Raw genomic sequence first — 57,671 nt, forward strand, 5'->3', positions numbered from 1 at the left:
TGTATCTGGAGAACTGTCCGTATGCATAGTATTTCTGGCTCAGTACGATTTCCTCATTGTCATGATCTGCAGCTGCCAGTCCCCAGTAACCACTGGAAGTTGTGGATTTCCATGCAGTTTCCAGAGCATCCATACTCAGATAATCATTTGCACTTCCCTTGCTTACCCAATACTGACCTATTTCGCTGCTGTCCGCATGCATATCAATGGCATTCCAGAGAATCCATGCAGAAGATTCCAGACCGTTAACGTCTGTCATCATACGCTGTGCAAGACCAAGCGCAGCGGTCATTTCACCTGCATTTGTACCTGCAGTATAAGCACCGTCTACCTCAGACATCCACAGATTCTTTCCAGCATTTTGTGCAGTTGTTTTTAATCCGGAGCGGTTAGATCCACCATAAGTATGGGTATCAATTCTGGAAATAACGCCTTTTGCTTCATCTGTTAAATTATTATAAGAAGAAATCTGTGTATCAATGCTGGTCTCATCTGTACCACTGATGATCACACCTTTCAGGCTTTCTCTGCTCTGCAGCTCCTTGTTCAATGCTACCAGCACTCTTGACTGAGATTCTCCCTGATCAAAATGGCAGCCTTCCTGTTTATTACTGTTTGCGCCCCAGTAATTTGTGTAAGGCTCATTCATCGGATCTACACTCTGGAAGCTGATCACGCCTTCTTCCTGCCAGTGTTCCATAACATCTGCCATATATTTTGCAAATGCATTGACAGAATCTTCACGCAGATTATCTTTGGAAGAATCTGTATTTCCTGAGGAGCATCCGCTGACTGTCATAAAATATGGCGGTGAATTGGAAAATGCCTCTGCGATGAAGTCATTTCCGCTGGCTTTTGCAACTGCTTTTAAAACTGCAACCTGATTTTTGTCAGCTTCCCAGTCATAGTTCCATGCATAACCACAGTCTTCATCATACTGATCAAATTTTTCAGCATAATAATTAATGTCATGCTTTGTTGTATCAATTTTAGTAACTTCTGTCGCATAACCCGGAACGCCACCATCGGAACGAACGATATGTGACTGATGTAAAAACTCATCTTCTTCCGGAAGTTCCGCCAGATCAGAAGTCTTTACAACTGCCATCTTGACAAAATCCAGTGTCCAGTCAGACTTTCCTGCAATGTTAATGGTGTTTTCACCGGCATTTAACTGTACGCCAGAAATCGTTACGCAGAACAACATACAATGGCTGCTATTATTGGTACCCTCTGCAATGATACTGTTATTAATGTCACTTGAAGAAATAACTTTATCCTGAGTGCTGTCGTCATTAACACGAATTGCCACATCCCTGCTGTTTGTTCCTTCCAGTGTCAACAGAAGTTTTACGGTATATTCACCAGCTTCGTCTACGTTTACGTTATAGCGTAGATTGTCTCCTGAACCAACAGTATCACCCAGTTTATTGATCCAGCCAAGTTTATCGAAAGAACCAACTTTCTCCCCTTTGGTAATTCCAAACTCAGCATCAGAACGGGAATAAGTCATATCCGCCATTTTGGAATATGTCGTTACACTTCCGTTGGAACCGCCGTAAGTATACGTTCCTGCTGTCAGATCATAAAATTTAGCTTTCTCGTTTACCGGTACTTTTGTCGTAGTCACAGTGTCTGCTATATCATCACCGCCACCAACATTGTAACGGCCGATGTTCATGTTCAGTCCATCTTCACTGAAAAACAGGTTTGCTGCCTGCTCTGTTAATTTGTCACTGTAACCGATACGATTTGCCCACCAGCACAGGGATGTACCCCATCCCTGAAACTCGCCAAGTCCGTCGTTATTCGTATCATTGAATGTAGATGCTTCCGTCGGTTTCAATTTAACCGTAGTATCTACAGATGGCGTAGTCGCTGCCTGTGCCTGTACTGTCCAGCCGTTCATCGGAACACTGGTTACAACCATGGCTGCTGCCGCGATCAGACTTGCAAATTGTCTCATCCTTTTCATGTGATCTCTCCTCCTCCTCGCTTTGGCAGTTTTCATTTTCTTTGGGGATATAAGAAAAACTCCCTACCTTAATATCCAGTATAAAATAAAAAACAGCTAAGATATATCAATTATCTTAGCTGTTTTTTATATTTCTTATTTTATTTTTATACAATCTTCCACTTCGTACGATGTACATACTGCTTCCGATAGCGTCCCGGCGTCTCTCCGGTCATCTCCTGAAATACCTTACAGAAATGGCTCTGGGAGCTGAATCCCAGATAAAAACTGATTTCCTGAATGGAATAGTCCGAATACTGTAGCAGATTCCTGCTCCTTCGAATCTTCTCCTTTAAAATATACCGCTTAATGGTGATATTTTCCTGTTTTTTAAACAGATGAGACAGATAATCCGGATTCACATTCAGATGTTTTGCAATGTCTGTAATCTGGATCGTATCGTGAAAATGCCGAAAAATATAATCTTTGACCTCTCCAATCAACGGATTTTTATACCCGCCCGTCTCCGACTTTTGTTCTTCTGCAACCGCGGATGCATAAAGCCGCTGGGCTTCACGTTTGAACGCCTCCACTTCTACTACATTATCAATTTCTTCTATCTGTTGGATAAAATTATCTGCCATGGTGAAAGATTTTTCCACACTGACACCGGCCTCTACCGCCGTTCTGGATGCCAATGTGATATTTCCAATTGCCACATTTTTGTGATGGCGCAGCGGATCTTTTGCCAGTCGCCCGATCTGTCCTTCATAGGTCTCAGAGATGCTTCGATTCAACGCCGCGATGTCTCCATGCCGGATTGCTTCCTGTTCCCTCTGTTCCTGTTCATAAGGATTGTGTAATCCAACCCTTTCTTTTTCCTGGTACTGAAACAGATTCTTCGTCATCTCTTCCAGGGCACCCTGCACCTTTGGCATAGACTCTTCATTACGTTCCCAAAATTCTGCGACACTCAGCTCGTTTCCGGTCAGGAAATAGTAGCACAGCAGGATTCCCGTCACAAAGGTATCCAATTCACACATTTGCAGATTCAATCCGACCTTTTTCAGCATACGATACTTCCTGTTCGCATGACTGAACCGTTTTTCTGATGTCGGAGCCAGAAGAATCGGTCCAAACAGGCTCCGCACGTTTGGTGCATCCGTATGCGAAATCTCTGCCACCAGAATATCCGCTTCCAGCATGTGAATTTTCGGATATTCATTTTGCTGCAGGTGAAAGCAGTTTTCTAAAATTTTCTTCTGTTCCTCCGAAGTTGTATATACTTCCTGTTTTTCACCAAACGTCTGACAGTCTCCCGTACTAACATCATATCTGCAAATCGATGCCTTCATCAATTTTACAAGCTGTGTTCCAAAAAATAACTCCCCCACAAACGATCCTTTCCTTAGCTGTCTGCCTGAACTGTCTTATTTACAATGTTTCATTAATTCAAGTCGAACGCACGTGAGACTTGGTGCGTGATTCTGGTCAGCGCAAGCTGACATCTTCTTTTCAGAATCACTGCACTCTACACTCCGTTCCGGTCGGCGCAAAACCATTGTCTCCCAGACAATGTGCGCCCTCGCGGAGCATTTATCTCAGTCGGAGATTGAACTCCCACTGAGAAATACTTGTTACTACTCACCACTTGCAGAAGTGGGAGTCTCAACTCAGACTGAGATCAATTCTATTTCTGCTCCAGTGAATATTTTACCAATTTTTCCAGTAAATCAACGGTTCCTTCAATGCCATAGCATGCACTGTTGATGCAAATATCAAAATCTGCCGGGTTGCCCCATTTTTTACCAGTGTAATAATCATAGGAAGTTCTTCTGCGTTTGTCCGTCTTGCGAATAAATTCTTCTGCTTCTTTGCGCCCCTGATCATTGATCAGCATTTTTCTACGCACACGGTTTTCATATGGTGCCCCGATAAATACACTCAGACGCGGAATATTATTTGTCATCAGTACATGACCGCAGCTACGGCCTACAATGACACAATCACTGGCTTCTGCGATAGATTTGATCACACGGCTCTGCTTGATAAAATGTGCATCTTTGCCACCGATTCCCGGCATTTTTTCATCCAGTTCATCGATCATCAGATCCAGCACGGAATCATCGTAAAAAGAGAATCCCAGACGTTCTGCCAGTCTGGAGCCGATCTCATGACCGCCTGCTCCTGTCTCTCTGGCGATGCAGATTACAATATGGTTCTGCTCTGTCTTGTACATCAGTCCAAAATGATCTTTTGTAAAATCTCTGGTAATCTGATCACGGAATCCATCATCCTCTAAAACATCCATGATATCTTTGCACAGATGTTCATAACGAATGAAAAATTCTTCATAGCGTCCACCATTCTCCTGAATGATCTTGATCATATTTCCGATCAGGATCAGTTCGTCCTTGATTTTTTCCGTGTCATCATGTTCAAAATCTTTCAGAATCTGTTTTTCGGAAATGTGTTTTGGTCCCGGAAATACCTTCCCCAATTCACTTCCGGATGCTTTGTATACTTCTGTATCCAATGCATAAAAACGTTCTGCCAAGTCTCTGTAGCTTACGTTGCTTCCCTCTGGTTTCATAACTTAACTCTCCTTCCGTTCAAGGCTCATTACTATATTGCCATCCTCGTTACTCAGAACAATACTGTTCTGGTCATCGTCTGTCTCATAAGTATATACGGATGATCCGCTTGCACCAATCAGTTCAAACTGTTTTTTGTCTGCTGCGTAGTTCATGTGAACACCAAACATAAAGGTTCCGTCTTCATTGAGTTTTACAAAAGCGCCACCATCGGATGTATACTCTGCACCAAACTGCTCTCCATTCATGATCTGATCATCACCGCTGGCACAGCTCATCTGTGTTCCTGTTGAAAAATCTGGTGTCTCGCCTTCTGTGTATTTGCATCGGGTGTAAGTGCCATCTTCATTCTGCTGGATTGCATAAGAATCATATGCAAGCTGGCTGTCGCTGCTGTTTTCTGCATTTTCTTCTCCATAATAGATCAGGTTCAGGATCCTCATTCCATCCTCATTCGTAACCAGTTTATACATTCCGATATATCCATAATCACAGGTTCCTTCTTTCGTAAGATCCATCTGAATCTTTACAGTATCCCCGGCTGTGTATGTTCCATCAAACTTCACCTTTGACTTTACCGAAGCCTGCTCAGTCTCTGTAGAAGCACTTCCACCTGCTGTTCCTGCATCTTTTGTTCCACATCCTGCCAGAGCCAGCATGGCGATCAACAACACACTCAGCAGTCTTCCTACGATTTTCTTCATAATAAATGTTCCTCCAAAATTCTTCCTAAAGTCCACGATACATCCCATTAACTCCTCATGCGAATGTAGTCGTCAGCAAAATATATGTGATACGTGAACTGTGATATTATTTTACCACTTTTGTCTATTTCTCACAACCCGTCACCACTTTTTTGCCGTTTTTTCACACATTTTTCATTTTTTCTGCTACAATATAACTGTTTTCATAACATTTTTCAGGATATGCATTGCACGACGAACATCCCGCAGTAAGCATGTCTGGAACATTTTTGAATAATCAAATTTTGTCCACCTGTATTTATTTTCTGAAAGGATTTTATATATGAGCAAAAAACAACCGCGCAACACAAAAGGAAAAATTATTTCTGCCGCATGGAAACTGTTTTACGAACAGGGATACGATGACACAACCATTGATGAGATCATTGCCGAATCCGGCACATCCAAAGGTTCTTTTTATCATTATTTTGAGGGAAAAGATGCCCTGCTTGGCTCCCTTTCTTTCCTTTTTGATGAAAAATATACGGAACTGGAAGCTCAGCTGGATCAGTTTGCTACCCGCTATGAACAGCTGATCTATCTGAATCAGGAGCTTTTTTCCATGATTGAAAACAGTATTTCTCTGGATCTGCTGGCGCGACTGTTATCCACTCAATTAATTACAAAAGGGGAAAAACATCTGCTGGACCGCAACCGCTACTATTATAAACTGTTGCGCCGCATTATCCGGGAAGGCCAGGAAAGCGGGGAGTTCCGCACGGATCTGTCCGTCAATGAGATGGTAAAACTGTATGCGATTGCGGAGCGTGCGTTGCTTTATGACTGGTGCATCTGCAATGGGGAGTATTCACTGAAAACTTATGGTTCCACGGCGATGCCGATCTATCTGGCACAGATTCGCAATGATTCGTAATAAAGATATTTCTAAATTAATACATATATTAACTTTTCAAATTGGCTTACACTGTTAGTTTATTTCATTCATATTATGATTTGTAAAACTTACACTGTTAGCCTATTTTATTTATAACAGCACCTATCATTAACTTATACTGTTAGTCATTTATATCATCATTTATAATCAATAAGGATGGTTATTTTATCAACCATATTTTGGGGGATGATGTATTTATGAAATTCCTCTTTTTCTTGTTTTACTCTTGTTAAAATACCGTTTTCTTTTGTATTTATTTTTATTCTATATTTTCTTTCATATTTTAGTCTAGTTTCATTTTTCCTTTATTTTAGCATATTTAATACATATTTTTCACAATTTTTCTATACTATAGTCTATACTTTATTCTGTATTGCAGTCTATTTTTATTCATGGTATACTGGCAGAAATTTGTTGAAGTAACGTAATAAAGGAGATTGATTTTATGAACGCAAACACAATTGGAATGCTGATCATCATGATCATCTATCTGGGTGTTATGGTATTGATTGGCGTTCTCTTTTCCAGAAAAAACAACGACACCAGTGATTTTTATCTGGGTGGCAGAAAACTCGGTCCGGTTGTGACCGCCATGAGTGCTGAAGCCTCCGACATGAGCAGCTGGCTTCTGATGGGTCTGCCGGGTGTCGCATATCTGTCCGGCTGTGCTGAAGCAGGTTGGACCGCCATCGGACTTGCCATCGGAACTTATTTTAACTGGCTCATCGTTGCAAAACGTCTGCGCCGCTATTCCCACAAAGCAAACAATTCCATTACGATCCCGTCCTTTTTTGCAAACCGCTATCGGGACAAAAGTAATTCCCTGCTGGCGATTTCAGCGATTATGATCGTAATTTTCTTCGTACCGTACACCGCATCCGGATTCGCAGCCTGCGGCAAACTGTTTGCCACACTGTTCGGCGTACCGTATATGCCTGCCATGATCGTAAGTGCTGTTATTATCGTAGCTTACACCTCTCTGGGAGGATTCCTGGCAGCAAGTACCACCGACCTGATCCAGAGTATCATTATGACCGGTGCCCTGATCGTCGTACTGATCTACGGTGTACATATGGCCGGTGGAATGGATGCCGTTATCACAAATGCCCAGTCCCTGAAAGGTTATTTGAGCATGACAATGTCCCACGATGCCGCAACTGGTGGAACGACTCCGTACAACGGACTGACCATTGCTTCTACTCTGGCATGGGGCTTAGGTTACTTTGGAATGCCGCACATTCTGCTGCGTTTCATGGGTATTGAAGATGAAAACAAATTAAAAACATCCCGTCGTATCGCTTCTGTCTGGGTTGTTATTTCCATGTTTATCGCAATCTTTATCGGTATTATCGGAAACGCCATGACAAAAACAGGTGCTATGGACGTGCTGGAGAATTCCTCTCAGTCAGAGACACTGATCGTCAGAACTGCAGTCCTGCTGAGCAATCACGGATTTCTCGCCGTACTGATGGCTGGTCTGATCCTTGCAGGTATCCTTGCAAGTACCATGTCTACCTCTGATTCCCAGCTTCTGGCAGCATCTTCCAGTATTTCAGAAAACTTGCTGCAGGATTGCTTCGGAATCAAATGTACGAAAAAACAATCTATGACAATGGCGCGTGTTACTGTTCTGATCATCGCAGCTATCAGCGTATTTCTGGCTCGTAACCCGGACAGCTCCGTATTCCGTATCGTGTCCTTCGCATGGGCAGGATTTGGTGCTACCTTCGGTGCAGTTATGCTGTTTGCACTGTTCTGGAAACGTTCCAACCGAAACGGTGCCCTTGCCGGAATGATCGTCGGCGGTTCCATGGTATTTATCTGGAAATTCCTGATCGCACCGCATGGTGGACTGCTTGGTATCTACGAACTGCTGCCTGCATTCCTTTCTTCCGCAGCTGCGATCGTAATTGTCAGCCTTCTGACTGCACCGCCATCACAGGAGATTATCGACGAATTTGAAAGTGTTTAAACCATACATGCATATATTCAAGAATGCTCCGGCATTCTTGTTGCGAGGTGCGCGTCATGCAATTGCATGACATACTTCAACTGCGTACCTCTGGAATCCTGCCGGAGGCTATATCAGATGGGGGATTGGCTCCCACCACTGATACTAGCTTGTTTCTCACCACCTATAGAGGTGTGAGTCATCTCCCATCTGATATAAAAATGGGTCTGAGAGAAGTGATTTATCATTTTCTTTCAGGCTCATTTCCTGTATACTGGATTATAGTTCATATTATATTTTAAAAGAAAGGCAAATTTATGACTTCACACTTAGCAATACCCGCACTTGCGATTTTCGATATGGATGGTCTGATTTTTGACACAGAACGCCTTTTCATGACCACCAAAGACGGTGTCATGAAAGAATACGGTTACACCCAGCAAAAAGATGATTACATCCACACCCTCGGAACCTGCGGACAGCAATTACTTGACATTCTGCACAGACTTTACGGAGATGATTACCCGGCAGAAGAAATCAGCCAGAAATGCCGTACACTTGTCACCGAAAAAATCCGCCGCGACGGACCGCCGGTAAAACCGGGCATTCCGGAACTTCTCGCATGGTTTGCAAGCAACAATATTCCATGCTGTGTAGCATCTTCCACAAAACATGATATTGTTGTTGAATATCTGCGTCTGGCAAAACTCGATAAAAACTTTGCTTTTGTCATTGGCGGCGATCAGGTACAGCGTTCCAAACCAAATCCGGATATTTTTCTTGCTGCCTGTCAACGTACGGATATCAAACCGGAACATGCACTTGTACTAGAGGATTCCGAAAATGGTATTTTAGCGGCATCCAATGCGAATATCCCGGTGGTATGTATCCCGGATTTAAAAGTACCATCGGAAGAAATTGCAAAAAAAACTGCCGCCATCGTACCTGATGCCACAGCTGTAATTTCGTTATTTGGATGAATTGATGAAGAAAAATGGGAAATATGCACGACTTGTCAAACTGCAGACTGAAACTGCGGACTGGAAGTTGAAATAAACATTTTCCAGTAACAGAAATATAAGATTTCACTTCATTTTCTTAAAGATCGACAAAAATAATATCACGAAAGCTTTTCACTCATTGCGAAAAGTAAAGTAAGCGCCAGTCAGGCAATCTTACATCTGCATGCGTTTGTTAGCAGCAAAGGTAAGATTGATGACTGGCGCTTTCATAGCCTAAATTTTTAAGCCATCCATAAACAAGATTTTTATGCACGCAATTCCGCTGCGATCTCCGCAATCTCTTCCGGTGTGAATTCTGCATGATTCCAGGTCAGTTTATCCTGATTGCCATCATTCAGATAACGCGGGATCAAATGCATATGGAAATGAAATACGGTCTGTCCTGCTACTTCACCATTATTCTGCACAATATTAAATCCATCACAGTGTAAGATTTCTGTCATCTTTGTTGCCAGTTTTTTTGCCAGAACAAATACTGCTGACGCATCCTCATCCGGTAATTCATAAATATTTGCCGCATGGTTTTTCGGTAAGATCAGCGCATGTCCTTTCGTTGCCGGACTTGCATCCAGAATAACTGTAAATCTGTCATCTTCATAAATAATATTTGTCGGAATATCCTTGTTTGCCAGTTTACAAAAAATACAATTATCGTCCTTCATACTGAAACCTCCTGTTCTTTTCTCAGTAGACTATTTGGTTTCAGTATAAAAAAATTCCCATAAAAATTCAAGTCGAATGTGCCACTGGACAATCGATGTTATCAATGAATACAAAATTCCCCTCTACTCACTATATGCACTAAGACTAAGTTCATTTTTTACTTCTTTTTCAATATATATTCCTCTGTCGCGAAGATTACCCGATCTCCTTCCTGTATACGCACTGGTGTATTCATAGGAATCAGATGTCCGTTAAGGTACGTTCCGTTAGTAGAATTAAAATCTGAAATCCATAAATTAGAATCCTCATCCTGCGTAATCTGTGCATGCAGGCGACTGACCGTCTGCGCATACAGTTTCCCTTCTACATTACTTCCATGCTTGCCAATCCGATATGGAAACTGTTCCATCCGAAGATCATCCTCCAGTCCGTCTCCTTTATATTCCAACACCCATACCGTTTTTCGTTCTACCGCGGAAAAACATACGGTTTCTTCCCAATTTTCGGAAGGTTTTCGTTCTGCAACCATAAAAGGTTCCACTTCTTCCGGTTCTACATCATACGTGAAGGATGACCGATCCAGCATTTTGCGTTTTTCCCGGTGGAAAAGGCGTCGCTTCTTTTTCGGTTGTTCCTTCTCCTCTTTCATCAGTTCAAGCATATCCTCCGAATGTCTCTGCTCTGTTCGTTCCAGATTTTCAGCTGCCTTTGCATACATCATTTCATCCATCCGCCGTTCTTCTGCTTCATCCTCTTTTTGTTTTTTCCCATAAAGACAGTCATAATAATCCCGCAACGTCAGATCATCCGTTTCGCACCGTTCATATAGTCCGTAAGCCAGACGAACTGCGGCGGCATCCGAATGATCCAGGCGCTGCAAAAATTTTTCCAGAAGGCTTTTGACACCGCCTTTTTTCGCCGTTCCAAAACCTGGAATGTAGCAAAATTTCACCGATGTCTCTTTTCGATCCATAAAGATCATTTCCGGATCATACACAATATCCGTGTCCTGCAGCAGATATTCTTCCAGCTCCGTTTTCAGACCACAGATTTCTTCCGCCACTTTTCGAACAAGTGTCCCTCCGGCAGTCTGCATGGTCAGTTTTTGCGCCAGAGACTGCATGCCGGTCACATCATACCAGTATTCTGTCTTTCCGTCCGATATCATAATCTGCATGGACAGTAAATGCTCCATTTTATTTCGTAATACCATCTGCAATTCATAAGGTTCAAATAAATATTCGGCATCTTTGATGATCATATAACTGTTGCTTGCCGTTCTCAGATATTCTGTTTTCATTCTGCCTCCGTTCTTTCTTTGATACTGTCTGTTATTATTTCTTTTATATTATTCTGATGTATGTTTTTCCAGAATACCGCTGTCGTATCCAATTCCTGCTGTTGTTGAATCTGCTCTGCCTGTTTTTCCACCTGCATAAAACCAGAAATCGTTGTATGCAAGAAAAACATCAATAGCAGCACTAATACCGGAAAAATCAATGACGCTTCCACGGTCAGAGATCCTCGCCTAAACTGACATTTTCTCAGGAGCAGCAATACTTCTGCTCCCAGTACAAATGGAGCAAACGCAATCCGTTCCTTTCGTGATCTTCGTTTTAACAAAAGCATCCCCATGCTGTAAATTCCGCAAATAATCAAAGACCACAACAATAACCTCATATTTTCTTCCGCCCCAAGGAACATACCACTGATAAAAAATATCCATGCATCTCCTGCGCCAAACTGCTCTTTACTGACATGTGACACCCAAAGCAATACCAGTCCTAATCCCGCTCCTCCTGCCAGTTCCATCCACGAAAACGGTTTACATATCAAAAACCAGATCAACCCAATTCCACCAAACACCCAAAAGCGCCTGACGGAAAGCAATTTCAATCGATGATCTTCCCGTGCACAGCAATATAGAAAAAATAGCAATACTGGTGTTCCAATGATACTTCCTATTTTCTCTGTCATAGTTTTCTCCCTTCAATAATTACATTTTTCTTGATAGCCCCCCGTCACGATATGTTCAGATCAAGTTTACCTGAAGCATCATTCAGTTCAAGAATGCTCCGCCATTCTTGTTGCGAGGTGCGCGTCATGCAATTGCATGACATACTTCAACTGCGCACCTCTGTAATCCTGCCGGAGGCTATATCAGATGGGGGATTGGCTCCCATCTGATATACAGTGTCCCCATCTGATACGCTTCAAATCGAACACACGAAAAACTTGTGAACCATTTTTACTTCTGGCACCGCATACACGGGTGCCGATCCCCGACCTGTGATCTTAATACCCGGTAAACCGTACGTTTCAGTCCAGAGCAGGCAATATTCCCATGATATTCCGTGCCATAATCTGTAATATACACATTCTTAGAAGATGTTCCTGCACAGCGGCAGGGATAATAAATGCTTCCATCTTCACTTCTGAGCGCACTGATTCCCGTCCGTGGCACACTCCGAATCGATAACTTTAACGTTTTACATTCTGCCGAACTGTGATATGCATTTCCATATGGTGTGATATACACATATGCTCCATCCTCATCCCCAGCAGATGATAGTGACGCTCCCGTCCACTTTTTGCATACTATCTGCTGTTTCACTGGTAGTTTTCCCCATTTTGTCCAGAACACTGGAAGCTTCACTTCATATGTTGCATGCAGTTTGATAAAATCTCCGGAAAAATCACTTCCGATGAACGATATTTCTGACCGGTTTCTTCTATATAAATCTGATAAAAGTTCCTGCTGTTCCATATACTTCCAGAACAGGCGCCGCGCCGTCAGATATCCTTCTGCCGTCCCCGGTTCATCCGCATCTGTATAAGAAGCGGCCATACTTCGCGCTGTGTACTGCAACGCGGCAGACACCTGAATATGTGCTCCAAGCAATAAAAACAAATGTAAAAATACCAGAACAAAAAACAATAACAATGGTGTAACAAGTGCTGCTTCCAGTGTAAGGCTTCCCGGAAGACGGGCATATTGCAGTGCTTTTGTATTTTTTAAATTGCCTGTTTGATTAATTGGAGAAGTTTGCAATTGCCCGGAGAACATAGAGAGAGATTTTGTATTATTTGTTTTTCTTCGATACAAAAGCACTGTAATATACCCGCCTCCTTTACTTTTTTGACTCTGCATAACATACTTCACTATCTTCTGCAAAATGATAGCTGCCAATCTCGTTATTTCCAAGCTGCACCAGATTCCAGGACAATGGTTGTGCCTCATACTCCACAGAGCATTTTATTTTTCCTGCCATTTGATTCATACAGACACCGGTATTTTGCTCAATCAGATTCATGGATCGCTGCCTTATTTTTTCCTCCGACGTTGTCCAAAGCAGCAATTGCAGATAACCGTCATAGCTTAATCCTTCCTGCTCTGTGTTCTTTTCTGAAGTATTCAACGCATCTCCAAGATGTTTCAAATCTGTATGCCATTGCGTATCGTTCTTTACCAGCGACACTTTTCCTCCATTCAACAAGATCCGCACATCACTGATGGATTCTGCATACGCCCAAGCCGCTAAAATAGCATGTTTCACGGGTTCTGCAAGCTCTGGATTCGCAACAACCGAAGTAAGCGCAAGTGCAACACTCATTGCTTCCTGACTTTTTGTCGAATCTGTCTCCAGATAAAGCAGATTGGCGCCTTCTCTCATAAGCAGCAAACGATTGACTACCGCCTTTAGATTTTCCTGATCTGCATTTTTTCCACCAATCAGATATTCCATCTCATAATCCAATGCCCGGTCTCCACGCTCCTGCGTTGCATCAGAAAAATGTGCGCGGCAGTAAAGACCAAACAACAGCCGATCCGTTACTGACGCAGTTTTTTCCTGCTGCCAGCTTCCCTTTGCTGAATGCGTATGGTTTACTCCCTCTGTCTGACCCAGTTCCTTATTTGACACATTTTGTTCCGGCATCACCAAGGCAAGTACTCCATTCTTTTTGACAGCTTTCATCCATTCCAGCGGATTCTGCAGATCAGAACGGTTTGCAAGTTCCACACGACTATTTTCACCTGTTTTCCCTGCATCAACTTCTGCTTCCTTTATCTCCTGAGCTTCTGCCAAAACCCGTGTCTGCTCCTGATTTCCGGTTTCTTCTGGCAGCTCCCTGGTCTGTGCAGTTTTCCCGGATTGATCCATCTGCTCTAACGCCTGAAAAACTTCCTGTTCCTGCAATTCTCCACGCTGCTCCAGACCATCGGTCTTTGACTCTGTCACAGATTGCAATACCGTTTTCAACACATCCTCCGCGACATTCTGCCGCATCCAGTTTGCCGCCTGCTGATAATATCCGGCTCCGTTGTCATCCGTTGCCAGTTGATACTGTTCCACCTCTACTTTGCTGCAATGAGCCTGCAGGAAGAAAAAATTGTGTCCAAACTGCTGGCTTTCCCAGTTTTGCTCTACCGCATCTTTCTGTAAATTGCAGACTTCCGGAAATGTACCGGTGTTTCCTTCTCCTGACTCCTCCCAGAACAGCAAATGATACTGTTCCCACAACTCCGGTTGATAGGACGCATACACCGCATCTTCCGCCTGTCCGGTAAGCAGATGTACATTCGATTTTAAGGCACTTACGCGTGCTGCCTCCAGAAACGCAAACAGCACGGATATAAGTCCCACAAGTATCAGTACATAGAAAATACTGACACTTCCACTGCAAAATCTCTGTTTCATCAAAGAGTTCCTGCTTTGTTATTGATATTGGTAAATGTCTTATTTACCAAACTGGTCAGCTGCTTCTTAAAAATTAAAATCAAACCCACCAAAACGACCAAAATCAAGATAATTTCCACAACACCAATACCTGATTCTTCATATAAAAAACGTTTTCCTTCTCTGATATATTCCTGTCCCATGTTTCCCTCCATACATTTATCTTTTACCCAATATTTGTTTCCACTGACAACCGGCAAATTTTTGCCTGGTTTCTCGTGACATGCTGCCCAAATTAACAATGCATAGTCCAAAGTGCTTTTAGCTTTCTACAATCAGCAGCCAGCTATAAAGAAAAGCTCTGCACTGCCGGGAATAACAACATAACCAGAATCAGTACAAATACCAGCATCATCGGAAAAAGCAGCTTCATACCGGCTTCTTCTCCTGCCTTTCTCGCCTGATTCTTCCGAATCTCCCAGGCTTCCCGTGCTTCTTCCCCCAACATTTCACATACGTCACGGGTTCCTTTTTCCAGATTTCTGTTTAAAATAGATACCAGTCGTCGATACGACGGTAACCCGATCCGGCGTGCAAGCTGCTCATAGGCTTCTCTTTCCCCCATTCCTTTTCGTATATCCAGATACGTCCGATGCATTTCCTTCATATAAATACGCTGTACATAGCCTTTCTTCTTTTGCATTTTCCGATCCATTTCAAGAATACGCTCCCAAGTTCTTCGCAGCGTAAGTCCGACTCCCATCAATAATGACAATTGTTCTACCATTTGTGGATATTCCCGGTTCAGGCATGCTTCCCGATGCTTTGCCTGCCGCCTGATCCGATCCTTTTTCTGCCATTCCAGACAAACTACTGCCGCACCTCCAAGCAGCAAAAGCAGATACCAGTCCGATGTTTCTTTTGTTTTCCAGTATATTTTCTGTCCTTCCGCTGTCTGTGGCAGTTGAAACGTTTCCTTGGTTCGGCTTTTGGCTTCCTGTTTTCCAGATTGCTTCTGAACCTGCTGTCTCAGCCACTGACTGCTCCCCTGCACGGGCGGCATTACCTGCAATGCCCGAATCTCCGTGCGGCTTATATCTGCATAAGAAAACTCCGCCTGCAATGTTACGATCACACCATCTTCCCCAACCTGTTCATTTGCAACCGTTCCATCATCCTGTATCACGGTATAATCGCTGCTCTCATATACCGCCTGCACCAACCCGTCACAAAATGTATTTTCCAGAACCAGATTTCCGGTTATCTCATTTTCGGATTTGTTTTCTCCCAGAAATACCGCTTCCCATTCTTCCACCGCCTGTTCCAGCAGCTGCTGTACCTCTGCATTTTCCCGCTCCACCGGGTGTACCTCAAGATCGATCTGTTGTGATTCCCCATCTGCCGTCTCATATGTAAATGTCCGACTTTCTGTCGGTTCTCCCTCTCCTTGCCGCGAAACCGTCCCTTCCGGTTCGCCCCCATAATTTTGTGAAATAAAAAGCATCACTGACAGCAACGTAAATACTGCCACTGCTAAAATACTGCTCCTGTGTTCCTTCCAACTCTTCCACTTTCGCATCTTCACCCCTTCTACACCGGAATCTGAACAATTTTCTCCGACCAGAAAAACACAACCAGATATCCGCAAAGACAAGCGCTCATCACCAAAACTCCTGCCAGATTTTTATACAATGCCCCTGTATATTCCGGTGAACTCAGTGTAATAAAAAGCAAAATAACCGGCAGTAAAATCATCATCATGCGCTGTTCTGCCCGCTTTGCAGCCACCGCTGTTTCAATTTCCTGTAATACCTCTGTTTTTTCCTGCATTTTTACAGTAGTCGTGCGTATGATCTCAGTCAGATTTCCCCCGCTTCGTTTCACATGCAGCAGGATCTCCGCAAAATGGTAAATATCTTCGCTTCCGCTGTTGCATGCAAATTCGTAAAAAACCTGTTCCAGCGGTTCACTCATTTGTATTTTCCGGTTCATGTATGCAAACTCCCGCACAATATCCGCATCCTTCCCATACAACCGCTGCATATCACCCTGTGCATAACGCCAGGCATATTCCAGTGAATAACCGGCTCCAAGAGTTCCCGACACAGACTGCATTGCCGACTGAAACTGCCGCTGCAGCCGCTTTATCTGTTCCTGCTCCCGTCGTGTCCGTCCACGGCATACACAGGCGATGACTGCCGGCACAATGAGCACCAATGCCCATGCTGAACGATAGAACAAAAATGCTGCTGCCATCCCAACACCAATTCCTTTTAAAACATCAACTGCTTTATCCGGAATATGCCAGTCCTTTTTCTTCCAGCTTCTGGCGATTTTGCAAAGAACTTTCTTTTTTCCAGATGCCATGCACTTTTTCCCCCTTTACACCAGTCTCCTGAAACCGATACAGTGTATTCAGATAGATCTCACCATTTTTTATCCCACACAATTCACTGATCTGAAGCACTTTTCGTGTCCGGTCACGCATCCTTCCAAGATGGATCAGAATATCCAGTCCCGTTACGATCTGCCGCTGAATCACGGAAAAATCAACCTTTTCCCCCATTGCCATCATCGTTTCCAGACGTAGCAGCATGTCCCTGTCACTGTTGGCATGCCCTGTTGAAAGTGAACCATCATGTCCGGTATTCATTGCCTGGAACATGTCCCATGCTTCCGCACCACGGACTTCCCCCACAACGATCCGATCCGGACGCATTCGAAGCGCCGTGCGGATCAGATCACGGATACTGATTTCCTCTGCTCCCTGTCCATTGGCATTTCTTGTCTCCAGCCGCACCAGATTTGGCACATCCTGAAACTGAAGTTCTGCCGAATCTTCAATCGTGATCACCCGATCTGTCTTTGGAATATAGGCAGATAATGCATTCAGAAACGTTGTCTTTCCGCAGCCGGTTCCACCGGAAATAAAAATGTTATATCCCGCTTGCACCAGAAGTTTTAAAAACTCTGCGACTTCCTGTGATAAAGACTCCAGTTCCATCAACCGCTCCAGCGTCATCGGTTTTTTCGAAAATTTACGGATAGAGATACAGGAGCCTTCCACTGATACCGGTTCCAACACAATGTTTACTCTGGAACCATCTGACAACCGGGTATCCAGAATCGGATTTGCTTCATTCACTGCCCGGTTTGCACTTCCTGCAATCTGTTGGATCATATCACCCAGACGTTCTCTGGAAAGTTCTGCTTTTGTCCACGGATACAGCGCCCCCGCCTTTTCATAAAAAATATGCGCCTCTCCATTTACCATGATCTCAGTCACTTCCGGATCATCCAGCAGTTCCTGCAATACATCCAGCCTGCGAAAAGAATTAAAGATCTGTTCCTCATAACTTTCCCGCACTTTCAGCGACAGCAGTTTTTCTTTGCTGTAACTTCGTACTGCCAGCGCGATTCGCTCTCTTAATTCTTCATCCGTAAATTCTCTGGACATATCAAGTCCATCCATCACCTGTCTTTTGATCTCTTGCCATGGAGCCTCCATTCTATTCCCCCTTTTTACTAACCACCGCTTAGTGCTCTACCCACCAGAATCGGTGAATGCTTATTCTGCATTCAATATCTGTCTGAGCCGCTGTCCCATTTCAGATTCAGACCATTCATGTAAAAGATGTACCCCCGGCAGATCTCCGGAAAAACCCGAAACCACCAGCTTTGTTACTTTTTCTTCTGAACAACATTTTTTTAAGAAAGCAACTTCTTCCCCGGCAGCACAACGACTGCACAAATCTCCTCCCGAAATCTGCAAGATTCGCTCTGCCTGTGAAAAAATAAGCTGACATCCACAGATCATGCTTCCCACGGAAAATACGACCGCATCATACCGCCCCTCTGCGGAAAGCTGCCTCAAAAAAGCCTGCAGATCCTCTTCCCTGATTTCATACAAAATCATGGCATTTTCCGGTGGACGGATGTAATCCATCCCATCCAGCTGCCCGGTAAACAGCTCCAAAGACGTCCCCATATTCTTTCTCAGTTGTAAAAAAAGATCACTCATATCTGCGGTTCCATACTCCAGTTGAAATACCGATACCAGACCACTGTTTTCCGAAAATTCCACATACAACACCCGTTGTCTCCTGGCAAGAATCCAGGCACACAGCGCGGAAACTGCCATCAAACTTCCCCGGTTTCCACCGGTACAGACAATCCAGTGCTGCTTCTTTACCGCCGCCATCTGCATCCCTACACTGGCAATGGATTGATACCGCGCAATGATCTTCTGAAACAGTACCGATCTGGCTTGGTACTGACTGATATGCGTCTCATCTTCTTCCTCCGTATCAGTAAGGATCAGAATCTGTTCTGCCTGTCCCGCTTCCTGCAAAGCCACCACAAACGCTTCCGAACCTACTGCCAGTTCCCAGTGTTTTTCTCTTTGGTGCCTCACATTTTGAAGTCTCATATCTTCCCGCACAGAATCTATCTGCCTGCCCGAACTTTCCAGCAATTCCATCTGTTTGCCCGAACTTCCCAGCAAGTCCATCTGCCTGTCCGAACCTTCCAACAACTCCACATAACCATCTTTTCCGATCCGTGTATTCAGATACAGCGCCAGTTTTTGCATATAAGATTTTTCCAGTCCCCCAATCACCACAACAGGGTTTTGCATACACTCACCCCCAGAATTACAGCATACCCGAACAAAATAGCCGCCGAAAAATGAAACCGGGCGCCCTTTCTTGTCCGTTCAGGATAAGGAATGATCCTTCCCTTTTGTACTACTATTTGAAAATAGCTGACACAGCTTTGTATGCTTGTCCAAAGCTGTCTCTGATTCAGCAATCTGCCGAATGAGAATCCTGCTGCCAGCAGGAAAGAAATACAGATACAATAGATTACATTCCGACTGCCATTCAGACAGCCGATCACACAGAACAGTTTGATATCACCGGCTCCCAGTCCATGCATACGAAATGGGATCCAGCAAATCAGTATCGGTAATAAAAGCCCCCCGATCACTTCTCCTGCAATCTTTGGTTCAAATCCCGGAATCCAACACAAAATTCCGATCAGGATTCCCACCGCAATCAGTCTGTTTCGAATGATACCATCCGAAAAATCTGACCTCACAGCAAGAAGAAGTATTACTGCCGATGCACTGATTCGAATTAGTTCCACATGTGCTCCACCTCCTTTGTGAAACCGATTATAAGTCCTTTCCCTGCACCTGTCTATAGCCATTTTTCTGTCATTTTTTCGACTTGTGCATTATCACAACAACTGAAGGAACAAGATCCCATAAAGTGCCGCAAGTCCGCTGATTCCAAGGGTTCCGCATGTCAAAAGACTCAACGGATTGATACCGATCGCCACATCAAATCCCCTGGATGTAAAGAAGGAATTTAAGAAGTACATACAGATCAGACACACCACCGTCCGAGCCACAAAATTCAGCAAAATCTCTGCATTTTTCTTCAAAATTCCAATGAGCAGGATCAGTCCGCATACCCCCAGAATAATGCCGATTCCATATGTTCGTTCCAAACGAAACACCACCCGATTTCTCTTGTTGTAATATATTATTTTTGTGAAATTTTATACCAGATTTTCCATCAAAAAAAGAGCCGAAAACGTAATCCACAAACACCACAATCGGTATTTCTGTCGCTTTCGACTCTCTCATTTTATCTCAGTCGAGAAGACTCCCACTTCTGCAAGTGGTGAGTAATAACAAGTCTTTCTCAGTGGGAGTACAATCTCCGACTGAGATAAACGCTCCGCGGGGATGTGCAGCGATTCTGGGAAGAATATGTCAGCTTTCGCTGACCAGAATCACGCACCAAGTCTCACGTGCGTTCGACTTGAATTTTATTCAGAAATTTCCAACGGCTCCTGCGTCTGACTTTCTCCACGCCGCCATACATAAAGCAGATCTTTTCCGATGACAACACCTTTATTTTCATCTGCGCTCTGAATTGCTGCTGCCATATCCTTTGTCGCCAAAATAACCTGACCTTTCGCATAGACATAATAGTCACTGAACGCATTCAGGTTTTTCATTTCGATCGTCACGGATTCCTCATTCAGAATCTGTTTCGGGATCACCTGTTTTGGTGCTTTTCCAGAGGATTCCGTACTCAGCGTGATCACAACCTCCGTCTGTTTTACCGTAGAAGTCGTGGTTGACACGTTCACCAGATTTTCATCCTGCATATCACGATTCATGATCGTATCTTCCGATGCATCCGTATAGGTATCCCCGGATTTTGCCACTCTGGACAGGTAAATGCTGCCATCCTGCACCCGGATACCTGTCACATACATGCCCGGACTCTGGTAAGTTTTCAAAATCTGATGCTCACTGTCGCCAGAATCCATGATCAATACCTGACTCAGTGCCAGCGTATTGGTCTGCGTATCCGTGCTGAACACATCTGACGTATAACCCCATCCATAAATACAGTCGCTTCCGATAAATCCAAGCGGTTTCAAAGTCTGACCACTTTCCGCATTAACATCGTAAGTATCGCCTTTTTCCAGATCTGTCACATGCATGACGCTTCCATCTTCTGACCATGCAATATGCCGTCCGTCTTCAGAACTTACGATCATATCCGTCTGCAGATCGCTGATAAAAATCTCTGATTTTTTCGTATCCAGATTGATCTTGTATACCTGATCAGAAATAGTCAGATAAAAATATCCGTTATCCGATACATACATTAACGTGCCAAGCTGCTCTTTTACCACCTGATAGGATAATGTCGTCGGAATAAATAACATTTCCTCCACTGTATTGGTCACACAGTCATAATGGCATACGCTGACACCCACCTGACCTTCATGCTCTCCACGGTTCATATAGCCATATACGACAAAATCGATACTTCCGCCCTCATCGGCTTTCAGGATCCGGATCGCATGCTCATCATAATTTTCCCGAATGTCCATGTCATCGCCACTTCGGAAGCTGAATACCTGTGTCATTTTGTTCTCAGACTGATTGTAGCTCCACAGCTCTCCCTGCTGTACAAAACAGATAATATTTCCGGTTTCATTCGCCTTGTAATCCACCACATCGGAACGGATGCCAAGATTAATGGAATCCTTGGATACATGGGCACCGTCTCCCTGGAAAATTTCTTCCATGGTCCGTTCAAAATTTAACAGATAAATTTTCTCTGCACCGACACGCACCCGGTAATATTCCTGCACGTTATAATATTCTGTCTGACCGTTCTCATTGTCGGCAGATAAAATATATTCCAGCAAAATAACCTGATATTCATCACACATTTCCTTGATGGATGCCACCGGTTCTGTCACTTCTGTTCCCTGCAGATCCCCCCAGCAAGCCTGAGAAAGACTGTTGTTGATGGTAACGGTCTGCAAAGAAGTATTGTCTGCATCCGCAGACGGCTCCATATAAGAAGCAAGCTCTGACTGGCGGTCTTTGTCCATAGTGATCGCATGAAATTCTTCCACAAAATCCACACAGGTACTGATCTGACTGTCTCCGGCATCCTTGATCCGGGTATAATAACTTGCAGTTGTATCGCCCTCTTTTACCTTCAGGATCAGCTGATATTCTGTGGTTTTTTCCAACAGATTTTCAACGGTGATCTCACCTTTCATTGCGCTCTCATCGCCGGAAAGCGTAACTTTTCCATCCTGAACCAGTCTGCTTCCGTCCAGACTGCGCACTTCAAAGGTCACACTGTCAATATTTTTGCCATACGGATCAATGCGAAGCGACAGCTTATGGTTATCCGGAAGGGGCGTGATGGTATCACGCATGGAAACCGCTGACATTTCCGCCGTATAGCCATGCAGCTCATTGACTCTGTGCCCGTTATCCTCAAAATATACGATTGGGAGGGAAGCCGCCGACATATCCGTCGTCAGATCCTTCGTTTCATGGTTTGTGATCTTGGAAAAAGTAAATAATGCAACGATAAACACCGCCACAAGGATAAAAAACTTTCGTATTCCTTTACGCATCTGCTGTATTCCTTTCTGTTCTCAGCAACGCCGCCAGCGTCGGTGACACATGCAGTTCCTCCATCAATTCTGTCAGTTCCCCGGATGTTTTTTGCTTTCCGGATTTTACTGCCCGCAATAAAATATTTTTCGGCGTATGCTCCATATCAATAAATTCCAGTACCTGCACCTGATAGCCTGCTTCTTCCAGCAGATTTGCACGGATCGCATCGGTCAAAAGCGCCGACATTCGTTCCCTGATCAGTCCATACTTCAAAACCGGCTGCAACAGATCATTCTGAATCTGTTTATTCACTTCGTGCTGACAGCACGGCACAGACAAAATCACTTTTGCGCCCCATTTTACGGCTTTTTCCAGCGCATAATCAGTCGCTGTATCACAGGCATGCAGGGTTACGACCATATCTACATGATCCACACCCTCATACTGTGCAATATCACCCGTCAGGAAGGACAGTTTTTCATATCCGTATTCCTCTGCCAGATTCTGACAATGCGCGATAACATCTGCTTTCAAATCCAATCCGATGATCCGTACATCATAGTGTTTCAACTCATGCAGATAATAATACATGGCAAACGTCAGATAAGACTTGCCACAACCGAAATCTATGATAACAGATTCTCTGTCTTTTGGAAGCTCCGGAACGATATCTTCAATAAATTCTAAGAAACGGTTCATCTGACGGAACTTATCATATCTGGAATGAACGATTTTGCCCTCTTTGGTCTGAACCCCAAGGTCGATCAGAAACGGAACCGGAATCTCCGGATCTAAAATATACTGTTTCTTCCGGTTATGTGACAGGTTCGCTTTCGGAACCGGACAGCCGGATTTTGACCTGTGTACCGACCGTTTTCCTTTTTTGCTGATCAGCACCTGAATGTGCTCCTGCGGATGCAGCGCCTCTAACTGGCGGAACCCTTCTGTCCACTCCGCAATCTTCTCATAACATTCTGCTTCTGTCAGGTTGTAATGCTGCACCTGTTTTTCTGTGTAAGCACTTGCCTGAAACATGAGTTTTTCCTTTAATAATACCGGTCGTATCTCAATTTTTCGCACTCCATCTTTTTTGCGCGGACCGCTGATAATGATTTTTGCCAACTGCTCATTCATGCAGCCAGTCAGTATTTCTTTCCATGGATTTTCTATCATAACGTTTCTCTTTTCTACTGCAATATATTTGTGGTGAATCCCCCTTACAGTCAGTAAGGAATTATCTATCTTGTTACCTATTAATTTCAAGTCGAACGCACGTGAGACTTGGTGCGTGATTCTGGTCAGCGCAAGCTGACATCTTCTTTTCAGAATCACTGCACTCTACACTCCGTTCCGGTCGGCGCAAAACCATTGTCTCCCAGACAATGTGCGCCCTCGCGGAGCATTTATCTCAGTCGGAGATTGAACTCCCACTGAGAAATACTTGTTACTACTCACCACTTGCAGAAGTGGGAGTCTCAACTCAGACTGAGATAAAAATTTATTGGAAATCAATTTAAGTCGTTTCCATTATAGGGTATCTTTTTGCGACACACAAGACCTAATACCATCTCCGACACCGATAATGTCTGCATCTTCTGCGATACATTTCCTGCATAAGCATTACCTGTACCAGCATAAAATATTTTTCATCCACATGCAGACGCCCATCCTCTTCCACATCTTCCGGCCGCAATCCCCGGTAAATCCTTCGGCAGATCATCTCCATCATCAGCCGGTCTGGATACCGGTCAAACATCATGCTGCCTTCATATTCCATCCGATCGCATTCCTCATCCACCATACTCTGAATTTTTCTGGCATCCCGCGGATACATTTCCTGCAGACGTTTGCAGTCTTTTTCATACTCCGTCTCCTCAAATACGGTATTCTGCATCGGATATGTCATATAAAATGGCATTTTTTCGCGGGTATACGGATCCTGCTCCAGCCACTGAAATCTTTCCTGTCCAAAATTCATATTGCACTCCAAACGATACTTTCACCACAACATATGCAAAAATCTGCAAATCTGTGCTATAGTAATACCATTATGGAAAAAGATTTAACAAAAGGACCAATCTTTAAAACCCTGCTGCTTTTTGCCCTGCCGATGATGTTGGGAAATCTGTTACAGCAGGTCTACAATATTACCGATACGATCATCGTCGGACGTTTTCTTGGTTCCGGCGCACTGGCAGCCGTCGGCAGCACTTACACCCTGATGACCTTTCTGACTTCTGTCATGATCGGACTCTGTATGGGATGCGGCGCGCTGTTTTCCATGCATTACGGCGCCGGCCGGCAAAAGGAAATGAAAGAATGTATGTGGGTATCTTTCTGGCTTGTTCTGTTGGTGACGCTCCTCATGTACCTGATCGTGTTTATCGGAACGGACGGGATTCTGACAGTGCTTCAGACACCGGAAGACATTTATGAGCTGATGCGCATTTACGCCCGCATTATTTTTATCGGCATTGGATTTACATTTTTATACAATTATTTTGCCTTTGTCCTGCGGGCAGTCGGCAATTCCATCCTGCCCCTGATTTTTCTGGCAGTTTCCAGCATTTTAAATATCGTGCTGGATCTGTGGTTTGTAATCGGACTGCAGCTTGGTGTCGGCGGAGCTGCCGGTGCCACGGTGATTGCACAGGGCGTCTCCGGTATTGGCATTACAATTGCTGCTTTATGGAAAAATCCACAGCTTTTCCCGAAAAAGGAACAGCGCATTTTCCGGAAAACAACGTTTTCAGAAGTGGGATGCTACGCCTTTTTCACCTGTCTGCAGCAATCCGTTATGAACTTTGGTATCCTGATGATCCAGGGACTGGTAAACAGCTTCGGTACCGCAATCATGGCTGCCTTTGCCGCCGCGGTTAAAATCGATACGCTGGCATATATGCCAGTGCAGGAATTTGGCAATGCCTTCTCCCTGTTTATCTCACAAAATCACGGAGCCAAACGTCCAGACCGGGTAACCGCCGGAATCCGCACTGCGGTTCGCGTGTCGATTCTTTTCTGCGTGATCATTTCCGCTGTTGTCTGGATCTTTGCCCGTCCATTAATGCAGATTTTTGTGGATGCAGGTGAAACGACGATCATTGCGGAAGGTGTACGTTATCTGCATATTGAAGGTGCTTTTTACTGGGGCATTGGTTGTCTGTTTTTGCTCTACGGTCTTTACCGCGCCATCGAACGACCTGCCATGTCACTGGTGCTCACCATCGTGTCCCTGGGAACCCGTGTGGCTCTGGCTTATGCCTTTGCACCGCATACCCCGCTTGGTGTCAGCGCTATCTGGTGGGCGATTCCGATTGGATGGATTCTGGCAGATCTGACCGGATTTCTTTATTATTATAGAAAAATAAAAAAACTGTGAGAAACGGAAATTTTTCCCTCTCACAGTTTTTTATCTCAGTCTGAGTTGAGACTCCCACTTCTGCAAGTGGTGAGTAGTAACAAGTATTTCTCAGTGGGAGTTCAATCTCCGACTGAGATAAATGCTCCGCGAGGGCGCACATTGTCTGGGAGACAATGGTTTTGCGCCGACCGGAACGGAGTGTAGAGTGCAGTGATTCTGAAAAGAAGATGTCAGCTTACGCTGACCAGAATCACGCACCAAGTCTCACGTGCGTTCGACTTGAATTTTTAGTCATCCAGCAGCATATGATAAAAATCCAGATAATTCGTATCGTGATTCTTCGTTGCGGCAATAGCAGTTCTTGGATGCTGATCTGTCAGACCGGTCAGCAGATAAGGGATATTGTATCCCCATACCGTTCCGTCTTCGATGAGTTTTAACATATGTTTTTCAATAAAAGAAAGTACCGGTGCAATCTCATACTTCGGATTTTTCAAAAATCCAAGCAGTCCTTCCAGTGAACAGTTTCCTGCGCCACGTCCCATTCCCATGACAGTTCCATCCAGCATACTTGCACCAACTGCCAGTGACTGAACAGTATTTGCAAAGGCGCACTGCTGATTGTTATGTGCATGAATACCAACCATTTTTCCACTCTCTGCCAGTGCATCCAGATAAATGGATGTAATCTCACAAATCTGCATCGGATACAGAGAACCATAACTGTCTACCACATAAACACCATTTACCGAAGATTTTACAAGCATCTCCAGCGCCATCTGAATATCACGCTCCTGACATTTGGAAATTGCCATAATATTGCAGGTTGTCTCATAACCCTTTGCGGCAGCATCTTCAATCATAGCAATTGCTTCCGGCATCGTATTGATATAAGTAGCCACACGAACCAGATCCACCGGACTGTCTACGCGGTCCCTGATACTGTGTTTGTAATCACAGCGGCCCACATCTGCCATAATGGAGATTTTCATATCGGTGTCATTGTCTCCGACAATCTCACGAATTGCTTCATCTTCCGCGAATTTCCATTTTCCGAATTTGTTCACATCAAACTGCTTTTTATCTGCCCGGTAGCCGAACTCCATATAATCTACACCGGCTTCCAGATTCGTTTTATATAAATCGCGTACAAAGTCATCGGTAAAGTAAAAATCATTTACCAGACCACCGTCACGCAGCGTTGCATCCAAAACCACGACATCTTCCCTTACAGACATCATATTTCCTTTTCCATAGTAATTCATCACTGTTTTCTCCTTTGTCTCAACTCATTTCTGTCATTTTATCTTACTTTATTCCAAAAATCAACAAAAATATTTTATCACTTTAAAGCGTTGATTCAAACTTTTTACAAACAAATCACAGTTTTTTCAATTTTTTTGTGAAATATCTCTGGATTTTGCCGGGCAAGGTGCTATAATGGAAACAGGCTATGTGGACGCATGACGTTATCAACAGAGCACAATAATTATTATCATGTAATTAATAGGAGGGAAAGAAATGGCTAGAACAAAAGTTATTTCTGCTAAAGAAGCTGCCGCACTGATCAAAGATGGCGATACAGTATTAGTCGGCGGATTCATGACAAACGGAACAGCAAAATCTATCGTAAACGAAGTAACAGCAAAAGACCTTACAGTTGTATGTAACGACGCAGGTTTCGAAAATGAAGGAACAGGTCGTTTACTTCACAACGGATTAATTAAAAGATTAATCGCTACACACGTAGGTCTGAACAAAGAAGTTGCAGCAAAATTCAATGCTGGTGAGATCGAATTAAAACTTCAGCCACAGGGTACACTTGCTGAGCAGGTACGTGCAGGCGGAGCTGGCCTTGCAGGATTCCTTACACCAACAGGTATCGGTACTATCGTTGCTGACAGCACTTCACCGACAACTCTTGAAGGCAAACAGGTTATCGAATTAGATGGTAAAGAGTACCTTCTTGAGAAAGCAATCCGTGGTAACGTTGCAATCATCCAGGGATATATTGCTGATGAATCCGGAAATATCCGTTACAAAGGATCTACTCGTAACTTCAACCCGATGATGGCTTCCGCAGCTGATATCGTTATCGCTGAAGTTGAGAAAATCGTTCCGGCTGGTGAGATTGGTCCAAACTATGTGGAAACTCCACACATTTATGTTGATTATTTAGTAGTAAAGGAGGAAGCATAAGATGGAAAGAAGCGAAATCAAACCATATATCGCGAAACGTGTCGCTAAAGAATTACATGATGGTGATGTTGTAAACCTTGGTATCGGACTTCCTACTATGGTTCCGGATTACCTTGATCCATCTGTTAAACTTACATTACAGTCTGAGAACGGATTCATCGGTCTTGCAGCTGTTGATCCGGAAGATCCGGATGCTGCATACATCGTAAATGCAGGTGGACAGCCGGCTGGTATCGAGAAAGACGGTATGTTCTTTGACAGTGCTACATCTTTCTCCATCATCCGTGGTGGACATGTAGATGCTACGATCCTTGGTTCTCTTCAGGTAGATGAGAAAGGAAATATCGCAAACTGGATCATTCCTGGAAAAATGGTTCCTGGAATGGGTGGAGCTATGGACCTTGTAGTAGGTGCTAAACGAGTTATCGTTGCTATGGAGCACACACAGAAAGGTGCACCGAAGATCTTAAAACAGTGTACATTACCTCTAACAGCAGAAGCTCAGGTAAACCTGATTGTTACTGAGATGGGTGTTATGGAAGTAACTCCGGAAGGAATCGTATTAAAAGAGTACAATCCGGAATTCACTGTTGAAGAGATTCAGGCAGCTACAGAAGCAAAACTGATCATCGCTGACGATCTGAAACCAATTGAGGCTTAAGATTCGATTACAGTTTAACAAATGAATACATTGAAGCAGGTAAAGAGAATGTACCCATTCCCCTGACTTTGAGTAATAAAAAAGGTGTGCTTTCCTGGAAGGCACACCTTTTTATACGTTTTCAATTGACTGTCTCAGATCCAGCATTCGCTGATCCATATTTCTTACATCAATGGCACAGGAAAACAGCTCCTTTTTCAATTGTTTTCCTTTTTTATGATGCTTTTTATACTGCAGCTGATATTCCAGTACCGACCAGAAATCCATTCCAATGGTTCTCAACTGAATTTCAACCTTTTTTTCATTAGCAAATTGTACGATCATATGCAGGCTTTGATAGCCACTGTTTTTCGGTTTTTTCACAAAATCTTTCTCTTTCACAATTGTAATTCCGGGAAGTTCACGGACAAAATCTCTCACCCGGTAGATATCATCCAGAAACAGACAGATCACACGAATTCCTGCCAGATCATTTATGTAAGTAAACACATTCTCCTCTGTCAACTCCCGTTTCTTGCGCTCCATCTTTGCCAGAATACTCTCTCTTGTTTTTAAACGATATTTTGTATGACTGATAATGCTGCGTCCCAGTTCTTCTTCCTGCGCAAATCCAAAATCTGTAATCTGCGTCAGCAGATATCTCATACAATCCAGATATTCTTTTCGTAATTTCGGATCATCCAGAAATATCAGATTATCCCCTGTTTTCTCCGGAAACACATCGGCAGGTTCTTCTGTTTCATGCATTGTCACGTCCCCTGTTTTTATCTCTTTTTCTTTTTTGGTATCAATTCTCTTTTCTTTTTCTTCTTTCAAATATACATCTCTCCTTTCTTAGCCCACTCTATACTATATGCGTGGATTTCTGATTTATGACTTATTTTTTCTGATTAACTTTCCAGAAAAAATATTTCTCAGATTTGCAACATTTTCAGCTTATGACCACCGGGTAAAATCCAGAACCAGATTTCTGTAAATTGCAGGTAAAATTCCCAAATGCCATCATCATTTTTATCACAACATGCACATTGTGTAACACATGACATAATTCTTCTGCACATGTCTCCAATTCTGCCGGAAACCAAACCAACAAGGAGAACAAATCTACTTTGAATGAATTCTTATCATATGTTTGTGACTTTTTTATGTTAAACTGCATCTAATGGGTGTAATAGCTATTACAGAGTATAAAAATCTCATTTCACATTTATAAAAACATATTGAGATAAAAAGAGGGAAGTTATGACAAAACAGGATTTCGGAGATTTGATCATTTCTTTTACCGATGACTTCTACCGCATTGCAAAGGCGATTTTAAAAGAGGATGCCGACTGTGAGGATGCCATGTCGTCTGCCATCGTAAAAGGATTTTCAAAACTTCACACACTAAAAAAACAGGAATATGCCAAAACATGGTTTTCACGCATATTGATCAACGAATGTCAGATGATCCTGCGGAAACGCAAACGGGAAGTCACTTATGAGGAAGGTGTACTGACCGAAGAAGCCGCACAGCAGGATTACTCAGACCTGTATCAGCATCTGATGCAGCTAGATATTTCCTACCGTCTTCCACTGGTAATGTACTATTTTGACGGATTTAAAATACGGGAAATTGCAGACATTCTGGAAATGAGTGAAAGTGCCATAAAAATGCGGTTAAACCGCGGAAAACTTCAGTTACGAACAATGTTTGAAAAGGAGGCCGCCATATGAATCACGACTCTAAACACAATGATTTCGAATATGAAAAAGAAACTTTTCCAAAAACACCGGAGCATTTTAAACAGCTTGTTGTTAATCAGATAGCTCAGGAACAGCAGAAAAAAAATATTTCTCCTATAAAATCCAAAAAGAAATGGATGCCGGCAAAAGTTGCTGCCGTAATTATTGTATGCGCTACTATGGGAACCACCGGCGCTTATGCCGGAATTAAACAGTATCAGGCAAGATCACAGCAGTATTTGCAGGAAACAGGACGTATCACTACTCCGGAAAGTTCTTCCGAAGAAGAAACATCTGCTGCTTCTGACACGACAGATTCTGTGGCACCAGCAACGATTGTATCAGAAGAAAGCGGTCTTGTTACTACTTTTTCTGATACCTGGCCGGATGTTATGTTAGAACTGTATGATCAGGACGGTAAATATCAAAAACTGTCAACCCCGTATATGAATGTGATCGATGCTTATTATGATGGCGGTCTGCTTTCCATTTATGGCGAAGCAACCGAATATGGTCTAAATACACTTGGAGACTGGTTTCTTCCTGACCGTATTGTTATCAATGATACAGTTTATCTGGCTACCTGGGACATCAACGGTATCTATGGTGACGAAGGTGATCCACAATATAAACGCGGTGCATTTCATGCTACAGTGGAACTTTCCGATGCAGATCTTCCAGACAACTGTAAAGTACAGATTCCATTGACAACCGTCAGAGATCCCAAAACCGGATATTTCTACACGCAGACGATCAGCTTTTATATTTCCGGTAATACCAATGTCAAACCAGCAATCACTGCATCTGCCGCAAATGGTGCAACGGTAACTGTTGGAGAAAGCAAGACTTCTGCCTCCGGAACTTATCTTAGTCTGACATGGAATTTTGGCAAGGATAAAGCTTCCTATGATCAGTTCGATAAGATCATTTCCGGTGATACAATTCATAACTGGATTTACTGCCACATTATCGATTCCAATGGAAATATCTTTGATACAAAGACAGATTCAGAGACCTTCTCCTCCGTCTACTTTGACTCAAACGACTCCGGAGATGAACATTGGAATAATTCCGGAGAAAGCACATATGTTGATGATGACGGAAATTATTGCTTCCAGACTAATATTTTGCTTCCAGCATTAACACAGGACTTCACGTCTCTGGAAGTCACACCTTATGTTCATCTTAAAGACGGAACTGAAACTGATCTGGACTTTGCAGCCTTCCGGGTGGATTATGAATAGTATAGTTTTAGCATATTTTTCAGAAAGCCGGCAATTGCCGGCTTTCTGTTAGGAATTCATTTTCCATCTTATTGATTTGCTTTTTTCTTTTCCTCTTCAAGCTCATGAATACGCGCTAAAGCCGCCTGTAATTTCTGATTTTTTTCATCCAATTCCTGACTTTTTTCATTCAATTCCTGATTCTTCTCATTCAATTCCTGATTCTTCTCATCCAGTTCCTGATTCTTCTCACCTAATTTCTGATTTATAAGATCCAGTTCTTTTCCTTTTTGTTTCAAATCCTCCTGCATCTCATCAATCATCAACTGCACAGTATTCCGGTCAAGTTCCTGTAATTCTTTCGAAAACATATCCATCACTCCTTCGATATTTCGACAGATGTCATAGATTTGTTCATAGTATGCTCTAAACTCGGGATACTGCTCGATAATCGCAACAATCATTTCCGGATCATCTATACAAAAGAACGCAATCCATGCATCAAGTCGACTGTTTATCAGATACTTATTTTCTTTATTTTGCTGAATATTTTTAAAATTGTCAAGCGCTACGAATACATATTTTTGCAGCAGATTAAATTCCAATCCCGAATCTGATTTTTGCCCGAAAGAATGAATATATACATCTGGAAATTTTTTAAATTCTGCAGGACTGTTTTCAAACAGCACAATTGTATATACATCTTTGATGTCTTTGTAACTGAATTTTTTCTTTCGTTCACTTCGCACCCGCTTATACTGCCGCAACAGCAAATCTGCGGAATAGCAGGCGCTTCTTTCTCCCGGAAACTTATACCCAATTTTTTGAATTTCCAGATTTGCAATGCTGCCATCGGAAAGCTGCACTACAATATCCATAATAACAAGTGATGATTCATCTGCCAATCGTGTTCCATCATTTGGTAAAACTTCCATCACATGAACCTCCTGCTTTAATAACAGAGACAATAATTCATCAATACGCTCTGGTGTTGACTCTGGATTCAAAATCTCTTTACTCACAAAATCATACATCACTTTTACTCCCCGCGCTCCAGTGCAAAAATCAAGAAATTCCTCCTGCCGTTCTTCTTCCCACGAATAAAACGTACTCCACATCTTTTCGTTATTATTGATTTCTTTCAAAATTACTTCTCTGGTCTGCAGCATAGGAAAATAATCTCGTAACTTTTTTGTCATGCAAACAACCTCCTCCATATGAAATATTTACATATTTAAAGCGGACATTCGCAATCCGCTTTCGCTACTTGCTCATGAACGCAGTCGCTTTGCGACCTGTCAGTGGGAGCTTTTAACTCCCACTGGTATAAGCATCCCCCTTACCCACCGCTTAGTGCTCTACGCGCTTGAATCGGGGAAATGCTTATTCTGCGTTCAAGTTTCATTAGCCTTCTTCTCTTTTTATTTTCATAGTTTAACTAATACAATGTATCACTCTGTTTTTCTTGATATTTACCGAATCGGTGCAACAATATTTAGACTGCTCGTAAGATATCACCACTCTGATAACTATGCAATTTTATCTGAATCAGATTTGTTTGAAGAACGATAGCATGAATATATACCACTTCCCCCTGACCGTCAACCATAAATTTTTCTGCATTTCTTACACTATACAAATTGCACAACACGCATTTTTTCCCACAAATCCTTTATTTTCAAGGCATGCAAAAAGCAGGAGCAGAAAATCCTCAGATTTTCCACTCCCGCTTTTTACTCATTTTTATGCAATTTTACAATTACTCCTCTTCTGTTGTCTCTTCCGGAAGTTTGATTGCAAGTCCAAGTTCTTCTAACTGTTTCTCATCTACCGTACCTGGAGCTTCTGTCATCAGACAGGAAGCATCTTTTACTTTCGGGAATGCGATAACGTCACGGATAGAATCTGCATGTACCATATGCATTACCATACGATCTAAGCCGTAAGCCAGTCCTGCGTGTGGCGGTACACCATACTTGAATGCGGAGAGCAGGAAACCAAACTGATCCCATGCACGCTCTTTTGTAAATCCAAGTACTTCGAACATTTTCTCCTGAATGTCATCCTGGTGGATACGGACAGAACCGCCGCCAAGCTCAGTACCATTTAATACGATGTCATATGCTTTTGCACGAACAGCGCCCGGATCAGAATCGATCTTATCCCAATCCTCTTCCATTGGCATAGTAAACGGATGATGCATTGCCATATAACGATTCTCTTCATCGGACCACTCCAGTAACGGGAACTCTGTTACCCAGAGGAAGTTGTACTGGTTCGGATCCAGCAGGTTCAGTTCTTTTGCCATATGAAGTCTTAAGGCGCCAAGAACTGCCCATACGACTTTATTTTTATCAGCAGCGAATAACAGCAAATCGCCCGGTTTTCCTTCGGTAGCTTCTACTAAAGCTGCCAGTTCTTCTTCTGTCATAAATTTTGCAAAAGAAGATTTGTATGTGCCATCTTCATTTACACACAGATAAGCCAGACCTTTTGCTCCATATGTTTTTGCCAGATCAACCAGCTTGTCGATCTGTTTACGTCCCATGGAAGCTTTGCCCGGAACAGCGATACCACGTACGCTGCCGCCGTTTTCTAATGCACCGGTAAATACGCCGAATCCACAATTTTTCACAACGTCAGATACGTCATGTAATTCCATGCCAAAACGGGTATCCGGTTTGTCAGAACCGTACCGATCCATGGCATCCTGCCATGTCATGCGCGGAAGCGGAATCTGTACATCCACACCGATGGCCTCTTTAAATACATATTTTAACAGACGCTCATTTACGTCTAATACATCATCTACATCTACGAAAGACAGCTCCATATCGGCCTGTGTAAACTCCGGCTGACGGTCTGCACGTAAATCCTCATCACGGAAACATTTTGTAATCTGGAAATAACGGTCATATCCGGAGCACATCAGCAGCTGTTTGAACAGCTGTGGAGACTGCGGAAGTGCATAAAAACTTCCCGGATGCACACGGCTCGGTACCAGATAATCTCTTGCTCCTTCCGGAGTGGATTTTGTCAGAACCGGTGTCTCGATCTCGATAAAGCCCTCTTTTGCCATGAAATCACGCATCAGATAAGCCACTTTACTTCTCAGCATCAGGTTACGCTGTAAATCCGGACGACGAAGATCCAGATAACGATATTTCAGACGAATTTCGTCTTTTGTCTGAGAATTCTCCTCAATATGGAAAGGCGGTGTATCGGACTCAGAAAGGATACGAAGGCTCTCTGCGATCACTTCAATATCACCTGTTTTTAAATTTTCATTTACTGCTGCGGAACGTTTCTGGATTTTACCAACAACAGCGATAACGTACTCACTTCTGAGTGTCTCTGCTTTTGCAAATCCATCTGCTCCTACACTGTTTTCATCAAATACGATCTGAAGCAGACCGGAACGGTCTCTCAGATCAATAAAGATCAGGCTTCCCAGATTTCTTCTTCTCTGTACCCAACCCATAACGGTAACGGTACTTCCGATATCCGCACTGGATACCTCTGTACATCTATGGGATCTTTTCAATCCACGCATGGACTCTGCCATAATATATTCCTCCTATTTAAAAAATTCTACGAATTCCTCGTAACCTTCTTTGGAAAGCTGCTCTTTCTGGAATTTTTTATTTTTATTCATACGGACAACCAGTACCTGCTCGCCATTTGCGCGCGCCTGCTGTGCCTGTCCGATCACTTCGCTGAGTTTATCTCCCGGATATCCTTTTTCAATCAGATATGCAGTCTTTTTCGGCTGCTCCGGAATCTTGAAACCATTCTCCATCAGAAGCAGGATGATACGCTCAAATCCGATGGAAAATCCGCAAGCCGGAACATCTTTTCCGGTGAAATTTCCAACCATCTTGTCGTAACGTCCGCCGCCACCACAGCTTCCGCCAAACTCCGGAATTGCGATCTCAAAAATAGTTCCTGTATAGTAAGACATGCCTCGTACCAAAGTCGGATCAAATACCAGCTCAAAAGATGCCATCTTTGTTGCATTTACTGCGGAGGCGATCTCTTTCATATTCTGAACGATCTCGGCATCCAGATAGTCACCTAAAGTATCTGCCAGATAGCTGATGCCATCCTCTGCCTGCTCCACACCTGTGAACAGAGACAGATATTTATCGATCGCTTCCTGTGCATAACCTTCTTTTGCAAGTTCCTCTGCAACACCTTCCAGACCGATCTTGTCCATCTTGTCCAGAATGATAAATACGGTATCAAACTCTTCCTCTGCAAATCCGCTGTAAGCTGCCATTGCTTTTAAGATACGGCGCTCATTGATACGGATTTCAAAATTCTTGAATCCAAGTTTGCCAAGTGTGGTTGTAGTAGCAAGAATCAGCTCGATCTCTGCCAGATTGGACGGCTCGCCAAGAATATCAATATCGCACTGCATGAACTGACGATAACGACCTCTCTGCGGACGGTCTGCACGCCATACATTTCCCATCTGAAGTGCCTTAAACGGGGACGGCAGATCATTTGCATGGTTTGCATAATAACGGCAAAGCGGTACAGTCAGATCATATCTCATACCAAAATCAACCAGATCTGCCTCACTCTGTGCAGTCTCCAGTTTCAATTTCTCACCACGTTTTAATACCTTGAAGATCAGTTTCTCATTTTCTCCACCCTGCTTGTTGCTCAGGTTTGCAATATCTTCCATACAAGGTGTCTCGATCGGGGTAAATCCGAATGCACGATAAGTCTCTTTGATCACGCTCTGTACATAATCGCGGATCTGCATCTCATCCGGCATAATATCTTTCATACCGTTTACCGGTTTTTTCTTTAAAGCCACTGTATATCCTCCATTCCATACAGATTGCTCTGTATTTTATATTCCTAAAAAACAGATATCCGATGTCTGTTTTCGTATCCATTGCCAAACACAGATCTCTTCACTTTTTCTGTGTTCACATACATAGTTTATTATACGTTTGTGAGTTTGATATAGCAAGTGTTTTTTCTCAGGCAATCCCTTAAGCTGCGGCATTTGCATTAATACTTTCAATTACGTTGCGAATTCCCATCCATACGGATAAATCTGTAAATACTTCCACGACGCTTCCGCGATCTGTAAACGGCGACTCCTGAAGTACAGACAAATCTTTCATCATTCCATTATGAACAATATACTCCACAATCTGATTTACAAAATAAATTTGTCTGCTATCCATATTTGTATCTGACAGATATTCAGAAAATGCTTCTTTTGCCGCATTCATATCAAGACCAACGATTTCACGCACAAATTCGCCCAATGGTTTTTCACCATATTCCTGCTCGTAATCCTCTTTACTTCCAACTTCCTTCCAGAGAATTTCTTCCAGGTTCTCAACATCTGATGTCGTCAATGGCTGATTCGTCTTTAACTTTGCAATCGCTTCGTTGTCCTGATGCTGTCGAATATAATACTCCGCTTTTGCTTTATAATTTTTCAATTCATCATTTTCCAGCTCAGATTCATGCCATTCTTTTGACAATAACTCATCTGTAAATACAGTTTCATATTTTATTGTTCCCGTATTTGGAATATATTTCATCAAATCCCGCAATCTGCTTCTGATTTCCTCAAATTCATTCACACCTGCCCGTTCCACATAATCTGTGTGCAACAATTCATAGATAAAATCTGACTGTGCCTGAATTTCCGGAATATTGGCTACACTCGCCACTCCTTCTACTTTCTTTCGCAAATCATGACGTGCGCGCGTATACTTCTTTCCCAACAAATATGCAAGTTCAATTCCATACATCAACGCATCAAAACGGACTGCACTTGCCTCATCGCCATCCGGCAAAATCAGTGGGGCCACTTCTTCCCGAACCAGCAGTGTATCTTCATAGGTTAATCCTTTATAGTTATCCTCATTTGCATATAAATCCACATATTTCAGATGCTGTCTGACCACAAAATTATCTCTCGGCAATTCCTGTACTTTCTCACTCATATGTTTTACCAGAGCTTTTCTATAAGCAATCAATCGATCCGTCTGACAGGTCAGATCCTGTAATTTATATGTAATTTCAAACTGCAAATTAAAAATCGCACACTGCAAAGCCAGCACATTTGCCGTTGCTTTTCCTTTATTCATACGGAAAAATTCAAAATTTCCACAAAAATCAAAAATATAAAATTTCTGCTTATCCTCTCCATCTAACAATTCCGGGCATAATCTGGTTCCCCGTCCGATCATCTGCCAGAATTTTGCCTTACTCATTACCTTTTTGAAAAATACAAGATTCACAACTTCCGGAACATCAATTCCTGTATCCAACATGTCAACGGAAATGGCAATCTGCGGCAATTTTTTCGGATCTGAAAATTCATCAATCGCACTTTGCGCGTAGGTCATATAATTATCAATCACTTTCGCAAAATCGTCTGGTAAATGCGGATATTCCTTATGAAAAACTTCCAGGATTTTTTCCGCATGTGCATGGTTTTTTGCAAAAATAATTGTCTTTCCAATTTTCTGTCCATAATCAACTTTAATGCCATCTGTCATCAAAATGTCCAGCACCTGACGAATCGTATCCACATTAAAAACCCACGTATTTAAAGCGGATGAATCGATTGCTTCCGGGACAGTTCCATCCTCATTCTGAAACGTATTTTCATACGCTTCCTTATCTTCCTCTGACAACTCATCATACACAATTCCCTGCTCAATGAATTTCAACTTTGATTCAACCGAAACATAATCCACCAGATATCCGTCTTTTACTGCCTGTGCCAGATCATATCCATAAGTCGGCACACCATTTTCCAATTCAAATATTTCGTATGTATTTTTATCAATCTCATCCTTTGGCGTTGCTGTCAAACCTACCAGTGGCGCATCAAAATAATTAAAAATGTCTCTGTATTTATTATAAATAGACCGATGTGCTTCATCACAAATCACCAAGTCAAAATGTCCACATGTAAAAATCTTGCCATCTGCATCATTCACTTCATCAATACAGTGAATCATTGTCTGATACGTGGAAAAAACACAATGTGCATTATAATTATCCTTCTCTTCCACCAGATTCGTACAGGATAAATTTGGCAACAGATTTACAAAACTACGCTTCGCCTGCGTAACAAGAGAATTACGATCTGCCAGAAACAATATATTTTTTACCCATCCAGCCTTCAACAATATATCGCACAGTGCAATCACCGTTCTGGTTTTTCCTGAACCGGTAGCCATAACAAGCAACGCTTTCCGGCGATTTTTCTCATCAAAACTATTACAGGTTGCTTTGATCGCTGCCTCCTGATAATAACGGCCTGCAATATCCTTATTTACGGTAACATGTCTGAGACTTGTCCGCATACGAAGAAGGTTAAACCACTTCTCCAGATCGCGTTTCGAATAAATCACAGCACACTTTCGTTCCGGATATTTTCCATCAATGATATGCGTTTCAAATCCATTCGTTAAAAAGACAACCGGGCGTCTCTTGTATTGTTTTTCCAAAATATCAGCATACAATTTTGCCTGCTGACGACCTTTTGCCACGTCCACACAGGTTCTTTTTGCCTCAATAATTGCCAACGGCTGGTGCATATCATCATATAAAACATAATCTATGCGACCGGTCTCCGACTTATTTGGCATTCCTTCCACCGGAACTTCATTTAACCAGTTTTCGCCTTCTCTCCAACCAGCATCCTGAAGCATCGCATCAATATATAATTTCCGGGTTTTATATTCCGATAAATCCAATGGTTTCGGAACATAAGTCTGCTGTTGTTCCTGCCTGCGGGCAGATAATTCTTCCTTTAACGAAGCATTCTCTGCCATCAGTTTCTGTAAATCCAGCTCCTGCTGTGCAGACTTCTCCTGTTCTTTTACCAGATCCTGCTTCACTGCATTTGCTGCATCTCTGGATTCCTTTGCTTTCTTCACTCTGTCAGTGATGATGCTTCTATCAAATGTCCGCTCCGTATATTCATCCGCATAACAGCAGGCAATATAATCCAGAAAAATAAACAGATTTTCCAGACAAAGCATTGCTTCATCCCGCCCCAGTTTTCGACTGCCATGTGCCACATTATTGCCACATCTGCGAATGTAATCCATTCGTTTCCACAGATCTGGTCCGATAATGCGCCGATATTCTTCTGCATTTAACAGACTCTGCAAGTTATCCTGATATGGCATATCCAACTCTGAATCTACAGAATACATCCATTTAATCGCAAACTCCATGGCACGGCGGCAGTTGAGAATACTCACTTCTGAATCCATCAATACAAACCTCTCAGCAGAAATGGCTACATCTGCAAATGTGGAAAATTTTGCTTCTGTTTTTAAATAATCAAAATTGGTTTTCATGTGTTTCACCCCCCAATTGCTTATCGTGTGCTATTTTTATATGTAATGTACAACTTTTGATTTGTCGACTTGTTTGATGAAGTCAGCGAACTCTTTTTGCTCCTTATACTTTGGCAATGGTAGCCTTATCTTTAAAAGATCCTTACTCCGAATTCCTTGTGCAGTTCCACCCGTCTTATATACATCTATATCTTGCTTAAACTGCTCCATTTGCATATAGGTACCCAAAAACGCATTATCAATAACTTCTGAATGTCCCTTTATCGTGATTACTCTTTGCCCGAGTGCAAATTTTTTAAGATAATCAGGGACCAAACAGGTATTTCCAAAAGTATGCCCTTCTGTAACAAACAAAATATCACCAGGATAACCCAAACCACGATGCATCCATTTTTCGTATACCTCATCTGTAACATATTCATTTACTGTTTTAAAAACACCTTTTCCCACTGACTTTGCATTTACCATTCGAATAGTTCCCACATCAGATAATTCTGGAGTTTTTCCTCTATAATCTACAAAATCAGTATCTTTTCCAAACGTTCCATATACGCACTCACTCAAATCAAACATCTCTACAAATCGAGCTTTGATTAATTCATCTAATAATTGTAATTCTTGCTTTTTTAACTCAATTATCTTTTCTATTTTATCTAAAACTTTACAAACTTTTTGTTGTCCCTCTTTTTTTACAACATTGATCCAAGTTTCCTTAATGACACCCAAATGAAGATTAGGCACACCGACTCCTTTTAATCCTGCATCAAATTGCCGTTTCACAACTGGACTATTTATAGCATATAAAAGATATTTCGGATATACAACATTTAAAGGTCTTAATACAGCTAAACTTACATAAACGTCAAATATCTCATCTCTATCTACAATGGCTGCAACACCTGTTGTCCCATTTTTTGCTAATAAGATATCATTCTTTCTAGGTTTTAATCTTTTACATAATTTTTCATGCAATGCATTTGGAATATATTTTACACTATCCCAGTTAATTTTTCGCTCTGTGACATCTTTGGATGAAAGAAAGATAACTCCATCATTTCCACAATATTCTGGTGTCTGATGTGTTCCGTCAGTTATAAATTCACATAATTCCTTTAGTTTATATTTTGCCATTTATATCATATATGCAAATCAAAAACCACTTTAAAAGATTTTTTACATTTCAAGACACAAAAATAACCGCCCAGTCCTGAGAAAATTGTGGCGGTTATTTTTTAACTAAAACATATATAGGGCTAACCGTCTATCGGTAGCACTTTTTTCATATTTATATTAGCTTTTAACCGCTTCTATGTCAAACCATCTATTTTTAATTTTTTCATGTAATTACAACAATAGTTGTTTCTAAAAATTGGAATTGTTATCCTATCTACGCAATATATCTTCTATGAGATGCTTTTACATTATTCTGATTTACAATCGCATACTGCATAGTTGTGCCAATCTGTGAATGTCCCAAAATTTTCTGCACCTGTTCAATCGGCATTCCTTTATCAATGGCTCGTGTCGCCATTGTTCTCCTGAACTTATGTGGATGAATTTTGGGAATGCTCAAACTGCGTCCAAGTTCACGCATCCGAATTTCCACACCACTAATTTTCAGCCGATCATACGGAACATCTAATGTAACAAATAATGCCGGATTATCGTCTGTTCTGCTTTTAATATAATTCTGTAAATGCAATTTTGCCTTTGCATCAAAATACACACGGCGTTCCTTATCACCTTTTCCGTATACCACACATTCACGTTCTTCAAAATCTATATCAGAAATATTCAAGCGAACTAGCTCACCGACACGAATTCCCGTTGAATACAGCAAATCAATAATTGCCAAATCCCTTTTTGTTTTGCAATTATCACGCATTTTTTCAATCATTTCATCAGAGATAATTTCTTTTACCTGTTGCTTTGTCTTAATTTTATGAATCCTCCGCATCGGACTTTTCAAAATATAATCTTCTTCCTCAAGCCACGAAAAGAAACTGGATAAATTTCTTCGGATATTATCAACCGTTACTTTACTGCAATTATTAATCTGCTGATATTCAGCAAGATAACTTCGCAAATCATCCGTCGTCATTTTTCGCACTTCAACGTCAACGGTTTTCAGCAGATGTTCCACTGTCACCTGATAATATCCCAAAGTTCTGTCTGAACATCCTTCAATACGCTTCGCATCTATAAACATTTGCAAATATTCCAGATTTGAAACATTCGACTTCTCTACTTCACTATTTATCAAATGCCTCAATAATACTTCCTGCAACTTCTTCATCTGTGCTATGTTTAGATACTCTGCCATTTCATTGATAATATTCACTAATTTTTCATCCATGTTGGTATTCTCCTCTCGATCATTACCAACATTTTACAGCACATTTTTATACAAATCACTTACAGCATCTGGTTTTCCCTGTAACATTCAAATATATATTCCGGGTTTTCATAATAAACGCTGCTGTTGTAATCATCTATTTTCGGACTGATAAAAGAATTGTATACTTTTTCCAATGCACTTATAATGTCAATCTTCTCATATTCTGCTACGCGCTTGATCAAACGCTTATATACCTTTCCTATATCCCAATAAGTTGGAATGGAATATCCGCAATCCGCCACATTATCAAAATTTCCCTGCTCGATATTCGCTTCATCTATAAAATCATCACAAACTCGTTCTATATTGTCACAATGATACACATCCGCAAGATCGTATATTTTTTCTAATCGCTCTTTTCCCAGTTTATTGACTACATAAGATCGCACATTTTTTGTTTTTCTTGAAATATAATCAATCAAGCTACAAGTATAAAATAAATCATTGTCTTTTTTGGGTTCTCTTCCTTCACCAACCATTACACAACCTCCTCATAGCCTCTGTAATGCAAGCATTTCAATGCATCATCTGTACAAAATACAATTTGATGTGTTGGATATTTGAATTTTGCCAATATCCAGAACTGCTCTCGGGTAATTACTCCATCCATATAATCAGAAATATAATTGTAAATCTGATCGTCCGCCATTGCACCAATTACAATATCATAATCGTGTATTTTACCACTTCGACACGCAATAATAAAATCCAACCATTCTTCCGTCATTTCTTTAAATTCTTTTACCTTTAAGTTTGAATTGATACTAACATCATATACCGAAACAATTTTTGTATTGTATCTTCTTGCCCATCTTTGCGCCTGCTCTTTAATAATTGTACAATAGAAACCTGTCCCAAAGTCTTTTGTGTTTCTTCCTTGACGAATCTCCGGTTTTTCTACTGGTTGATATCCACCATGATATACTGTCATCATTCCCATGTAAAATTCTCCTCATGTAGCTATCTAAATCAATATTTATACACTATAATTTTACCCAAAATATTTCTGCATCAATGAATCAAATAATAATTGTGTTTCATCCAGTGATTTTTGCACTGCAACTTTTGATTTGTTGACTTGGTTGACAAATGAAACAAATTTGTTTTGCAAGTCTAATGGTGGCAAAGGTATTTCTATTTTTCTTACAATTCCAAGATTTAATATATCCATAGTTCCACCATGTGTATTCTCTGACAATGCTCTTTTCAAAGCCTCAGATTGAAAGAAATATTTAAAATAATATGGGTTTACCTTTTCTTTATCAAACGTAATTTTCATCAAACGTGGATTAATAATTCCAGGTTCAAAGTTTTCTGGCATAATAAGCAATTTTCCATATGTTCCAACCAGACTAATAAGCACATCTCCAGCTTGTACAGCGCAATTCTCCAGCATTTTATAACGAGCCTCGTCTATATAATAATCCCCCAGTGTATGATCCCCACTTATAACTTGTTCCTGACCATATATTTTATATCCTGATTCAACATAATACTCTTTTTTTAATGCTGATCCAAAAGGTCCCGCTTTAAGAGCATTCTTTTCTTTAGCAACCACATCCTCTATCAAGGACATCTCCCATCCTTTTGAATTTTGAATAGGATCACCAAACATCTCTACAAATCGAGCTTTAATAAGCTCATTCAGTTCACAAAGTTCTTTTTTTCTCATTCTAATTATTTGTTCAACTTTTAAAAGTCTGTCAACTACATTTCGTTGCTCATCTATCTTCGGTATTTTAATTTCTATTTTTAAAAGATCTGATTTGGTCAAACTTGGAATTGTCACCGCTTTATTTAATCGTTCAAAATTAAAATGTCGACAAAAATAGTATAAATATCTTGGTATTAAAATATCTTTCTTGGCACAAAGTCCAAATGCTGTATCAACATTCCAAAAAGGTTCATCAACATAAATGGGATTATTTATACTCCCTTTTCTCCCAATAATTACAGTATCTGCCTCGCAAATATAGTCATCGGCATATCCCATGATTCCACCACTTCCATAAATGGGATATTTACCATTTGAATTTTCAACTAATTTTTGATTTCTTCCATTTTTTATTTCCAGTACATCATTAAATATCACAATTTTCTTTCGACAAATTGGAATTTATCCGATTTGCATTTTCCTTTCTTTTTATTAATCTGCATTTAATGTCATAAGATAATTAACAAATGCAGAACAAGCAACTAACATATACTTTGCTTCCGCAAATGTTGAATCTACACCACCCAATTTTCTTGCATGTCTTATTCCACTGGCATCGCTTGTATAACCATACAAGACTTTATATGCTGACTGTAAGGCTGAATGAATATAAACACCTTTTTGTTCCACTTTCGTTAGCAGCTTCCCTAAAGTTCCACTTTCACCCGTAATGATTTCACATATTGCTTCAACTGCACTAATACTTTCTTTTATAGAATTTTCATAATCAGGATTTTCTCTATCTGCCAACAATGAATTTGCTTTTGATATGTGCTCCCTGACTGGTTGATAAATATTTTGTAGCGCTTCGTTCACTGCTGCCACTTCATACTTATCGCTAATCGGCGTGATTTTTTCATCAATAAATCTATAACCTATATATTCTTTTTCAAACACCTCATTAGCTTCTTCATATAATGAACTATCTACATATCCATAATATTCTATATAATAGTCAGGTCTCCATTTTTGCATATAAGAATCCCAATATTGAACAAGTGCCTCTATTACGGTAAGTACCTCATCATACGAGTCTTTATTAATTGTGTTATTGATAATCAAAAATATATCTGTTGCATAATATCTTTTCTGAACATCCGTAGGTTCTGCATAAATATCTCCGAGAACGTATCTAAAAAATTCCTGTATCTCACTATCCCATTCATTTAACCCATAATTATATGTTTTTGCATACATGTTATTAATCATATTTTGTAATTGTACTCTTGTCCGCTTATCAAAATCCTTTAACTGTATCTCGATATTTTCTGGCTTAATCCCATTTCTATCGGAAAAGCCTCCTCGTCTACTTACTTTATGCATCTATATCATCCCCTTTATAATCCTAGCAATTCTTCCAACTCCGCCAGATTCTTCCCGATCTCCATCTCTAGCTCATGAATATTTGCCATAATCTCTGATGTAGGCGGATATTCTACCGGAATGTACTCCACTTCCTTGTACTTATTAATACTGAGATCATAGTCATTATTTACGATATCCTCTTTGGAAACCATGAAGGACTTTTCTGTGCGTTTTCGGTCTGCTTCCTGTTCCAGATGTTTGAATCTCTCAATGATATCCGGAATATCATTGTCTGCAATCGGTGTCCGCTTATCATCCAAACTGAATCCATCTGCTGTCATATCGTAAAACCAGACGTTATCGGTTCCACCATGTTCTGTTTTTGTAAATATCAAAATGGCGGTGGATACTCCGGCATACGGTTTAAACACACCAGACGGCATTGAAATAACTGCTTCCAGTCTCTGATTTTCTACAATTTCTTTTCGAATGGATTTGTGTGCTTTGGAAGAACCAAACAATACTCCATCCGGAACGATACATGCACAACGTCCGCCAATTTTCAGAATCCGTAAAAATAATGTCAGGAAAAGCAATTCTGTTTTTTTCGTTTTACACACTTTCAGCAAATCGCCAGACACTGACTCTGCATCCAGACTTCCTTTAAATGGCGGATTTGCCAGTACCAGTGTGTACTTATCTTTATCCGGATTCTGATCTGATAAACTGTCTCTATACTCAATAAACGGGTTGTCGATTCCATGCGTCATCATATTCATGGCCCCGATACGAAGCATTGTCCGATCCATATCATAGCCATGGAACATGTGATTCATATAATGCTCTTTTTTCTGCTTATCAAAGAAAATTTCCTCTTTTTTCTGTTCTTTCAGATACTCACCTGCCGCCACCAAGAAACCAGATGTACCACACGCCGGATCACAGATCACTTCATCACTGGATGGATCCATCATTTCTACCATCATGCGGATAATATGTCTCGGTGTACGGAACTGACCATTCAACCCTGACTGCGCAATCTTAGAAAGCAAATATTCATATACATCGCCACGCACATCTGCAGTCTGAATCTCGTTCATGATTTTATAAATCTCATCCAATGAATCCACGACTTTTGATAATACCAGCGGTGTCGGCAATTTAAAAATAGCATCGTCCATGTATTTTGAATATGCGCTGTTTTTATCGCTGTGTAATGTTTTGATAAATGGGAATACCCATTCCTGCATTACAGAATACATTCTGTCTGCCGGAAAATCATGAAACACAGACCACTTTAACTGAGTTCCGTCTATTGTTCTTTCACCGATCTTAACTTCTTCTGCAAAAATACTTTCATACGGCAAGCCAAGCATTGCACTTTCCTTTGCCCGTCTGTTGTCCGAATCATCCAGATCATGAATAAACATCAGATAGGTAATCTGTTCAATTACCTCCAATGGATTTACCAGTCCACCCGCTGCAAATATATCCCACAATCCGTCAATTTTATTTTTTAATTCGCCTGTTATCATTTTGCTTTTTCTCCTGTCTCTGTATTTTCATAATCCATAAATGGCTTTTGTGTAAAAATACTATTTGTATTCATTATTCCAGCTATATCGGGTGTTGCTTCCCCCGCTAATTTTTACCATTAATTCACATCATTTGCTCGCAACCCAATAGCCGCTACTCAGCTTAATTTGATTAAATTATATGATTCGTCGTTATCAATGTCAATTATATCATTTTTGTCAAAATGATATAATTGATTTCCATTTGATATAATTAAATGCAAAAGAAAACACCTGAAAAATGCTCCGCAGACATACATTCACGAATCATTATTCAGGTGTTTTATTTTATCTATAAAATTTATTTTCTAGAGCTGGCCACAGTTTTTCAGCAATTCCCGCTTCCGCTCTACCATCTCATCCACGCGATCCAGGTAATTTGTAATATCCTTTACATTTCCCACACGCTCAATACGCTTGCCATCCTCAAAAACAACTTTTGTGGTAGCACCTGCGCCAAGCGCCATAATGGTCTGTTTTTCTTCCATGATCAGAATGTTGTACACTCCGGCTTTTCCCGGTTTCGCGTAGCCGACATTCTCGAAATTGCCTGCCATATTTTTCTGGCGATACAGATAATATGGCTCCAGTCCCATCTCATGGCAGCATTCTGCGGTCAGATCAATGGTCTGTGCGGTATTCTCGATGTGCAGATTCTCATACTGTTCCTTCTGCATCCGAAGTCTGGCTGCACGTTTGATTGCCAGTGAATGAACAGTGATGTTATCCGGATCCAGTTCTTCTAACTGTCTCATAGTCTCACGTACATCCTCGATGGTCTCTTCCGGAAGTCCAACGATCAGATCCATGTTGATATTATCAAAACCAACCTCTCGCGCCAGGTTGAAACTATCGATAGTCTGCTGAACAGTATGCTGACGACCGATGAGACGCAGTGTTTCTTCTTTCATGGTCTGTGGGTTAATGGAAATTCTGGAAATATTATGTTTATGGATGACTTCCAGTTTTTCTCTGGTGATACTGTCTGGTCTGCCAGCTTCTACGGTAAACTCTAAAAGCTGTGTCTGCTTTTCTGCCGATTCATCCGCATAAATCATTCTGCCCTGTTCATCCGCAATTCCAAAATAGCTTCCGATCATCGTCAACAGACGATCCATCTGCTCTGCGGAAAGTGTCGTCGGTGTTCCTCCACCAATGTATACAGAATTCAAAACCTTATGTTTGCAAGCCTCTGCTGTAAACGCAATTTCTTTCTCCAATGCATCCAGATACTCATCCATATGATTTGCCCATTTTGCCAGCGGATATGAGGTAAATGAACAATACAGACATGTACTCGGACAGAACGGAATACCTACATACAGACTGTAGCCATTCTCATAATCAATACGGCTCAACAATTCCAGCTCACGCTTTGCAACTGCCAGACTCAATTCAATTTTTTCGTCAGATGCGAAATACGTCTCTTTCATATAAGAACGGATCTCATCTTCGCTTTTTCCTTCTTCCAACAGTTCCATCGGGATCTTCGTTGGGCGAATCCCCGTCAGTGTGCCCCAGGGAAGTGTCTTTCCTGCATACAGAGTCAGCAAATAATACAACTGCTGCTTTAACTCATTTTTTGTCTTTTTCCGGTCAGCAAAATCAACCAGAACGCTACCGCCCAGTGTCATTTTTTCTTCTGCTGCACCATTTTCCTGCTGTTCCCGCTCATAAAATTTAAAATCAATCATGTGGTTCTTCCGGTCATAATTTACCACAAGATGAAATACGCTTTCTGGGAACTCCTCCCGTGGCATGGCTTTTACAAGCACGTCATGCTGTGGATAAAACGCCTTTACCAGAGAATGAATATCATATTCAAAATCCGGCTCATTTAACTGTACTGTAATCATACTTATTTCCTTTTCCAATCTCTTTTAAATGTTATCCATTATAGTATCTTTTTACGTCACAAAAGGAATTTCCACAAATACAAATTCATCTACCTGTTTCATGAAAATTCCTTTTAAATCATTACACTAAATTATGCTAAGTACATATTATACTGTTTCTCGTAACCAATCGTGGTACGTGCCTCATGTCCCGGCAATACCGCAGTGTCGTTTGGAAGTTTAAACAGTTTTTCTTTTACGGAACGCACCAGATCTGACATGCTGCCGCCCTTGAAATCTGTTCTGCCAACAGAACCACAAAACAGGGTGTCACCACTTGCCAGCACTTTGTTGCCTTCAAAATAATAACAACATCCACCCTCAGTGTGTCCCGGCGTGGAAATCACTTTAATTTTGAATCCGGCTAACTCAAGCACATCACCGTCTTTTGTATACACGTCTGCATCATAAGTCTCCGGATTGCCAAACATTGCGGATACATTTTTCTGAATGTCATGCATGGTGGCTTCTTCCTTTTCACTTGCATATACGGAAACACCAAATGCATCTGCTACCATACGTGCATGATGCGCATGATCATAATGTCCATGCGTCAGCAAAACTGCCTGTAACTTTAATCCACGCTCTTTGATGCGGCGGATAAGATCTGCTCCGTCTCCGCCCGGATCAATAATTACCATTTCTTTTGTGTCCGCGTTTACGATAAAGTAACAGTTTGTTCCAATATCACCAACGTTATATTCTTCAATTCTTAAATCTGCCATATATTTTTTATACTCCTTATGCCTATCAACCGGTCGTACGCTCAATATCAAAGACGCTCTCGATCTGACGGATTTTCTCACCAAGCATGCTCAGTTCATCTTTACCTTTTGTATAGAAAGAAACTTCAATGGTCGCAATTCCCTTTTTGCTTGTTCGGGAATTGATAGAATTAATATCAATGCCACGCTCGGTAAAAATCTTCGTGATATCTACCAACAGACCGGTACGGTTGTTTCCGAAAATGCGAAGCTCTGCCAGATATTTGCCATGACCACCGTTTTCCTCATCAGCGGCTCCCTGCTGCCATTCCGCCTCGATCAGACGCTGTCTGTCAAAATCCGGTAGCTGCATGATATTAATACAGTCTGTTCGGTGAATGGATACACCACGTCCCCTTGTGACAAATCCGACGATCTCGTCACCCGGTACCGGACTGCAGCACTTGGAAAAATGAACTGCCACATCCGTCAGACCTTTTACGATAATTCCGCTCTTTTTATGCGAAGTACGTGCTTCTTCTTCGTGTTTTTCCTTCTGTTCGGAAGAAGATGCCTCAAACAGTATCTGTTCATCAGTAATTACTTTCTTATGATCCTTGCGGTACTCTTCCATCATGCGGTTAACGATCTGTGACTCTTTGAGTCCACCATGTCCAACCGCTGCTAATACAGAATCCCAGTCACGGAATCCATATTTACGCTGTACTTTTGCCTGATATTCCGGCTTATTGATATCACCAAAATTAATGGATTTTGCTTTACAGTAATTGTTCAGCAGCTCTTTTCCACTGACAATATTTTCTTCCTTAAACTCATTGCGGAACCACTGGTTGATCTTATTTTTTGCCTGTGTACTTTTTACAAGATTTAACCAGTCACGGCTCGGTCCTTTGGAATTTGCAGAAGTCAGAACTTCGATGCGGTCACCGTTACGGATATTGTAGTCGATCGTTACCAGACGTCCATTTACTTTTGCACCGATCATCTTATTTCCTACCGCGGAATGAATGCTGTAGGCAAAATCGATCGGCGTGGAACCTTTTGGCAGGTTCTTGACATCACCACTCGGTGTAAAACAGAATACACTGTCTGAAAACAGATCCAAATCGCTCTTTAACAGGCTCATGAACTCCTTATTATCGGACATGTCCCGCTGCCATTCCAGAATCTGACGCAGCCAGCTTAACTTTTCTTCCTCACCGTTGATGCTGTTTCCGTTATTTGCTTCTTTGTATTTCCAATGTGCAGCAATACCGTATTCAGAAGTACGATGCATCTCCTCGGTACGGATCTGAATTTCAAACGGCTGACCAGTCGGTCCGATCAGTGTCGTATGCAAAGACTGATACATATTCGGCTTCGGCATTGCAATATAATCTTTAAAACGTCCCGGGATCGGTTTGTATTTTTCATGAATGACACCGAGTGCCGCATAACAGTCCTTGACATCTTTTACGATAATACGGATGGCGAACAGATCGTAAATCTGATCCAATGTCTTATTCTGGTTTACCATCTTTTTGTAAATGCTGAAGAAATGTTTTGCACGTCCCATGACAGTCGCCTCAATACCGGCTTCCTTCATACAGACTTCCACATCATTCACCAGAGAATTGACATATTTATCACGGGCAGATTTGCGCACCGCGATCTTCTCTACCAGATCATAATATGCCTCCGGCTCCAGATATTTCAGGGAAAGATCCTCTAACTCGATCTTGATCTTGGAAATACCAAGACGCTGTGCGATCGGGGCGTAAATATCCATCGTCTCGCGGGCTTTCTCTTTCTGTTTTTCCGGCTTCATGTACTTTAAGGTACGCATATTATGCAGACGGTCTGCCAGCTTGATAATGATAACACGGATATCCTTTGCCATGGCAAGGAACATCTTACGCAGGTTTTCTGCCTGAACTTCTACCTTATCTGCTTTATAGGAAATCTGACCAAGTTTTGTTACTCCGTCAACCAAAAGAGCAACCTCCGGTCCGAATTCTTCCTTGATCTCCTCATCGGTCATCACCGTATCTTCTACGACATCATGCAGCAAACCGGCAACAATGGTTTCTTTATCCATCTCAAGCTCTGCCAGAATAATCGCTACATATAACGGATGAATGATATACGGTTCTCCGGATTTGCGCACCTGTGTCTTATGTGCTTCCGCTGCGATCTGATATGCTTTTTCCACCATGGAAATATCCGCTGACGGATGATATTTGCGAATGATCTGAATCAGATCTTTGTGCAGTTCCTCCGGACTTACAAAATCTTTGATCGGCACAAGTTTTGCCGAATCCAAAATAGAGTCCGGTTCTATTGATTTCACCGCAATTTCATCTGTCACATCTTTGGTCCGCGGCATTTTTTCATTTTCTGATATCTTTTTCATGTCTTTTTCTCTTGTTTCCATCACGATCCCACCTATTCCAACATTATAATGAAAATCACCGCAAATTGCAACGATTTCCCGCCGCCATACCAGTCGCGCTCTCTCAAAAAGTTACAGTTCACACGCGCCATTCGCAAAATGCCCTTTCGGGCTTCTCCGTAGCTTCGCTACTACTTTTGCTCATAAAAAGGCGCTCCCTTCATCACTATGTATCCAGCTAATTCCTCATGCAAGCATGATCATTACCTGAATACATGTGATGAGTGAACTGTAACCTCAAAAATGTTACAGTTTGCACGCGGCTTTGAAAAAATTGGTCTTTTTTTACAGTATCACACGAATCACTAAAAAAATAGCCATTTTTTTGAATTTTGTTGAAAACAATCACTTTTTCATATACAATGCTAAATAGAAATGCCAATTTACTATATTTTTTGGCTATAATTAAGGAGGTCATTATGGCACAGAATCCAATCGTAACAATCGAAATGGAAAACGGCGATATCATCAAAGCTGAGCTTTATCCGGAAATCGCCCCAAATACAGTAAATAACTTTATTTCACTGGTACAGAAAGGTTTTTATGACGGTGTTATCTTCCACCGTGTCATCAAAGGATTTATGATTCAGGGTGGCGATCCGGAAGGAACCGGTATCGGTGGTCCTGGATACAGCATCCGCGGTGAGTTCTCTCACAATGGTTTCACAAACAATCTGAAACATACACCGGGTGTTCTGTCTATGGCTCGTACTATGATGCCGAACTCCGCTGGAAGCCAGTTCTTCATCATGCACGCTGCCGCACCACATCTTGATGGTGAGTATGCAGGCTTCGGTAAAGTAATCGAAGGTATGGAGAATGTAAACAAGATCGCAGAGACACGTTGTGATTACAGTGATCGTCCGATGGCACAGCAGAAAATGGCTAAAGTTACTGTGGAGACTTTCGGTGTAGATTATCCGGAACCGGAAAAATGCTAATTCTTGTTTAGGGATGGCTTAAAATTTACCATTTTTATTTTTAATAGGAACTCCAGCAATTTTTTCTCAGTCGCTAACAATCGCTCCTTGAGATAAAATTGCTGGAGTTCTTAATCTACACAGAGAATTTCGTAAATTTTTGCGCCACCCTGCACTGCGTGCCACACTACGTGCAGAATTTTCGTTTCACTTCTATGCTTTACACTTACTTTAATAAAAGCTGGTCTATTCTATATAAAACTGAAATAACAAAATCAGAGAAAGTTTCCTCAACGAACGATTAAGCGAACGACTGAGTTTCACAAGGTTTTGCGCAAGTGGGAGGCGACCAGCTTTTATAGGAGCCGGGAACGTGCGCGATGAAACCGCCGTGAAACAAAGGTAGTGAACGTCTAGTGAGTGAGGAAACTTTCTCTGATTTTGTTTTCACATATTCCACTGAGAAATACTTGTTACTACTCACCACTTGCAGAAGTGGGAGTCTCAACTCAGACTGAGATAAACTTTTTTAGCGATGTCTACGTGCCCGCGCCTTATATTTCTTCTCCCCAAAGATCCAAAACAATATCAGCGCAATCAGCGTTCCAATGATCATTCCCACAATCACATCACTCGGATAATGCACTCCAACATACAATCTCGATAATGATATCGCAAACGCAAGAATCAACGCCGGCACCCCGATTCTGCGATAACAGCTTTTATAGATCACCACCGCTGACGCGAAGGATGCGGATGCATGTCCGGACGGGAAGGACCAGTCTTTTTGTGCCGGGATCAGGCATTGCAATCCCTGCACGACTTCGTAAGGGCGAACACGCGCCACATAATTTTTCAACAGGAAATTTGTCACACACAGAGAACCAAGCAGCGCCAACAGGGACAAAATTCCCGCACGTCTGGTTTTCTTTGGAAACAGTAAAATGACAGATAACACAATCCAGAAAATTCCGGCATTTCCAAGATTCGTGACAGCGATCACGATCGGATTCAACGTTTCCGAACGCAAATGGTTTTGAATAAAAAGCAACAGCTGCCCATCCCATATATTTAGTTGTTGAAGAATCGTATCTAATATCGCCATTCTACTCCATTTCCTTCCTATCGTATTTCACAAAATTTTATAAAAGAAATCCCACTGTATGAGCATCATAAATGATCTGCAGTGGGACTCCCCGGAACAAAAATGCTCCTGATATCGTTGTTTCTCACCATTAAGGTGAAAGTTATGTTTTCTCTCGTATCTTAATTAGAATTTGAATATTGCTACTCCATATGGCGGAAGTTCATATGCAAAGGAATACGGTCTGCCGTCACACTCTGATTTCTCAGCCTGGTAAACGGTTGGTCGCTCTGTACCTTCGCCGCCGAATTTCGCATCATCACTGTTCAGTAATAAGGTGTATTTTTTCTTTTTCGGTACGCCCACACGATAATCCGGACGTGCCATCGGTGTAAAGTTGCATACAAACAGTAAGCTGTTTCTTCCGGATTTGCTGTGACGCACAAAACTGAAAATGCTTCGATATCCGTCATTTGGATTGATCCACTCAAATCCTTCCGGATGATCATCCAGCTCATACATTGCCGGATATTTTTTGTAAATCGTCAGCAGTCCTTTTACAAATGACTGTAAGTGACTGTGTTTTTCATCTTCCAGAAGATCCCAGTCAAGTTCGCGTTTCTCACTCCACTCTCGCAACTGTCCGAAATCCTGTCCCATAAATAACAACTTCTTGCCCGGATGCCCCATCATGAAGGAATATCCAACCATCAGGTTGCGGTATTTATCAATGCCAAGTCCCGGCATTTTGTTCAGCATGGAACATTTCAGATGAACCACCTCATCGTGAGAAAGTACCAGAATGTATTTCTCACTGTAGTTATAGCTCATGGCAAATGTCATCTTGTTGTGGTTATCTTTACGGAAATACGGATCCAGTTTCATGTAATCCAGGAAATCATGCATCCATCCCATATTCCATTTGTAAGTAAAATTCAGACCGCCATCTTCGGCTTTTCCGGTTACCATCGGCCATGCGGTGGATTCTTCTGCGATCATCACTGCGCCCGGATTTCTGCCGCAAACCAGTGTATTTAAGTGACGGAAGAATTCGATTGCTTCCAGATTCTTATTCTCGCCGTACTCGTTTGGTACCCACTGACCGGCTTCTTTTCCGTAATCCAGATACAGCATGGAAGCAACCGCATCCACACGAAGTCCGTCAATGTGATATTTTTCTACCCAGAGCAATGCGGAGTTTAACAGGAAGTTCTTGACCTCAGTTTTTCCATAGGCAAAAATCTTGGTGCCCCAGTCCGGATGCTCTCCTTTTCGCGGATCTGCGTACTCATACAGACAGGTTCCGTCAAACTCTGCCAGTCCGTGTGCATCTCTTGGGAAATGCGCCGGAACCCAGTCAAGAATAACACCGATTTTATGTTTGTGCAGATAGTTTACCAGATATGCAAAGTCCTCCGGCGTTCCATAACGGGAAGTCGGTGCAAAGTATCCGGTTACCTGATAGCCCCAGGAACCATCAAACGGATACTCGGAAATTCCCATCAGCTCAACGTGAGTATATCCCATCTCTTTTACATATTTGGTCAGTTCCACTGCCAGTTCACGGTATGTATAGAATCCGGTGTCTTCATCATAACCCGCATGACGTTTCCAAGAACCCGGATGTACCTCATAAATGGACATCGGCTGACGGTATACCTCATCATCCTTGTGCTCAGCACGCGCCTGCATCCATTTCTCATCAGACCATTTCAGTTTGCTGATATCTGCCACCTTGGATGCTGTTCCCGGACGCATCTCCGCATAGTTTGCATACGGATCTGCCTTATACAGTTTGCGTCCATCCTGAGTTTCAATGAGGTATTTATACATGTCACCGATCTTCACATTGCTGACAAACAGCTCATAAATGCCATTTGGCTCCAGTCGTTTCATCTCATGTGAAGTCTCATTCCAGTCATTGAATGAACCGATCACCCACACACGTTTTGCGTTCGGTGCCCAGACAGCAAAATTTACGCCCTGCCATCTGCCTTTTTTACAAGGATGTGCCCCAAGTTTCATATACATATCATAATGCACTCCTGCGCCAAACAGATACATATCATACTCAGAAATGTTCCCCATAATGTTTCTCCTCCTTAAAACCCTCTTTTATTTTCAAGATTTACGGATAAATCTTTTTCAGCGATTACTCAAAATCTTTTTCATGAAGAATCAGATAATCGTTTTCGTTATATTTCTTTGAGAAAATAGAACCAAATGCTTTTTTGATTCCGCTGCCTTCTGCTTTCTCAATGGCTTCATCCACAATGTCTTTTACCTCTGCCAGTGTGGTTGCGCGATCCAGCTTCTGGATATTATTGATACGGTTATATAAAGCCAGAACGCCCATCTCATCAATGGTGCACTCCATCTCTTTTGCATAAGATTTACCAAAATCAACTAACTCATCAATCGTAAAAATCGGAATATCGATCTTTTCTGTAAATTTCTTAGTGAAGCCAAAATCAAGGTTCATAACTTTACGGATTCCTGCTCTGGTATCTTCCAGGATCACAACCATACCCTGTGTATTCTGTTCCATAACCTGAGACATGTAAGCTGCTGTTTCTGCTGTCAGCTGACCTGCCTTGTCTACGATCAGATATCCGCCCTCAATCTTCGGAATCAGCGCTGCAAAATCTTTGTGGTTCAGAGATTCTGCACTAATCTTGCCGATCTTCGCATCTTCATTTCCGATTTCTTTCTGAATTGCTTTGATCAGGCTTGTGGCAAATACGGTTTTACCACTTCCTTCCTCACCCTGGATCAGAATATTACCTGCCAGAGAAGTAACGGAATTGCCGATTCTTGTTTTTGCGCCTAACAGAACCTGACGGATCTGGTCTTCCATACCCGGTACTGGAAGGAAATAAGAGAATAATTCCTTCTGTTCCTCTGTCAGTTCTTTTTTGTCTTCCTCGATATCATCCGGCATCTGGATCTCCGGTAAAACACCGGTATTCTGAGATACGCCGGTCGGTGCTGTTCCGGTTACCGGAACTTCTACATTTGCATTTTCCACAAACATCTGTGTTGCCTGTGCCAGTACTTTTTCCAGTTCTTCATCCGGAACCGGCTCAACCACACTCAGTCGTTTTTCTTCTTTCGGTTCTTCCTCAGCTTCGGCTTCTTCCTCTGTCTCTGCTGTTTTTTCTGTACGTGCTGCCTTCAAATCCGGCATTTCTTTTGTTGTAGACAGATCTTCTTTTTCCTCTACCGGTGCTTCTTCTTCAACATCTTCCAGTTCTGCATCTGCTGCCTCTACAGACGGTTCAGCTGCTTCAACTACAGTCTCCTCATCAGCCGCTTTTTCTGTTTCCGGCTCAATCTGTGATTCTGTCTCTACAGTTTCTGCTGCTTCTTTTGTTTCTTCCGTCTCAGACTCTGCTTCTGCTGTTTCCTCTAAATCTTCTTTTGCTTCTGCTTTCTCAGATTCATCCGGAACCAGTGCTGCTGCAACGGTATCTTCCGGAACCGGGATTTCCTCTCCCGGAGTTGCTGATAAAATCGGGATCAGTGTTTTCAGACGTTCCATGATCTCACCGGCTTCCACCAGTGCATGCTCTTTGGAAATTTCCAGCTTCTTCTGTTCTGCCGCTGCGATTGCGATCTCAGCCGCATGTTTTGTCTTTTCCCATTCA

At 42.0% G+C, this 57,671-nt stretch carries 47 protein-coding genes (2 of these 47 only partly in view); 9 read left to right on the plus strand and 38 right to left on the minus strand.

The annotated features are described in order from the left end of the window. From DXB15_RS10640 to DXB15_RS10655, 4 genes are all read right to left on the minus strand, one after another. Window positions 1-1,975: the beginning of an immunoglobulin-like domain-containing protein gene (locus DXB15_RS10640; protein ID WP_118702942.1), read on the minus strand. It extends 4,901 nt beyond the left edge of the window; 1,975 of the gene's 6,876 nt are visible here — the first part of the coding sequence; it begins with the start codon at window positions 1,973-1,975; its stop codon lies beyond the left edge, outside the window. Window positions 1,976-2,121: 146 nt separating this feature from the next. Next, a complete protein-coding gene (locus tag DXB15_RS10645) occupies window positions 2,122-3,348 on the minus strand; it encodes a helix-turn-helix domain-containing protein (RefSeq protein ID WP_118702943.1) in 1,227 nt (408 codons plus the stop codon). Window positions 3,349-3,644: 296 nt separating this feature from the next. Then, window positions 3,645-4,547 (minus strand): cytidylate kinase-like family protein, encoded by a 903-nt coding sequence (locus DXB15_RS10650; protein WP_118702944.1) that lies wholly within the window; start codon window positions 4,545-4,547, stop codon window positions 3,645-3,647. Window positions 4,548-4,550: 3 nt separating this feature from the next. Continuing rightward, the gene (locus DXB15_RS10655) at window positions 4,551-5,252 is read right to left on the minus strand and encodes a hypothetical protein (protein WP_118702945.1); all 702 of its coding nucleotides are present in this window, start codon (window positions 5,250-5,252) and stop codon (window positions 4,551-4,553) included. Window positions 5,253-5,574: 322 nt separating this feature from the next. Between DXB15_RS10655 and DXB15_RS10660 the strand changes: the two genes are divergently transcribed. The 3 genes from DXB15_RS10660 (at window position 5,575) to DXB15_RS10670 (ending at window position 9,117) form a co-directional block, all read left to right on the plus strand. After that, window positions 5,575-6,165, plus strand: a complete 591-nt coding sequence (locus DXB15_RS10660) for a TetR/AcrR family transcriptional regulator (RefSeq protein ID WP_118702946.1) — start codon at window positions 5,575-5,577, stop codon at window positions 6,163-6,165. A 466-nt stretch (window positions 6,166-6,631) separates the two neighbouring features. Further along, on the plus strand, window positions 6,632-8,158 hold the full coding sequence (locus tag DXB15_RS10665) for a sodium/proline symporter (protein WP_118702947.1): 1,527 nt from the start codon (window positions 6,632-6,634) through the stop codon (window positions 8,156-8,158). 296 nt (window positions 8,159-8,454) lie between these two features. Next, complete coding sequence (locus tag DXB15_RS10670; RefSeq protein ID WP_118702948.1) at window positions 8,455-9,117, plus strand: HAD family hydrolase; 663 nt, start codon at window positions 8,455-8,457, stop codon at window positions 9,115-9,117. Between the two features lie 287 nt (window positions 9,118-9,404). Here the strand turns inward: DXB15_RS10670 and DXB15_RS10675 are convergent, their stop codons facing one another. The 15 genes from DXB15_RS10675 to DXB15_RS10745 all read right to left on the minus strand — a co-directional run bounded on the left by DXB15_RS10675 (window position 9,405) and on the right by DXB15_RS10745 (window position 24,430). Next, complete coding sequence (locus DXB15_RS10675) at window positions 9,405-9,821, minus strand: HIT family protein (protein WP_109216863.1); 417 nt, start codon at window positions 9,819-9,821, stop codon at window positions 9,405-9,407. Window positions 9,822-9,979: 158 nt separating this feature from the next. After that, the gene (locus tag DXB15_RS10680) at window positions 9,980-11,122 is read right to left on the minus strand and encodes a DUF6382 domain-containing protein (protein ID WP_109216811.1); all 1,143 of its coding nucleotides are present in this window, start codon (window positions 11,120-11,122) and stop codon (window positions 9,980-9,982) included. Next, on the minus strand, window positions 11,119-11,799 hold the full coding sequence (locus DXB15_RS10685; RefSeq protein ID WP_109216812.1) for a prepilin peptidase: 681 nt from the start codon (window positions 11,797-11,799) through the stop codon (window positions 11,119-11,121). The genes DXB15_RS10680 and DXB15_RS10685 overlap by 4 nt, the downstream gene beginning before the upstream one ends. A 271-nt stretch (window positions 11,800-12,070) precedes the next feature. Then, window positions 12,071-12,934 (minus strand): hypothetical protein, encoded by an 864-nt coding sequence (locus DXB15_RS10690; RefSeq protein ID WP_109214371.1) that lies wholly within the window; start codon window positions 12,932-12,934, stop codon window positions 12,071-12,073. Window positions 12,935-12,953: 19 nt separating this feature from the next. Further along, window positions 12,954-14,522: a DUF5702 domain-containing protein gene (locus DXB15_RS10695; protein WP_118702950.1), complete on the minus strand. Its 1,569-nt coding sequence runs from the start codon at window positions 14,520-14,522 to the stop codon at window positions 12,954-12,956. Continuing rightward, the gene (locus DXB15_RS10700) at window positions 14,522-14,704 is read right to left on the minus strand and encodes a Flp1 family type IVb pilin (protein WP_181369240.1); all 183 of its coding nucleotides are present in this window, start codon (window positions 14,702-14,704) and stop codon (window positions 14,522-14,524) included. The genes DXB15_RS10695 and DXB15_RS10700 overlap by 1 nt, the downstream gene beginning before the upstream one ends. 143 nt (window positions 14,705-14,847) lie before the next feature. Continuing rightward, entirely contained in the window at window positions 14,848-16,080 is a 1,233-nt protein-coding gene (locus DXB15_RS10705) for a type II secretion system F family protein (protein WP_118702951.1), read from the minus strand. Window positions 16,081-16,091: 11 nt separating this feature from the next. Then, entirely contained in the window at window positions 16,092-16,868 is a 777-nt protein-coding gene (locus DXB15_RS10710; RefSeq protein WP_109214368.1) for a type II secretion system F family protein, read from the minus strand. Beyond that, window positions 16,792-18,009 (minus strand): CpaF family protein, encoded by a 1,218-nt coding sequence (locus DXB15_RS10715; RefSeq protein ID WP_118702952.1) that lies wholly within the window; start codon window positions 18,007-18,009, stop codon window positions 16,792-16,794. Before DXB15_RS10715 ends, DXB15_RS10710 begins: the two co-directional genes overlap by 77 nt. 60 nt (window positions 18,010-18,069) lie before the next feature. Beyond that, window positions 18,070-19,137, minus strand: coding sequence for a hypothetical protein (locus tag DXB15_RS10720; RefSeq protein WP_118702953.1), 1,068 nt, complete (start codon window positions 19,135-19,137; stop codon window positions 18,070-18,072). Further along, the gene (locus tag DXB15_RS10725; protein WP_158582253.1) at window positions 19,116-19,646 is read right to left on the minus strand and encodes a prepilin peptidase; all 531 of its coding nucleotides are present in this window, start codon (window positions 19,644-19,646) and stop codon (window positions 19,116-19,118) included. The genes DXB15_RS10720 and DXB15_RS10725 overlap by 22 nt, the downstream gene beginning before the upstream one ends. A 93-nt stretch (window positions 19,647-19,739) precedes the next feature. Next, entirely contained in the window at window positions 19,740-20,012 is a 273-nt protein-coding gene (locus tag DXB15_RS10730) for a pro-sigmaK processing inhibitor BofA family protein (protein ID WP_109214372.1), read from the minus strand. A 324-nt stretch (window positions 20,013-20,336) separates the two neighbouring features. Beyond that, window positions 20,337-22,469, minus strand: coding sequence for a hypothetical protein (locus DXB15_RS10735; RefSeq protein WP_118702954.1), 2,133 nt, complete (start codon window positions 22,467-22,469; stop codon window positions 20,337-20,339). Continuing rightward, on the minus strand, window positions 22,462-23,625 hold the full coding sequence (locus DXB15_RS10740) for a class I SAM-dependent methyltransferase (protein ID WP_118702955.1): 1,164 nt from the start codon (window positions 23,623-23,625) through the stop codon (window positions 22,462-22,464). Before DXB15_RS10740 ends, DXB15_RS10735 begins: the two co-directional genes overlap by 8 nt. Before the next feature lie 385 nt (window positions 23,626-24,010). After that, complete coding sequence (locus tag DXB15_RS10745) at window positions 24,011-24,430, minus strand: hypothetical protein (protein ID WP_118702956.1); 420 nt, start codon at window positions 24,428-24,430, stop codon at window positions 24,011-24,013. Between the two features lie 72 nt (window positions 24,431-24,502). Between DXB15_RS10745 and DXB15_RS10750 the strand changes: the two genes are divergently transcribed. Then, window positions 24,503-25,831, plus strand: a complete 1,329-nt coding sequence (locus DXB15_RS10750; protein WP_118702957.1) for an MATE family efflux transporter — start codon at window positions 24,503-24,505, stop codon at window positions 25,829-25,831. A 269-nt stretch (window positions 25,832-26,100) separates the two neighbouring features. Here DXB15_RS10750 and DXB15_RS10755 read toward each other — a convergent pair whose 3' ends face one another. Next, window positions 26,101-27,078 carry an aldolase catalytic domain-containing protein gene (locus DXB15_RS10755; protein WP_109216982.1) on the minus strand — a complete coding sequence of 326 codons (978 nt, stop codon included), beginning with the start codon at window positions 27,076-27,078 and terminating at the stop codon, window positions 26,101-26,103. 256 nt (window positions 27,079-27,334) lie between these two features. Here DXB15_RS10755 and DXB15_RS10760 point away from each other — a divergent pair, with 256 nt between their 5' ends. Together DXB15_RS10760 and DXB15_RS10765 are read left to right on the plus strand one after the other, a co-directional pair. After that, entirely contained in the window at window positions 27,335-28,012 is a 678-nt protein-coding gene (locus DXB15_RS10760; RefSeq protein WP_021738579.1) for a CoA transferase subunit A, read from the plus strand. 1 nt (window position 28,013) lies between these two features. Further along, a complete protein-coding gene (locus DXB15_RS10765) occupies window positions 28,014-28,673 on the plus strand; it encodes a 3-oxoacid CoA-transferase subunit B (protein ID WP_109216984.1) in 660 nt (219 codons plus the stop codon). Window positions 28,674-28,784: 111 nt separating this feature from the next. Here the strand turns inward: DXB15_RS10765 and DXB15_RS10770 are convergent, their stop codons facing one another. Then, a complete protein-coding gene (locus DXB15_RS10770; RefSeq protein WP_118702958.1) occupies window positions 28,785-29,489 on the minus strand; it encodes a GTP pyrophosphokinase in 705 nt (234 codons plus the stop codon). Between the two features lie 426 nt (window positions 29,490-29,915). Between DXB15_RS10770 and DXB15_RS10775 the strand changes: the two genes are divergently transcribed. Both DXB15_RS10775 and DXB15_RS10780 read left to right on the plus strand, forming a co-directional pair. Then, a complete protein-coding gene (locus DXB15_RS10775; RefSeq protein ID WP_109215539.1) occupies window positions 29,916-30,389 on the plus strand; it encodes an RNA polymerase sigma factor in 474 nt (157 codons plus the stop codon). After that, window positions 30,386-31,642, plus strand: coding sequence for a hypothetical protein (locus tag DXB15_RS10780; protein ID WP_118702959.1), 1,257 nt, complete (start codon window positions 30,386-30,388; stop codon window positions 31,640-31,642). Before DXB15_RS10775 ends, DXB15_RS10780 begins: the two co-directional genes overlap by 4 nt. A gap of 68 nt (window positions 31,643-31,710) precedes the next feature. Here DXB15_RS10780 and DXB15_RS10785 read toward each other — a convergent pair whose 3' ends face one another. From DXB15_RS10785 to DXB15_RS10850, 14 genes are all read right to left on the minus strand, one after another. Further along, window positions 31,711-32,820: a PD-(D/E)XK nuclease family transposase gene (locus DXB15_RS10785; RefSeq protein ID WP_109215537.1), complete on the minus strand. Its 1,110-nt coding sequence runs from the start codon at window positions 32,818-32,820 to the stop codon at window positions 31,711-31,713. A gap of 560 nt (window positions 32,821-33,380) precedes the next feature. Then, window positions 33,381-35,186, minus strand: coding sequence for an aspartate--tRNA ligase (aspS, locus tag DXB15_RS10790; protein ID WP_118702960.1), 1,806 nt, complete (start codon window positions 35,184-35,186; stop codon window positions 33,381-33,383). 12 nt (window positions 35,187-35,198) lie between these two features. After that, a complete protein-coding gene (gene hisS, locus DXB15_RS10795; RefSeq protein WP_118702961.1) occupies window positions 35,199-36,446 on the minus strand; it encodes a histidine--tRNA ligase in 1,248 nt (415 codons plus the stop codon). 181 nt (window positions 36,447-36,627) lie between these two features. After that, on the minus strand, window positions 36,628-39,978 hold the full coding sequence (locus DXB15_RS10800) for a DEAD/DEAH box helicase family protein (RefSeq protein WP_118702962.1): 3,351 nt from the start codon (window positions 39,976-39,978) through the stop codon (window positions 36,628-36,630). 36 nt (window positions 39,979-40,014) lie between these two features. Continuing rightward, entirely contained in the window at window positions 40,015-41,109 is a 1,095-nt protein-coding gene (locus DXB15_RS10805) for a restriction endonuclease subunit S (RefSeq protein ID WP_118702963.1), read from the minus strand. 256 nt (window positions 41,110-41,365) lie between these two features. Then, window positions 41,366-42,334, minus strand: coding sequence for a site-specific tyrosine recombinase/integron integrase (gene xerA / locus DXB15_RS10810; protein WP_118702964.1), 969 nt, complete (start codon window positions 42,332-42,334; stop codon window positions 41,366-41,368). Window positions 42,335-42,393: 59 nt separating this feature from the next. Then, a complete protein-coding gene (locus DXB15_RS10815; RefSeq protein WP_118702965.1) occupies window positions 42,394-42,855 on the minus strand; it encodes a hypothetical protein in 462 nt (153 codons plus the stop codon). Continuing rightward, complete coding sequence (locus tag DXB15_RS10820; protein ID WP_118702966.1) at window positions 42,855-43,316, minus strand: DUF3990 domain-containing protein; 462 nt, start codon at window positions 43,314-43,316, stop codon at window positions 42,855-42,857. Before DXB15_RS10820 ends, DXB15_RS10815 begins: the two co-directional genes overlap by 1 nt. 51 nt (window positions 43,317-43,367) lie before the next feature. Further along, the gene (locus DXB15_RS10825; RefSeq protein WP_118702967.1) at window positions 43,368-44,468 is read right to left on the minus strand and encodes a restriction endonuclease subunit S; all 1,101 of its coding nucleotides are present in this window, start codon (window positions 44,466-44,468) and stop codon (window positions 43,368-43,370) included. A gap of 54 nt (window positions 44,469-44,522) precedes the next feature. Beyond that, window positions 44,523-45,413, minus strand: a complete 891-nt coding sequence (locus DXB15_RS10830; protein ID WP_118702968.1) for an AbiJ-NTD4 domain-containing protein — start codon at window positions 45,411-45,413, stop codon at window positions 44,523-44,525. Window positions 45,414-45,427: 14 nt separating this feature from the next. Then, window positions 45,428-46,930, minus strand: coding sequence for a type I restriction-modification system subunit M (locus DXB15_RS10835; protein WP_118702969.1), 1,503 nt, complete (start codon window positions 46,928-46,930; stop codon window positions 45,428-45,430). Window positions 46,931-47,277: 347 nt separating this feature from the next. Next, window positions 47,278-48,825, minus strand: coding sequence for a coproporphyrinogen dehydrogenase HemZ (hemZ, locus tag DXB15_RS10840; RefSeq protein ID WP_118702970.1), 1,548 nt, complete (start codon window positions 48,823-48,825; stop codon window positions 47,278-47,280). 131 nt (window positions 48,826-48,956) lie between these two features. Then, window positions 48,957-49,589 carry an MBL fold metallo-hydrolase gene (locus DXB15_RS10845; protein WP_109215532.1) on the minus strand — a complete coding sequence of 211 codons (633 nt, stop codon included), beginning with the start codon at window positions 49,587-49,589 and terminating at the stop codon, window positions 48,957-48,959. 25 nt (window positions 49,590-49,614) lie between these two features. After that, a complete protein-coding gene (locus tag DXB15_RS10850) occupies window positions 49,615-51,981 on the minus strand; it encodes a RelA/SpoT family protein (RefSeq protein ID WP_243115637.1) in 2,367 nt (788 codons plus the stop codon). A gap of 458 nt (window positions 51,982-52,439) precedes the next feature. Here DXB15_RS10850 and DXB15_RS10855 point away from each other — a divergent pair, with 458 nt between their 5' ends. Further along, the gene (locus tag DXB15_RS10855; protein ID WP_118702971.1) at window positions 52,440-52,961 is read left to right on the plus strand and encodes a peptidylprolyl isomerase; all 522 of its coding nucleotides are present in this window, start codon (window positions 52,440-52,442) and stop codon (window positions 52,959-52,961) included. Window positions 52,962-53,469: 508 nt separating this feature from the next. Here the strand turns inward: DXB15_RS10855 and DXB15_RS10860 are convergent. The 3 genes from DXB15_RS10860 to DXB15_RS10870 form a co-directional block, all read right to left on the minus strand. Continuing rightward, window positions 53,470-54,045 carry a phosphatase PAP2 family protein gene (locus tag DXB15_RS10860; RefSeq protein ID WP_118702972.1) on the minus strand — a complete coding sequence of 192 codons (576 nt, stop codon included), beginning with the start codon at window positions 54,043-54,045 and terminating at the stop codon, window positions 53,470-53,472. 165 nt (window positions 54,046-54,210) lie between these two features. Next, window positions 54,211-56,112: a 1,4-alpha-glucan branching protein GlgB gene (glgB, locus tag DXB15_RS10865; RefSeq protein WP_109215528.1), complete on the minus strand. Its 1,902-nt coding sequence runs from the start codon at window positions 56,110-56,112 to the stop codon at window positions 54,211-54,213. 64 nt (window positions 56,113-56,176) lie between these two features. Next, a protein-coding gene (locus tag DXB15_RS10870; RefSeq protein ID WP_118702973.1) for an ATP-binding protein crosses the window boundary here: on the minus strand, window positions 56,177-57,671 show its 3' portion. 1,100 nt of this gene lie beyond the right edge of the window; only the last 1,495 of its 2,595 coding nucleotides appear in the window; the start codon falls outside the window, past its right edge; it ends in the stop codon at window positions 56,177-56,179.

This window comes from Roseburia sp. OM02-15, assembly GCF_003481835.1.
GTDB lineage: Bacteria > Bacillota > Clostridia > Lachnospirales > Lachnospiraceae > Eubacterium_I > Eubacterium_I ramulus_A.

Excerpts from the sequence above, each read along its gene's own strand:
- DXB15_RS10715 (WP_118702952.1), bottom strand. The coding sequence starts at position 18,009 with ATGGAGGCTCCATGGCAAGAGATCAAAAGACAGGTGATGGATGGACTT.
- DXB15_RS10845 (WP_109215532.1), bottom strand. The coding sequence starts at position 49,589 with ATGGCAGATTTAAGAATTGAAGAATATAACGTTGGTGATATTGGAACA.
- DXB15_RS10675 (WP_109216863.1), bottom strand. The coding sequence starts at position 9,821 with ATGAAGGACGATAATTGTATTTTTTGTAAACTGGCAAACAAGGATATT.
- DXB15_RS10695 (WP_118702950.1), bottom strand. The coding sequence starts at position 14,522 with ATGAAACAGAGATTTTGCAGTGGAAGTGTCAGTATTTTCTATGTACTG.
- DXB15_RS10765 (WP_109216984.1), top strand. The coding sequence starts at position 28,014 with ATGGAAAGAAGCGAAATCAAACCATATATCGCGAAACGTGTCGCTAAA.
- DXB15_RS10760 (WP_021738579.1), top strand. The coding sequence starts at position 27,335 with ATGGCTAGAACAAAAGTTATTTCTGCTAAAGAAGCTGCCGCACTGATC.
- aspS (WP_118702960.1), bottom strand. The coding sequence starts at position 35,186 with ATGGCAGAGTCCATGCGTGGATTGAAAAGATCCCATAGATGTACAGAG.
- DXB15_RS10700 (WP_181369240.1), bottom strand. The coding sequence starts at position 14,704 with ATGGGACAGGAATATATCAGAGAAGGAAAACGTTTTTTATATGAAGAA.
- DXB15_RS10710 (WP_109214368.1), bottom strand. The coding sequence starts at position 16,868 with ATGGCATCTGGAAAAAAGAAAGTTCTTTGCAAAATCGCCAGAAGCTGG.
- DXB15_RS10740 (WP_118702955.1), bottom strand. The coding sequence starts at position 23,625 with ATGATAGAAAATCCATGGAAAGAAATACTGACTGGCTGCATGAATGAG.
- DXB15_RS10735 (WP_118702954.1), bottom strand. The coding sequence starts at position 22,469 with ATGCGTAAAGGAATACGAAAGTTTTTTATCCTTGTGGCGGTGTTTATC.
- DXB15_RS10835 (WP_118702969.1), bottom strand. The coding sequence starts at position 46,930 with ATGATAACAGGCGAATTAAAAAATAAAATTGACGGATTGTGGGATATA.
- DXB15_RS10655 (WP_118702945.1), bottom strand. The coding sequence starts at position 5,252 with ATGAAGAAAATCGTAGGAAGACTGCTGAGTGTGTTGTTGATCGCCATG.
- DXB15_RS10785 (WP_109215537.1), bottom strand. The coding sequence starts at position 32,820 with ATGACAAAAAAGTTACGAGATTATTTTCCTATGCTGCAGACCAGAGAA.
- hemZ (WP_118702970.1), bottom strand. The coding sequence starts at position 48,825 with ATGATTACAGTACAGTTAAATGAGCCGGATTTTGAATATGATATTCAT.
- DXB15_RS10815 (WP_118702965.1), bottom strand. The coding sequence starts at position 42,855 with ATGGTTGGTGAAGGAAGAGAACCCAAAAAAGACAATGATTTATTTTAT.
- DXB15_RS10685 (WP_109216812.1), bottom strand. The coding sequence starts at position 11,799 with ATGACAGAGAAAATAGGAAGTATCATTGGAACACCAGTATTGCTATTT.
- DXB15_RS10665 (WP_118702947.1), top strand. The coding sequence starts at position 6,632 with ATGAACGCAAACACAATTGGAATGCTGATCATCATGATCATCTATCTG.
- DXB15_RS10745 (WP_118702956.1), bottom strand. The coding sequence starts at position 24,430 with ATGAATTTTGGACAGGAAAGATTTCAGTGGCTGGAGCAGGATCCGTAT.
- DXB15_RS10755 (WP_109216982.1), bottom strand. The coding sequence starts at position 27,078 with ATGAATTACTATGGAAAAGGAAATATGATGTCTGTAAGGGAAGATGTC.
- DXB15_RS10680 (WP_109216811.1), bottom strand. The coding sequence starts at position 11,122 with ATGAAAACAGAATATCTGAGAACGGCAAGCAACAGTTATATGATCATC.
- DXB15_RS10820 (WP_118702966.1), bottom strand. The coding sequence starts at position 43,316 with ATGGGAATGATGACAGTATATCATGGTGGATATCAACCAGTAGAAAAA.
- DXB15_RS10855 (WP_118702971.1), top strand. The coding sequence starts at position 52,440 with ATGGCACAGAATCCAATCGTAACAATCGAAATGGAAAACGGCGATATC.
- DXB15_RS10660 (WP_118702946.1), top strand. The coding sequence starts at position 5,575 with ATGAGCAAAAAACAACCGCGCAACACAAAAGGAAAAATTATTTCTGCC.
- DXB15_RS10750 (WP_118702957.1), top strand. The coding sequence starts at position 24,503 with ATGGAAAAAGATTTAACAAAAGGACCAATCTTTAAAACCCTGCTGCTT.
- DXB15_RS10720 (WP_118702953.1), bottom strand. The coding sequence starts at position 19,137 with ATGCAAAACCCTGTTGTGGTGATTGGGGGACTGGAAAAATCTTATATG.
- DXB15_RS10650 (WP_118702944.1), bottom strand. The coding sequence starts at position 4,547 with ATGAAACCAGAGGGAAGCAACGTAAGCTACAGAGACTTGGCAGAACGT.
- DXB15_RS10860 (WP_118702972.1), bottom strand. The coding sequence starts at position 54,045 with ATGGCGATATTAGATACGATTCTTCAACAACTAAATATATGGGATGGG.
- DXB15_RS10705 (WP_118702951.1), bottom strand. The coding sequence starts at position 16,080 with ATGCGAAAGTGGAAGAGTTGGAAGGAACACAGGAGCAGTATTTTAGCA.
- DXB15_RS10670 (WP_118702948.1), top strand. The coding sequence starts at position 8,455 with ATGACTTCACACTTAGCAATACCCGCACTTGCGATTTTCGATATGGAT.
- DXB15_RS10780 (WP_118702959.1), top strand. The coding sequence starts at position 30,386 with ATGAATCACGACTCTAAACACAATGATTTCGAATATGAAAAAGAAACT.
- DXB15_RS10850 (WP_243115637.1), bottom strand. The coding sequence starts at position 51,981 with ATGAAAAAGATATCAGAAAATGAAAAAATGCCGCGGACCAAAGATGTG.
- xerA (WP_118702964.1), bottom strand. The coding sequence starts at position 42,334 with ATGGATGAAAAATTAGTGAATATTATCAATGAAATGGCAGAGTATCTA.
- DXB15_RS10800 (WP_118702962.1), bottom strand. The coding sequence starts at position 39,978 with ATGAAAACCAATTTTGATTATTTAAAAACAGAAGCAAAATTTTCCACA.
- DXB15_RS10805 (WP_118702963.1), bottom strand. The coding sequence starts at position 41,109 with ATGGCAAAATATAAACTAAAGGAATTATGTGAATTTATAACTGACGGA.
- DXB15_RS10775 (WP_109215539.1), top strand. The coding sequence starts at position 29,916 with ATGACAAAACAGGATTTCGGAGATTTGATCATTTCTTTTACCGATGAC.
- glgB (WP_109215528.1), bottom strand. The coding sequence starts at position 56,112 with ATGGGGAACATTTCTGAGTATGATATGTATCTGTTTGGCGCAGGAGTG.
- DXB15_RS10830 (WP_118702968.1), bottom strand. The coding sequence starts at position 45,413 with ATGCATAAAGTAAGTAGACGAGGAGGCTTTTCCGATAGAAATGGGATT.